The following is a 57671-nucleotide window of genomic DNA, read 5'->3' as shown; positions in this document are numbered from 1 at the left end:
GCGACAGGCCGACCGCGAAGTCGCAGATGTCGATCATTTCCTGGACCTCGCCGAGGCCCTCGGAGGTGACCTTGCCGGCCTCCAGCGTCACGAGACGGCCGAGATCGTCCTTGGCGGCGCGCAGCTCCTCGCCGAGAAGACGCACGAACTCGCCACGCTTCGGCGCCGGCAGCTTGCGCCAGGCCTTGAACGCCTCATGCGCACGGGTGATGGCGGCCTTGGCCTCTTCGGGCGAGTGCTCGCGGACATGGACGATGACCTCGCCGGTGATCGGCGACGTGGCCGGACGGCCGCCCGGAGCAAACGCGCTGTCCGGAACGCCAAGGCGCTTGAGGAGGGCGCGCGCCTCGTCGGCAACGGAGGCGGCGGCGGTCTGCACGGCGTGTTGGGCTGACATGATGTTTCTCCCGTAGGGAATGCGTTCGGGCCTCTCATCCGGCCCGCCGCCTTCGCGTGAAGCGCGGCGACAGCGGCCTCTTTCGGCCCGTCTTGTAAAGCATGATCGTCAAAAGCGAGAACCGCTTTTGCGAATAGGATCATGCCGATTCGGAATATTCGATGAAACCGGCTCCGCCACGTGAGCGGAGCCGGTCCTTGGATCTCAAGCGGCGGTTTCGAGCTTGATCTTGTCGCTGTCCAGGCGCTCGCCCGCATAGACGCGGCCGAAGCGGTTGGCGAGGAAGGTATCGAGATCGATCTCTTCCTGACGGCGGAAGCCCTTTTGCTCAAGTTTGCCCTGAACGAGAAGGTCGAGCATGGCGCAGATGCCGGCGGCGGTGGTGACCTGGATCGCCGTGCGCAGCTTGCCCGCGACCTTCTGGCCGTAGATGCTGCGAGCATAGGTTTCCTGGACGTGACGGCCGCCGCGCTCGCCGGTCACGGTCACGAAGACGATGACCATGTCCTGCATGGTGGCGGGCACGGCCTGCTCGAGAATGTCCTTCAGGACTTCGCGGCGGTTGCGTAGCTGCAGGTCGTTGAGCAGAACCCGCATCAGGCTGCAATGGCCGGGATAGCGGATGGTCTTGTAGTTGAGGCTACGGACCTTGCCTTCCAGGGTTTCGCAAAGCGTGCCGAGACCGCCCGAGGTGTTGAAGGCTTCATAGCGCGTGCCGTCGAGGGAGAACTCTTCGAGCTCCTCCATGGCCGGAACTTCGCGCAAGCGGCCGTCGACGACTGCCTCGCAGCGCTCGATATATTCGTTGATGACGCCGTCCGTGCTCCAGGTGAGGTTATAGGACAGGGCGTTCGACGGATATTGCGGCAGCGCGCCGACGCGCAGGCGCACGGTGTCGAGCTTGTCGAAACGGCTGGCGATGTCGTGGGCGACGATGGAGATGAAGCCGGGCGCGAGGCCGCATTGCGGGATGAAGGCGGTCGAGGCACCCTCGGCGAGTTCCTTCACCATGCGGGTGGTGGCCACGTCTTCAGTGAGGTCGAAATAGTTCACGCCGGCAAGACGCGCGGCCTTCGCCACGTGTGCGGTCAGGTGGTACGGCGCGGCGCTCAACACGGCATAGTGGCCCTTGAGGGCGGTCTGGAGCGCGACGGCGTCGTTGAAATCGAGCTGAATCGTCTTGATGCCGTCCTTGGCGACGGTGGCGAGGGCCGCGGCGGAGGCGTCCGCAACCGTGACGGCATAGTCGCCGGTCTCATGGAGCATGTCGGCGATGGTGGAGCCGATTTTGCCGGCGCCGATGACGAGAATTGAATGCATGAAAAGCCTCCCTGGATGATGGTGTAAAAAAGTCATAAAGGCCTGCAGAACGCCATAGACAGGTTGACGGAAAGCCGAGTACTTTTCGGCAAATTGCCGTTACAATTGGTCATAGTGATGCTTGACGATACGGATCGTGCCTTGATTGCCCTGTTGCGGGAGAACGCCCGCATCGGCCATGCGGAGGCGGCGCGTCGGCTGAAGTTGTCGCGGACGACGGTCCAGGCTCGGGTCGAGAGCCTGGAGCGGCGGGGCGTCATCGTCGGCTATACGGCCCGGCTCGCCGAGGAGATCAGCCGCCGCATGGTGCGCGCGCACGTCACCATCGTCGCCGCGCCGAAGGCGTCGGCCGGGGTGGCTGCGGCGTTGCAACGCATGCCGGAATTGCGCGCGCTCCACTCGGTTGCCGGTGTATTCGATCTCCTGGCGGTGGTAGAGGCTGAGGACGTTCCCTCCCTCGATGCCGCCATCGATCGTATCGGTGCGCTCGAAGGAGTCGAACGCACCCAGTCCTCCATCATCCTCTCAACGAAATTCGAACGATGACCTCCACAGCCTCCGCAAGCGCCGACGTCGTGATCGTCGGCGGGGCCGTCATGGGCTCCTCCACCGCCTACCACCTGCTGGCCGATTCCGGCTTCAAGGGACGCGTCATCGTCATCGAGAAGGACCCGACCTACCAGCTCTCGGCCTCGGCTCTGTCTGCGGCCTCGATCCGCCAGCAATATTCGAGCGCGGTCAATATCCGCATCTCGCTCCACGGCATCCAGTTCCTGCGCAACATCGGCGAGCATCTGGCTGTCGATGGCGACAAGCCCGCGATTGACCTCAAAGAGGGCGGCTATCTCTACTGCGCCACGGAGGCCGGTGCGGCGGTTCTCGTCGAGAACCAGGCACTGCAGGAAGCCGAGGGCGCGGACATCCTGCTCATGGACCCGGCGGCCCTGAAAGCGCGCTTCCCCTGGCTCAATGTGGAGGACCTGCAATGCGGCACCTGGGGCCGCACGGGCGAGGGCTGGTTCGATGGCTGGGGCTTGCTGCAGGCCTTCCGCAAGAAGGCCCGTTCGCTCGGCGCCGAATATGTGAAGGGCGAGGTGGCCGAGGTCGAGAAGGAAGGGGCTCAGATCGTCGCCGTGCGCTTGAAGGACGGCACCCGCATCGCCTGTGGCGCGCTCATCAATTGCGCCGGATCCGGGGGGCGGGCGCTGGCCGCCATGGCCGGGCTCCACATTCCGGTTCAGGCCAAGCGCCGATACGTCTTTACTTTTACGTGTCGGGACAAGGTCGAGAATTGCCCGCTTCTGATCGATGTCTCGGGGGCCTATGTCCGCCCGGAGGGCGAGGGCTTCATCTGTGGCGCGTCGCCCGAAGCGGATGTCGATCCCGATTGGCATGACGACAATCCCGCCTCTCAGGACATCGATTTCTCCTTCTTCGAGGAATTCATCTGGCCATCGCTTGCCCACCGCGTGCCCGCCTTCGAGGCCATCAAGCCCGGTCGCGCCTGGGCGGGCCCCTACGACATGTGCCTGCTCGACCACAATGCGATCATCGGACAGGCGGGCGAGGCGCGGAATTTTTACCTCTGCAACGGCTTCTCGGGCCATGGCCTGCAGCAGGCCCCCGCCGTCGGGCGCGGCCTGTCGGAGCTGATCGTGCACGGGGGCTACCGGACGCTCGATTTGTCCGAGCTGGGATACGAGCGGGTGGTGGCGAACCGTCCGCTCCTGGAGCGCAACGTCATTTAACGGACGCGGAAGTCGCCCTCGTTCGTTTCGACCTCCTCGGCGGAATCCACCAGGGATTCCATCCCGGGGAGGGCGACCGTATTCGAAATGCCCTCGACCGCGCCCAGGGTGATTCCGGCACCGGCCGACGGCTCGGCGGGGCCTGCAGACTTCGCCCATTCGCGGCTTTCGCGGTCTAAATCCACAGGATCGAACATCGCGAGGACCCGGAGCGCTTCAGGGATCTTCGCCTGGTCGATGCGGGCGCCGACGAGGGTGAGGCCCTCTCGCAGCCCCTGCTCGAAACGATGCAGTTCCGCCTCGGGCGGCGCCATGGCGCGGAGGGCGGCGAGAGCATCATCGTCGATCGAGAGCGCGCGAAAGCCCGAAATTGATGATATTTCTCGGCTTTCCTTCGTTCCAAGGCCGATGATGCGGTCCCTGGCGATCCCCATCTCCAACAAGGCCTGTAAGCCCTGCCGGGCCTGCCCGCGATCCCTGAACAACGCCAAAACCATCCGCGCCATGATGCTTCCTCCCGTTGGGTCAGCGCACTCCAACAACGAGCCGCGGGCGCCTGTTCCATCCCCAGGTATTAAGCCTGCTCAATGAAAGGGCTTCCATTTTGAAGCCGGCTATGATTGTCATGAAGTTGTCATGCAAGTGTCATCCGGCTTTCGCGCAGGGGTGATGAACGACAAGAACGTCCCTGAATGGGATGACAAGGGAGAACTGAGATGATGAACAAGCCCTTCCTCGCCGCGCTGGCGCTGGGCCTCGCGACAAGCACGTCGGCTTTCGCGCAGACGGAAATCCATTGGTGGCACGCCATGACCGGCGCCAACAACGACGTCGTCAACAAGCTCGCCGAGGATTTCAACGCCTCGCAGAAGGATTACAAGGTCGTCGTGGCCTTCAAGGGCTCCTACGCCGACGCCATGAACGCTGGCATCGCGGCCTTCCGCGCCGGTAATGCTCCCCACATCCTGCAGGTCTTCGAAGTCGGCACCGCGACCATGATGGGCGCGAAGGGCGCGATCAAGCCCGTTCACGAGCTGATGAAGGAGACCGGCGAGAAGTTCGATCCGAACGCCTATCTCCCGACCATCACCGGTTACTATTCCACCGCGAAGGGCGAAATGCTCTCGTTCCCCTTCAACTCCTCCTCGATGGTCATGTGGGTCAACAAGGACGAGCTGAAGAAGGCCGGCGTCAACGAGATTCCGAAGACCTGGCCGGAAGTGTTCGATGCCGGCAAGAAGTTGAAGGCGGCCGGTCATTCGACCTGCGGTTTCACCGCAGCGTGGACCACCTGGGCGATGATCGAGCAGTTCTCCGCCTGGCACAACGTACCGCTGTCGACGAAGGCGAACGGCCTCGACGGCTTCGATACCGAGCTGAAGTTCAACTCGCCGCTGCACGTCAAGCATCTGCAGACGCTGATGGATCTGCAGAAGGACAAGACCTACGACTATTCCGGCCGCACCAACACGGGCGAAGGCCGCTTCACCTCGGGTGAATGCGCCATCATGCTGACCTCGTCGGGCTTCCTGGGTAACGTCAAGGCCAATGCGAAGTTCGACTACGCGGCCGCTCCGATGCCGTACTACCCGGACGTTGCCGGCGCTCCGCAGAACTCCATCATCGGCGGCGCTTCGCTGTGGGTCATGGGCGGCAAGAAGGCTGACGAGTACAAGGGCGTCGCCAAGTTCTTCACCTTCCTGTCGGACACCGACCGTCAGGCCAAGCTGCACCAGGAATCGGGCTATCTCCCGATCACCAAGGCCGCTTACGAGAAGACCAAGGCTTCGGGCTTCTATGAGAAGAACCCGGCCAACCAGGTTCCGCTCATCGAGCTGACCAACAAGGAGCCGACCGAGAACTCCCGCGGTCTGCGCCTCGGCAACATGGTTCAGATGCGTGACGTGTGGTCGGAAGAGCTCGAGGCTGCGCTTGCCGGTCAGAAGTCGGCCAAGGATGCGCTCGACGCGGCGGTTTCCCGCGGCGACCAGCTCCTGCGCCAGTTCGAGCGCACCGTTACCCGCTAAGACCGATCTTCGGTCCTTCCTTGGTCCCGGGCAGCCATGAGGCTGCCCGGGACTATCGTATCAGAAACAGCCTCGCAGACCGGGTGATCCCGGCCTCTGCCGCATATCGCCGGGTGGCTTGAACGCAATGGAAAAACGAGCCCTCTTCTCGGGTAAGGTCTTGCCCTACGCGCTGCTTCTTCCGCAGCTCGCGATCACGCTCATCTTCTTCTATTGGCCGGCTTCGCAGGCGGTCTGGCAATCCTTCCTCATGGAAGACGCCTTCGGGCTCTCCAGCGAGTTCGTCGGGTTCGAGAACTACCGTTTCCTGTTCAAGCAGCCCGAATATTATAAGGCCATGGTCACGACCGTCGTGTTCTCCTCATCGGTGGCGGTCCTGTCCCTGGCCTGTGCCCTGCTGCTGGCGACGCAGGCCGACAAGAGCCTGCGCGGAGGTCATGCCTACAAGACGCTGCTGATCTGGCCCTACGCGGTGGCTCCGGCCATCGCCGGCGTTTTGTGGATGTTCATGTTCCATCCCTCGCTCGGCACGCTGGCCCGTCCGATCCGGGCGCTCGGGCTCGATTGGAACCCGATGCTCAACGGCAAGCATGCGATGATCCTTTTGGTTCTCTCGGCGACCTGGAAGCAGATCAGCTACAACTTCCTGTTCTTCCTCGCGGGTCTGCAGGCGATCCCGAAGAGCGTCATCGAGGCGGCCGCCATCGACGGCTCGGGCCCGGTGCGCCGCTTCTGGACGATCATCTTCCCGCTATTGTCGCCGACGACGTTCTTCCTGATCGTCGTGACGATCGTCTACGTCTTCTTCGAGACGTTCGGCATCATCGACGCCATCACCGGCGGCGGGCCGGCGGGTCAGACGACGACCCTCGTCTACAAGGTCTATGCGGATGGTCGCCTCGGCGGCGATCTCGGTGGTTCTGCGGCGCAATCCGTGATCCTGATGGTCATCGTGATCGCGCTCACAGCCATCCAGTTCCGTTATGTCGAGCGTAAGGTGCAATACTGATGGTTGAGAGCGGGCGCTACAGAAACCTCCTCGCCTATTTCGTCCTGACGGTTGGCATCGTCATCGTCGCCTTCCCCGTCTATCTGGCGATCCTGGCTTCCACCTTCGACTCGGCGACGATCATCAACGGCAATATGCCGTTGCTCCCCGGCAACCAGGCGGTGGAAAACTACCACCGCACGATCTTCATCGGTTCGGCACGTTCGACGCGCGAGCCTGTCGGCACCATGATGCTCAACTCCTTCATCATGGCGATGGGCATCGCGATCGGTAAGATTCTGATCTCGGTCCTGTCCGCTTTCGCGGTGGTCTATTTCAGCTTCCCGTTCCGGAAAACGGCCTTCTGGATCATCTTCATCACGCTGATGCTCCCCGTGGAAGTGCGTATCTACCCGACCTACAAGATCGTTGCCGATCTCGGTCTGCTCGACACCTATACCGGCCTCGTCCTGCCGCTCATCGCCTCCGCGACGGGCACGCTGCTGTTCCGCCAGTTCTTCATGACGATTCCGGACGAGCTTCTGGAAGCCTCGAAGATCGACGGCGCGGGCCCGTTCCGCTTCTTCAAGGACACGCTGATCCCGCTCTCGATCACGACGATCGCGGCGCTCTTCGTGATTCAGTTCATCTACGGCTGGAACCAGTATCTCTGGCCGCTTCTGATCACGACGAAGGATTCGATGCAGACCATCGTCATCGGCATCAAGAAGATGATCACGACGCAGGACGCGCTGACCGAGTGGCAGATCGCCATGACGACGGCGGTGCTCGCCATGGTGCCGCCCGTTCTCGTGGTGGTGTTCATGCAGCGGCTCTTCGTGAAGGGCCTCGTCGAAACGGAAAAGTGACGCGCGAAAAAACGCGCGTCGGTCTCCCGCACTTCTGCGTGGGGGATGCAACAAGAGACTAGAGACATTTCGCCCTGCGCCGTTCGCGGCGCGGGCTGATTGAGGGGACTGAAACAATGGCTGGCGTAACGCTCGATACCGTGCGGAAAATCTACGCAGGCAATGTCGAAGCCGTGAAGGGCGTGTCCCTCGGCATCGAGGACGGATCATTCTGCGTGCTGGTTGGGCCTTCGGGTTGCGGCAAGTCCACGCTGCTTCGCATGATCGCCGGACTCGAGACGATTTCCGGCGGCACGGTGAAGATCGGCGACCGGGTCGTGAACGAGATCGAACCGTCCGACCGCGACATCGCGATGGTGTTCCAGAACTACGCGCTCTATCCGCATATGAGCGTCTACGACAACATGGCTTATGGCCTGAAGAACCGTGGCACGCCGAAGGACGAGATCGAGAAGCGCGTGAAGGAAGCGGCCCGCATCCTCGCCATCGAGCCGTTCCTCACCCGCAAGCCCCGCGCGCTCTCCGGCGGCCAGCGCCAGCGCGTCGCCATGGGCCGCGCTATCGTGCGCAAGCCGCAGGTGTTTCTTTTCGACGAGCCGCTCTCCAACCTCGACGCCAAGCTGCGCGTGCAGATGCGCGTCGAGATCAAGCGCCTGCAGCGCGCTCTCGGGGTGACGTCGATCTACGTCACCCACGATCAGGTCGAGGCGATGACGCTGTCCGACAAGCTCGTCGTGATGAGCGGTGGCCAGATCGAGCAGGTCGGCACGCCGTCGGAGGTCTATCGCCGTCCCGAGACCCGTTTCGTGGCGACCTTCATCGGCTCCCCGCCCATGAACATCCTGCCCGGCAAGGTGGAAGGCCCCGGTCGGGTCTCTGTCGGCGGGCAGATTCTGACGGTCACGGATATGCGTGAGGGTCTCAGCCCCGGCACGGCCATCGAAGTCGGCCTGCGTCCCGAGGATGTCCAGGCAGGCGGAAGCAGTTCGAGCACGCTCGTGATGGATGTGGATTTCGTCGAGGAGCTCGGCGCGACCCAGCTCTTCCACGGCAAGGTCGCGGGTGCGGAATTCATCGTCCAGGCTTCGACAGGTCAGATTGCCGCGGGTACGCGCAAGCTGACCCTCTCGGTCGACCCCGCCAACGTCCACCTCTTCGACCCCCAGACCACGAAGCGTCTCGGTCGCGTCTAAACAGCGACCCCTCCCGGGCGGCATGAAAATAATCAGGGCGGCGTTCTTCGGGGCGCCGCCCATTTTGCTGCCAAAAACACCAGTTGCGGAACACCAGTTGCGCCGCCTTCCCGGCCTCGCTATCCCTCTATGCAAAGGGAGAGATCAGCCATGACGGTCAAGGTCGACGGGGCAAAGCTCAAAATTCGGGATGTGGCGCGCGTGGCGCGCCCCAATGGCAACGGACGGTTCGAGAAGGCGGCCCTGCATCCGGAGGCGCGCGAGCGCATCGCTGCGACCCGCGCTTATATCGACCGCACCTGGATGCACGATGACGCCCCGCTCATGTACGCCTTCAATACCGGCGTCGGGCTGTTCAAGGATCAGCGCGTCCTGATCGCCGACATGGCGGCCTACCAGCAGAAGACGGTTTATGCCCACGCCACGGGCGTCGGCGAGCCGTTCTCCGAGGACGTGACGCGCGCCATGATGCTGTTGCGCGCCAACGCCTTCGCTTCCAACTATTCCGGCCCGCGCGTCGAACTCGTCGAGCGGCTCATCGCCTTCCTCAATGCGGGCCTGCATCCGGTGATTCCGCAGAAAGGGTCCGTCGGCGCGTCCGGCGATCTCGCGCCGCTGGCGCATATGGCCGGCGCGGTCTGCGGCTTTGCCGAAGCCGAGATGATCTACAAGGGCCGTCGGTTGCCCGCGCGCGAGGCCATCGCCAAAGCCGGGTTCGATCCTGATTTCGACCTGGGCGCAAAGGACGCCTCCGCGCTCATCAACGGCTCGACCACGTCGCTCGCGCTTGGCGCTCTGGCCACGTTCGACGCACGCAAGCTGTTGAAGCAGGCCGATATCGCCATGTGCCTGTCGCTGGAAGCGATGCGCGGCGAGCTCGCCGCTTTCGATCCGCGTGTGCACAAGGCGCGTCCGCATCCCGGTCAGGCGCGGATCGCGCGCAATCTCCTGCGCATTCTCGATGGCTCGAAGCGTTGTTCGCAAAGTGCGCGCGACGTCGTGTTCCCCGACGAGCCGCGCCAGCCCGGTACGCCGGCAAGCCCGCGCGTGCAGGACGTCTATTCCTTGCGTTGCACACCGCAGGTTCACGGACCTGCCGTCGAGGCGGTGGAATATGTGGAGCGGATCATCGGCACCGAGATCAATTCCGCGACCGACAACCCGCTGATCTTCGACGACGGCACGGGCGGCTATGTTTCGATTTCCGGCGGCCATTTCCACGGGCAATACGTGGCGCAGGCCATGGACCTCCTCGCGATTGCCATGGCCGATCTCGGAGCGATCTCCGAGCGCCGCCTGGCGCGCTTGGTCGACCCGACCATGTCTTACGGATTGCCGCGCAATCTGCTTGCGGGCAAGCGTGGTCTCAATACGGGCTTTGCGACGGTGCAATGCTCCATGTCCGCCCTCGTCATGGAGAACCGGGGCCTTGCCACGCCGGGTTCGGTCGACTCCATTCCCGGCAAGTCGAACGCCGAGGACCATGTGTCGAACTCCACCTGGTGCGGACGTAAAGCCCGCACCATCGTTGAGAATGTCGAACAGATCGTGGCGGGCGAATTGCTGATGGCCGCGCAGGCGCTGAGCCTCGTCGAGCCGTTGGCGAAGGATTACCCGCTGGGCAAAGGCTCGCAGGCGGCTATCGAGGCGATCCGCGCGGTCATTCCACCCGCTCTCGACGGTGACCGTTGGTACGCGACCGAGATGCGCCAGGCGCTCGATCTCGTGCGCTCCGGCGCGGTGGTCGAAGCGGTCGAAGGCGCGATCGGCGCGCTGGAATAAACGCAACAAAAAGGGCTCGGCAATACCGAGCCCAACACGAGAGCATGATCGAGACAAGTGGAAACCGGTTGTTCGTCCGGATCATGCGGCAATAAGGAATCTGGAGCTTGATCGCGTCTCAAAGAGACATGATCAAGCTCTAAGACATCGCCGTCAGTGACAGCGTCGAACGTCGCGAAACACGACCCGCCCACTGGGAGTACGCACACGCTCACGCACCATGCGGCAGCGCGGCATGGGCTGCACGCCGCATTGGCGCACGTTCTGATAAACGACGCGGCCGTTGGGCAGGACCGTCCGCACGCGGCGCATCACGCAGGCCGCTTCCTCCACGAGAGATGGCGGTTGTCCCGGCAGCGCATTGAACCGTGCCTGCGCGTCGGAGGCCGTCAAAAAGCTACTGCCGAGCAAGAGAAGCATGGCGGCTGGAATCACAGCTCTCATGACAAATATCCTTCTTCTTGTAGGGGACTGTCGATAACGGCTCAGCTATGACATGGTTCCCCTGAAAGTGAGATGAACCCCGATGACGTCACGCGTAACCGTGCGACCCGTCTCCGCCGATGATGCGCATGAACTGATTGCAGCCAATCTCGCCAGCATTGCGCTGCACGAGCCATGGGTGTCGCCCTGTCGCGATCACACATCCTTCCTGGCATATCTCGCACGCTGCGATGGGGAGAAGACCGTGGGCCTGATCGCGCGCGAGCGCGACAGCGGGTACATCGTCGGCGTGATGAACATCAGCGAGATCGTGCGCGGCCTGTTTCTCAACGCCTATCTCGGCTATTACGGCGCGGCTGGAATGAATGGGCGCGGGTTGATGAGCGAGGCAGTTGCGCTTGCCGTCACATATGCGTTTGACACGCTCGGCCTGCATCGCCTGGAGGCGAATATCCAGCCCGACAACCTCGCTTCGCGTGCGCTCGCGGAGCGTCTCGGATTCCGCCAGGAAGGATATTCGCCGCGCTACCTGAAGATCGGCGGCGAATGGCGCGACCATGAGCGCTGGGCGATCCTCGCAGAGGATTGGAAGCCCGCGCAGACACGCTAGGCCCGGCCCGCAACGATCCGCTTCACGGTCTCGACCAGCACGCGCGCGGCGACATCGGCGTCCTCAACGGTGATCGACTCCGCGGGGTTGTGACTGATGCCGCCCTTGCAGCGCACGAAGAGCATCGCGACCGGACAGAGCGCCGCCATCGCGACCGCGTCGTGGCCCGCGCCGGAGGCCAGGTGACGCGCTGCGAGGCCAAGCGATGCCATGCTCTGCGCGAATTCGCGCATGAGGCCGCCATCCATCGGCGTCGCGGCGGAATCCATGAAGGGCTCGAAGCGGAATTCGACCCCGCGTCGCGCCGCAATCGCGCGGCATTCCTGTACGATCTCTGCGACCATCGCATGCCGCACCGGATCGTCAGGTGAGCGTGCATCGAGGGTGAAATCGACCCGCGCCGGAATGACGTTGATCGCGCCCGGATGGACCTGCGCCACGCCGACGGTTGCGACCGTGTCGGACCGCTTCGCGCCGATGCGCTCGATGGCCAAGGTCATCTCGGCGACGGCGGCGAGCGCGTCGCGTCGCATGGTCATCGGCACGGTGCCCGCATGGCCCGCTTCGCCGATCACGGTGGCGCGGGCGCGGGTCGCGCCGTTGATGGCGGTGACAATGCCGACGGGCAGGTTTTCCGCCTCCAGCAACGGCCCCTGCTCGATATGCACTTCGAGATAGCCGCGATAGCGTTTCGGGTCGCGGGCGAGGGCGGCAAAGCCGTCCGGGTCACCGCCAAAACTCACCAGCGCGTCACGCAGGCGCACGCCCTCCGCGTCCATGCCGTCGAGCCAGGACGGATCGTAGCGGCCCGCAAGCGCGTAAGAGGTCGAAAGGTTGGTCGGGAAACGCGCATTCTCCTCGTCGCCGAAGGCAACAACCTCGATGGGGCAGGAGGGCACGATGCCTGCTGCCTTGAGGGCCTCGACGGCCACGATGCCGAGCACGACGCCGAGATTGCCGTCATAGCGCCCCGCATCGACCACCGTGTCGATGTGGGAGCCAATGATGAGAGCGGGCGCGTCAGGATTGCGTCCCTCGAAGCGACCCACCACGGACCCCAGCGCATCGATGTGGCTGGTGAGCCCCGCGTCTTGCATGAAGCCGAGCGTCGCTTCCGCTGCGTCGCGATGAGATTTCGAGAGATAGAGGCGCGTCAGGCGCTCGGGCTCATCGCTGTGGCGGGCGAGGGCGTCGAGAAGCGCCATCGCGCGGCGGCCGAGGGAAAGATCGGAAGGATGCGTCATAGCCACGAACATTTTCAGGAACCGGCCCGCTTCGCAAGGGGAGGCGAGCCGTTCCTCAAAAGGGATCAGGCCGCGACGCCGAGCTTCTTCTGCAGGCTCGTGGACGAGGTCGTGTATTGGAACAGGAGCTTCTTCTCAGGGTACACGTAGCGGTGCACCTTCTGCGCGGCGAGCGCGCCCTCGTGGAAGCCGGAGAGGATGAGTTTCAGCTTGCCCGGATAGGTATTGATGTCGCCTATGGCGAAGATGCCCGGAACGTTCGTCTCGAACTTTTCCGTGTCCACCGGGATCAGGTTCTCGTGAAGATTCAGGCCCCAATCGGCAATGGGGCCGAGCTTCATGGTCAATCCGAAGAAAGGCAGGATCACGTCGCAATCGACCTTGAAGGTCGAGCCGTCGTCCTGGCGGATCACTGCGCCTTCGAGAACGGGAGCGTCGCCGGTGAGATGGGTGATCTGGCCCAGATGCAGGTCCATGTCGCCGGAGGCGACGAGGGAGCGCATCTTTTCCACCGTGTGCGGCGCGGCGCGGAAGGCGTCGCGGCGGTGGAGCAGGGTCAGGCGCTTGGCGATGGGTTGCAGGCTCACGGTCCAGTCGAGGGCGGAATCGCCGCCGCCGACGATCAGGACGCGCTTGTCGCGGAACATCTCCATGCGGCGCACCGCATAGAACACGCCGGTGCCTTCATAGGCCTCGATGTTCTCGATCGGCGGCTTCTTGGGCTGGAACGACCCGCCGCCAGCGGCGATGATGACCGCCTTGCAGATGAAGGTGGTGCCGTTCTCAGAGGTTTTGACGCGGAAAAGCGGGGCTTCCGGCGTGCCGATGGCCTCGAGGCTTTCTACCATCTCATTGAGATGGAAAGACGGGTGAAACGGCTCGATCTGCGCCATCAGGTTGTCGACGAGGCCCTGGCCCGTGACCATCGGAAACCCGGGAATGTCGTAGATCGGCTTCTCGGGGTAAAGCTCGGCGCACTGGCCGCCCACCTTCGGCAGAATGTCGATGAGGTGGCATTTGATGTCGAGGAGGCCCAGTTCGAACACGGCGAACAGGCCCACGGGCCCCGCACCGATGATGACGACGTCGGTTTCAATTTTGTCGGTCATGAACAGGCTCCTTCGAGAGACCCCGGAAAAGCACGGTCTCCCGCTTTTGGCAATGCGGCGGGCTCGAAAGATCAGCTGCCGGTCGGGGCGAGGGTGAGTTCCAGGCCGTCGAGGTCGGGGGTCCAGAGGATCTGGCAGGACAGGCGGGAATTGGCCCGGGTCATCACCGTGTCGAGCTGATCCTCCTCCTCTTCGGTGGCCGGATAGAGCTTCGACAGCCAGCCTTCGTCAACGAAGACGTGGCACGTGGCGCATTCGCAGGCGCCACCGCACAGGCCCTCGATGGGCAGGCCCCAATCCCGGATGATCTCCATGACCCGCCATCCCTCGATCGCCTCGAGGGTATGACGTTGGCCTTCGCGATCGGTCACATGGATGACGCCCATGAAGCGGGTTTCTCACTCGGATCTGAATTCGGGAAACCGGCACAAAGTGCGCCGGACGGGGTTGCATATCGGTCTTTTGGCCCGATCCGTCAATATTTTGGCGTTGGACGGGAGTGCTGTCCTAGACTCCGAGCGTTTCCGCCCGGAGCGTCTCATTCGCGAGAAGCTGGGCCATGGGACCTTCGAACCGGATCTCCCCGCGCTCGATGACGCAGGCGCGGTCGCTGATCCCGGCGGCAAAAGCCCAGTTCTGCTCGGAGAGAAGAACCGCCACGCCTTGCGCCTTCATGGTCCGGATGGCCTCTCCCATCATCTGGACGATGACGGGGGCGATGCCTTCCGAGGGCTCGTCGAGGAGGATCGCGGCGGGGTTGCCCATGAGGGTGCGGGCGATGGAAAGCATCTGCTGCTCGCCGCCGGACATCTGGTTGCCACGCCGCCCGCGCATCTCGGCGAGGTTGGGAAAGAGCTGGAAAAGCCGCTCCGGCGTCCAGGGCGACAACCCGACGCGGCCGGATCGTCGGCCGACCTCCAGGTTTTCCTCCACCGTCAGGTCGGTGAAAATCCGCCGGTCCTCCGGCACGTAGCCGAGGCCGAGGCGGGCGATCCGGTAGGTCGGGAGGCCCAGGAGCGAGTGTTCCTTGAAGGCGATCCGCGCGGCGGTCGCGGGGACAAGGCCCAAGACGGCCTTCAGGGTGGTTGTCTTGCCCGCGCCATTGCGCCCGACAAGGGCCACGACTTCGCCCGGATGAAGCTGCAGCGACAGACCGAACAGGACCTGAGCGCGGCCATAGGCGGCGGTAAGGTTCCGGACGTCGAGGAGCGGCGTGCTCATGCAGTCCTCGCGAGAGCATGGTCATCGCCGAGATAGGCCTGCTTCACGCGTGGGTTCCGGCGGATCTCGTCGGGTGTGCCGCCGGCGATGATCTCACCGCGTAACAGCACCAGCACCCGCGTCGCGTGGCCGAAAACCACATCCATGTCGTGTTCCGTAAAGAGCACGCCGACGCGCGCGGAGGCTGCGATGGAGGCGGTCAGGTCCATGAGGGCGGCGCGCTCGCGCGGAGCCATGCCGGCGGTCGGCTCGTCCATGAGCAGAAGTTTCGGTTGGCTTGCGAGCGCGATGGCGAGCTCCACCCGCTTCACATCGCCGTAGGCCAGCGTCGAACACGGGCGATCGGCGGCGTCCGCCATGCCGACCTGATCGAGCAGCGACAGCGCTTCGGCGCGATGGCGGTCGCGTGCCGGAGCCCAGAGAGCTTGGCTCTCATCATGACGGCTGATGAGAGCCATCTGCACATTCTCGGCGACGTTCATGGAGAGGAAGGTCTGCGCCACCTGAAAGGTGCGCCCGACGCCCTGGCGAAAGCGCTCTTGCGGAGAGGCGTGGGTGATCGCCTCGCCGTCGAGAAGGACGCTGCCGCGATCCGGCCGAAGCTGGCCGCCGATCATGTTGAACAATGTCGACTTGCCGGCGCCGTTGGGGCCGATGAGCGCGAGCATCTCAGCCGGCTCCAGCGAAAACGCCACGTCGCGCGCCGCGACCACGCCGCCGAAGGATTTGCTCAAATCGTGGACGATCAGCAAACTCATGCACGCTCCTCGCGCCAGTGACGAATGGTGCCGACGAGACCGCGCGGGAAGAGCAGCACCATCGCGATGATGCTCACGCCCAGGAACAGACGCCAGAGCCCGGTGAGCGGCATGATCTGGTCACGTAAGGTGTGCAGAACGCCAGCGCCGACGAGCGGTCCCGCGATCGTCTGAATACCGCCGAGCAACAGCATGGCCAGCGCATCGACGGAGGTCGAAATGCCGAGGAGACTCGGATCGACGGAGCCGCGCGAGAAGGCGTAGATTCCACCCGCCAACCCCGCAGCCGCGCCCGACAGCATGAAGGCAAGCCAGCGGTGGCGGCGTACGTTCAACCCGATGGCCTCGGCGCGCGGCTCGGAATCCCGCGCGGCGCGTAAGGCATAGCCGAAGGGCGCATCGATCGCGCGCTTCAAGATGAAGACGGCAGTTGCGCAGAGAATGAGCGTGAGGATGTAGTAGGCGTTCCGTGGGCTCGCCCAGGTGGAAGGCCATACGCCGACGATGCCGTTGTCGCCACCCGTCACATCGACCCATTGGAAGGCGACCGCATAGAGAATTTGCGCGGCGGCGAGCGTCATCATGGCGAGATAGATGCCGGACAGTCGTACGACGAAAGCGCCGATGAGGGCTGCCCCCGCTGCCGCAAACAGGATGCCGAGGGGCAGGGCTGCCTCCATGGGGGCGTCGAGCCATTTCACGCCAAGGGCCGCGCCATAGGCTCCAAGCCCGAAGAACGCGGCATGCCCGAAGCTGACAAGGCCGCCGACGCCGATGAGAAGCTGCAGGCTGAAAGCAAACAGCGCGAAAATCAGGATCTCGGTCGCGACTTTGAGAAGATAGGCGTCGCTCACGAGCGGCAAACAGGCGAGTAGCGCAAGGACGATCAGCGCAGCGACCGTGCCGCTGGCGCGCGGTGTGCGGCTTACGATGCCGACCGCGTGTGTTCCCCCGACGATCTCGGGGCGTCCGAAGAACCCATAGGGCCGCACGGCGAGCACGAAAGCCATGAGCAGGAACACCACGACGAGGGTGCTTTTCGGGAAAATCAGAATACCGAAGGCTTGCAACTGCCCGATGATGAGCGCGGCGAGAAATGCACCCGGCACGCTGCCCATTCCACCAACGACCGTCACGACAAAGCATTCGGCGATGATCGACAGATCCATCCCGGTATTCGCCGAGACGCGCGGCGTCTGGAGCGCGCCGCCGAGACCGGCGAGAAACGCGCCGAGAAACAATGTGCCTGTGAAGAGTAGGGCCTGATTCACGCCGAGCGAGGCGACCATGTCCCGGTCCTGCGTCGCCGCGCGCACGAGAATGCCAAAGCGCGTCTTGCGCAACAGCAGCCAGACGAAGCCAAGCACGATGGGGCCTGCGGCGATGAGGGCAAGTTCGTAAGAGGGGAAGCGCCGTCCCAGAATCTCGACGGGCGCGCGCAAGCCCGGCGCGCGCGGCCCGAGAATGTCCTGCGGTCCGAAGACCTGCACGACAAGGTCCTGCACGACGAGGACGACGCCGAAGGTTGCAAGCAGCTGGAACAGTTCCGGCGCGCCGTAAATGCGGCGCAACAGCAGCACCTCGATCAACACGCCGATCGCACCGACGATGAGGGCGGTGATGAGAATGCCCGTCCAGAACGAGACCGGCCCGTAGGAGAGTTCGAGCAGCCGCGGCAGCAGCGTCGCGGCCGTGTAAGCCCCGATCATGTAGAGCGAACCGTGCGCGAAATTCACGATCCGCGTGACGCCGAAAACCAGCGTCAGGCCGCAAGCGGTGATGAACAGGGACGAGGCACTGGCGAGACCGCTCAGAGACTGGATGATGAGGAAGGACAAATCCACGCGTCACTCGCTCCCGAGAGGGAGGGCGCGTTTCACGCGGAGGCCCGACATGCTCAATCCTTCCGCACCGCCTTCACTTCGGCTTCGGAATGCATGAAAGGCGTGCCGTCCTTGTAGGTCCAGTCCGCCATGCCGCCGGTCGCGCCCTTCAGCGCGAGCTTGCCGACCCAAGCGCCCATGCTCGCCTGATGATCGCTGCCGCGCATGGTCACGGGGCCGATGACGGTGTCGAATTTGGCGTCCTGCATCGCCTTGATGAAAGCGTCGGTCTCGGCCGAGCCCGCGCGTTCGATGGTGTCGCGGATCATGGTGACGACCATGTAGCCCAGCAGCGAGCCGAGGCGCGGCGTATCGTTGAATTTGGCGCGATAGGCGTCAATGAAAGCTTTGTGCTTGGGCTCGGTGATCTGATCCCAGGGATAACCGGTGACGGTCCAGCCTTCGGGAACCTCGTCCTTCAGGGGCAGCAACCACTCGGGTTCGCCGGTGAGAAGCGAAAGGATCGACTTCTTCTCGAACAGGCCGCGCGTGTTGCCTTCGCGGACGAACTGGGTCAGGTCGGGGCCGAAGAGAACGTTGAAGATGCCGTCGGGCTTCGCCTGCTCGATGGCCGAGACGGTGGGGCCTGCCTCGATCTTGCCGAGCGCCGGATATTGCTCCGCGACGATTTCCGCGCCGGGCACGCGCTCCTGAATCAAACGCTTGAACACCTGCGCTGCCGACTGCCCGTATTCGTAGTTCGGCGCGACGATGGCCCAGCGCTTCGCGCCGGAGGCCTTGGCCTGCTCCACCAGCATGCCGACCTGCATGAAATTGTTGGGGCGGATGCGGAAGGTATAGCGGTTGCCCTGCGCCATGGTGACGGCGTCGGTCAGCGGCTCGGCGGCGATGTAGACGATCTTCTTCTGGTTGGCGAAATCCGCCATGGCGACGCCGACATTCGACAGGAAGGAGCCGAACAGAAGCGACACGCCTTCGCGGGTCACGAGTTCCTCGGCGACGCGGGTCGTGTCGCCCGTCGTCGAGCCGTCTTCCCGGGAGATGATTTCCAGCTTCCGGCCGAGCACGCCGCCCTTGGCATTGATCTCGTCCTGGGCGAGCTGCCAGCCATTGCGATAAGGCACGGTGAAAGCCGCCCATTTCGCATAGGAATTCAGTTCGCCGATCTTGATCGGGGGCTGTTGCGCCTGCGCCGTCGGTGCTCCGAGCGCAAGCGCCAGACCAAGAGCGAACCAACGCGCCATCGAAACCTTCGCCATCCCTCATTTCCCCTATGCACAGGACCTGCGCGGGTTTACGGCCAATCGGCGCGCGAAGAAAGCGCGAATCCTCCACACGGGGAGAATTCCGGCCTTGCTGGCCCTCATTGCGGATGACACAGTTGCGGTCGCTCTTCTCAAGTGATGTGGTCTCATGCTCCTCGATGCCGATCCTGCCCGCGCTTTCATGCCCTATCCGGCGGTCGCCCTACCGCATGCCGAAACCGGGCCGCTCTCGGGCCTGACTTTCGCCGCGAAGGATCTCTTCGACGTGGCGGGCTATCCGACCGGGTGTGGGTCGCCCCATATGCTGGCTTTGTCCGGCATCAAGGCGCGCACGGCGCCGACGGTGCAGAAGCTGCTCGACGCGGGGGCGCGCTTCGTCGGCAAGACGATCACGGACGAGCTGGCCTTTTCCATGAACGGCAAGAACGCCCATTTCGGCACGCCGGTGAACGGGGCAGCGCCAGGCCGTATTCCGGGCGGCTCCTCATCCGGCTCGGCATCCGCCGTCTCGAACGGCCTGTGCGACCTTGCCCTCGGCACGGATACAGGCGGCTCCGTGCGGGCTCCGGCGAGCCATTGCGGCCTGTTCGGTATCCGCCCGACTCATGGCCGGGTGAGCCTGGAGGCGTGCCACGACCTCGCCCCCTCCTTCGACACCTGCGGGTTCTTCACCCGGGACGGCGCGACTTTCGAGCGGGTCGGGGAGGTGTTGCTCGGAGCCGATGACCGGCCCCTGTCGCAAAGGCCGAGACTGCTCCTTGCGACAGACGCCTTCGGGCTGCTGGACGCGCCTGTCCGGGAGGCTCTCGCGCCCGCTCTTTCCCGCATCGAGTCGCTTCTCGGAGGGGCTCAGGAGCAGGACGTTGCGGTGGAAGGGTTCCTCGCCCTCTACTGGGCCTTGCGATACATCCAGAGCCGGGAGGCCTGGGTTGTTGACGGGCCGATGATCGAACGGTTTCACCCGCCGCTCGGACCCAGCGTCGCCGACCGGTTCGCCTTCGCGCAGACGGTCACGAGCCGCCAGGTCGCCGAGGCGCAGACGATCCGCAATGCCTTCCGCGAGCGGCTCAGTGCCCTGCTTGGCGCTGATAGCGTCCTCGTCCTGCCGACGATGCCCGACGTCGCGCCTCTGCTTACCGACAGCGAGGAGGCGCTGAACGACTATCGCAACAAGGCCCTGAACCTTCTCTGCCTGTCGGTGCTGTCCGGTCTGCCGCAGGTCTCCATCCCACTTGCCTCCCGGCATGGCGCGCCGCTGGGGATCTCGCTCATGGGACCCGCCGGTTCCGATCTGAGCCTGGTGTCCCTCGCCCGGAGGATCGCGGACGGATACCGGCCGGAATGAACCGGGGCGGGGGCGGCAGAGTTACCGGAACGGCGTCCTATGGGGAAAAAACATGAGTCATCCAGTCGTCCACCCACACGCGCCTCATGTTGCGGTGGCAAGCTGTTGCGTGCTCGGCGAGGGCGCGCTTTGGGACCACCGTACGAACACGCTGTATTGGGTCGACATCAAGAACCCCGGAATCTGGCATTATCAGCCCAAAACCGCCAAGCATGACCGCATCGACGTGCCGGAGCCGATCGGCTTCGTCGCCTTGACGGCGGATCCGGATATCGTCATCGCCGGTTTCAAATCCGGCCTGTCCCGGCTTCATCTCTGGGGCGGCGAGCGGCAACGGCTCGTGTCTCCTGAGCCGGACAAACCCGACAACCGGATCAATGACGGACACGTAGGACCCGACGGCCGCCTTTACTTCGGCACGATGGATGATCTGGAGACGAGTCCTACGGGCTGTTTCTGGCGCTGGGACGGCAAGCACCTGACCGCCTTGCGGGAAGGCATCGTAATCACCAATGGCCCTGCCTTCAGTCACGATGGAAACGTGCTCTACGCCACCGATACGCTCGGAGGGATCGTCTATGCCCACGACATCGTCGACGATGGGCTTGGCCCGGCGCGGGTGTTCGTGCGTTTCGAGGAAGGATGGGGCTTTCCCGATGGCATGACCGTGGATTCAGAAGGCCATCTCTGGGTGTGCCATTGGGGTGCGTCCCGCGTCTCGCGTTTCGCGCCCGACGGGTCGGTCGAGCGGGTCGTGCCGGTGCCGACGGCGCAGGTCACCAAATGCGCGTTCGGCGGCCCCGATCTCACGACGCTCTACATCACGACCGCCGCCATCGGGCGCGATCCCCACATCGATCCGATGGCGGGTCATCTCTTTTCGGTCGAAACCGGCATCCGGGGCGTGAGGGCCAATATCTTCAAGGGATAGTCTCATGACCATCGAGCGCTTCGGCTCCGTCGACGGAAGCGACGTCCTGGAGATCACGCTCACGGGTCCGACAGGGATGGAGATGCGCGTCCTCACCTGGGGCGCTGTGATCCGCGACCTTGTCGTGCCCTCCGCCAACGGTTTGCAGCGTGTCGTCCTCGGGCTCAATTCAATTGAGGATTATATCGCTCATTCCCCCTATTTCGGAGCGATCGTCGGGCGCTATGCCAACCGCATCGGTCATGCCCGCTTCCATCTGGGCGGACAATTGTTCAGGCTCAACGCCAACGAAGGACGCAACCAGCTTCATGGCGGCGCGGCAGGGTTCGGCAGGCGCTTGTGGACGGAAATCGACCGGCATCCTTCCAGCGTCACGCTTGCCCTCGTCTCGGCCGATGGCGACATGGGCTATCCGGGCCGTCTTGTCGCCACCTGCACCTACGCTCTCATTGAACCCGCCACCGTGCGGATCGTGCTGGAGGCCACCTGCGACAAGCCGACGCCGGTCAATCTCACCACGCATGGCTACTTCAATCTCGACGGCAGCACGGACATCTCGTCTCACCACCTGATGCTCGCGGCGCATTTCATCACGCCGACATCGCCTGATCTCATTCCCACCGGCGAGATCATGAGCGTGGCCGATACCGCCTACGATTTCACGACCTTGAGGCCGATTGGGGCGTCGCAGTTGATGCAGCGCCGAATCTCCTACGATATCAATTACGTGCTCACGCGTGGGGCGGGCGATTTCGGCCACGCGGCGACGTTGAAGTCATTGAAGAACAGTCTGACCATGGAACTCTGGACGACCGAGCCCGGCGTGCAGTTCTATGACGGCCACATGATCGAGGTTCCTGTTCCGGGTCTGGGTGGCGTTCACTATGGCCCCCATGCTGGTTTGTGCCTCGAGCCGCAGCGTTTTCCGGACGGCCCTAATAAGGCCCACTTTCCCCCGTGTATCTTGGAGCCCGGTCAGGTTTCCCGTCAGGTCAGCGAGTTGCGATTCGCGCTGGCAGACGGAACTCCGCGATCCGGTTGACCGTTGTTTGCCTTCCGTTACGCGGGACAAACAACAACCGACAGGGGAAGTTCAGGATGCCGGTGCTTGATGCAAAAGCCTTGGAAACGGACCCGGAGGGGGCGGCATTCCTGCTGAGCGTCTTGCGTCAAAACAAGCAGGCGAATCCCTTGCCCCGCGACACGGAACGAGATGTCCAGGTGCAGTTCCGTTGGTTCAGGCGCCGGACGAGACATCTGAAAGTCAGCCTGATCGGGCTTTAGGCCCACTGTTTCTTCTCATTCTCAGGCTGCCGGCGTCGTGGTGAGGCCACGCTTGGCGAGAAGCGCGTCCGCCGTCGGCAGGCGACCGCGGAAGGCCGTGTAGGCTTCCGCCGGATCGCGCAGGTTTCCGGCGGAATAGATGAAGCGTTTCAGCTTGTCCGCCATGTCCTTGTTGAAGGCGTCGCCCGTTTCCTCGAACGCGGTGAAGGCATCCGCGTCGAGCACTTCCGACCAGAGATAGCTGTAGTAGCCCGACGAATAACCGTCGCCGGAGAACACGTGCGCAAAATGCGGCGTGCGATGGCGCATGATGATTTCGCGCGGCATGCCGATCTTGCCAAGAGACTCCTTCTCGAAGGCGGACACATCGAGATCGCCGGATAGTGTGCGCCGGTGAAGGTCGATGTCGACGAAGGCCGAGGCAAGGTATTCCACCGTCGCAAAGCCTTGGTTGAAATTGCGCGCGGCCATCAGGCGTTCCAGCAACGCTTCCGGCATCGGCTCGCCCGTGCGGTAATGCGTGGCGTAGCGGCGCAGGATGTCCGCTTGCGAGAGCCAATGCTCGTAGAGCTGCGATGGCAATTCGACGAAATCCGTCGATACGCTTGTGCCGGCGAGCAGGGGATAGGTCACGTTCGACAAGAGACCGTGCAGCGCGTGTCCGAACTCGTGGAACAAGGTGCGCGCATCGTCGAAGCTCAACAGCGAAGGTTCGCCGGGTGCGCCTTTCGCGAAGTTCATCACGTTGACGATGATCGGCCGGATGTCGCCGGAGAGCCTCTCCTGCGACCGGAATGCACTCATCCACGCGCCGCTGCGCTTGGAGCTTCGCGCGAAATAATCGCCGATGAAAATGCCGACAGGCGCGCCGGTTGCATCGGTGACTTGCCAGGCGCGGATATCGGGATGATAGCGCGGAAATTCCTTCAGTTCCTGGAAGTTCAGACCGAACAGGCGCTGCGCCGTGTCGAAGGCGGCTTCGATGATCCGGTCGAGCTGGAAGTAGGGCTTGATGGTCGCTTCATCGAGATTGTGCCGCGCCATGCGGACCTGATCGGCATAATAGCGCCAATCCCAGGCCTCGATCTCGATATTGTCGCCTTGCGATTGTGCCTGCGCTTGCAGGTCGTCGCGCTCCTGCTGCGCGCGGGCGCGGGCGGGCGTCCAGACATCGTTCAGGAGTTTGAGAACCGCATCCGGCGTCTTCGCCATGGTATCGGCGAGTTTGAAATCGGCGAAGGTCTCGTAGCCCAGGAGCCGCGCACGTTCGGCGCGCAACCGCACCATCTCGGTGATGATCGCTTTGTTGTCCGTCGTGCCGCCCGCATCCCCGCGCGCGGCCCAGGCTTTGAAAGCCTGTTCGCGCAGATCGCGGCGGCTTGAGAATTGCAGGAAGGGTTCGATGCTGGAGCGCGAGAGCGTGATGACGTGCTTGCCCTTCAGGCCCGCATCCTCGGCCGCTTGCGCTGCCGCTTCGCGCAGGAAAGACGGAAGCCCGGCGAGATCGACTTCCGTGTCGAGCACGAGACGATAGGATTTCTCGTCGGCGAGCACATTCTGCGCGAATTGCGTGCCGAGGCTCGCAAGCCTCTCGGTGATCGCGGCAAGACGCTTCTTCTCGTCCGCGCCAAGGCGCGCGCCCGCGCGGACGAAGATGGTGTGATAACGGTCGAGAACGCGCGCCTGCTCTGCGTCGAGGCCGAGGCTCTCGCGCTCGCGGTAAAGATCATCGACACGCTTGAACAGCGCCTCGTTCATGAAGATGCTGTTGCGGTGCTTGGCAAGAAGCGGCGCCATTTCGCGCTCGACTGCCTGAATCGCCTCGTTGGTGTGCGATCCCGCCAGATTGAAGAACACGCCGCCGACGCGCTTGAGGCTCGCGCCGCTCTTCTCCAGGGCATCGATCGTGTTGGCGAAGGTTGCAGGGGCCGGATCGGCCGCGATGGCCGCGATCTCGGCTTGTTGTTCCGCGAGCGCCGTGTCGAAAGCGGGCTTGTAATGCTCCGGCGTGATGCTCTCGAAGGGCGGAAGGCCGAAAGGGGTCGTCCAGGGACGCAGGAGCGGATTGGCCGTGAGAATCGCGTCGGATGCGGTCATGGATCTCTTCGCTTGTGTCGTTGATCAGTGGATTCTTAGCGGTCTAAGCGCTCGCCCGGAAGAGGATGAGGTCCATTGCCCGCGAGATATTGCCCAAGAAACGCAATAACCCGTAGCAGCGCATCATCCCGCGCCTCCCCACGAAAGCCGTGTCCCTGGTCGGGGTAGATCTGGATCTCATGTGGAACCTCCTGCTGCCGCAGCAGGGCCTCGACCGCGTAGGCATTGGCAACCGGGACGATGGGATCCATGGCGCCGTGGAGAACCAGGGTCGGCGGCAGGTGGGCATCGGGCGCAATCGCGCCCCGCGGCAAGGGCCCGAAATAATTCACCAGGGCCTTGATGCGTCGATCGGCACTGGCGGCCGCAAGGCCGAGCGCCGCGCCGAGGGAGATGCCGATGATGCCGAGGCGGGTTGTGTCTATCTCCGTGCGGTTTGCGACCCAGGCAAGGGCGTCGTTGACCGTGTCCAGCCAGGGTTGGAAATTTTGAAACACGGTGCTGAAGGAGGCTCGATTCTCCTCCGTCCGGTCGAGATAATGAACCAGGTTGACCTGATAGCCCGCCCGCGCGACCGCTTGCGCTCCCTCGACGTATTGACTGTTCTCGCTCAATCCGTCCGCCCCATGGAGCATGATCACCGCGGGAGGCCGCGATAAGCCATCCGCTTGGAGCGTATCGACGGCGATGTCCTTGCCGCTGCTTGAGAAAACGTGACGGTGCTGCGTGACTGGCATCGTGTTTGGCCTTCCCTCGTGAGCACGAACGGCGTGGGACGCAGCGAGAGCTGTGCCAATCAGAAGTATTCGCCGCGTTATCAGCATGGGGAAATTCTGGCTTCCAGGCACGATCGTCTGAGTTGTGAGATGGGGTTCAGGGTACAACTTCACAGGGGGCAAAAGGTCCCAGCGCTGCTCGGAAGAGCCGACTTTCAGGAACGGCCAAGGATCGTTCTCGGTCGCCGCACGTTGTCGGCATGTCGATGGATTCCTTAGCAGATTGGACGCCAATGCCTCCCACGACCACTGAGAATGCGCGCCAGCCTTTATCGGAAACCGAAGTCGAGCCACCGCGCGTTCCCGGCATCAATGGCTTGACGACGCTTGCCGTCGGCATCGTCGTCCTCGTCGCGCTCTATATCGGGCAAGAGGTGTTTCTGCCGATCGTGCTGGCGATCCTCCTCGCGTTCCTTCTGGCGCCCTTCGTCGAGTTGATGCGCAAATGGCATTTCGGCCGCATCCCGTCGGTCATCATCGCCGTTCTTTTCGCGCTTGGGATCATCGCCGCGCTCGGAAGCCTGATCGGTTTTCAAGTGGCTGGTCTCGCAACCGACCTTCCGCGCTATCAAACCACGATCAAGGAAAAGGTCCGCTCCTTGCGTGAGCAGACCTTCGCGCGGCTGCCATCCGTCATCAATGAAATCGGCAACGCAGTGACGGAAGAACAGTCGGCGACGCGGCCATCTCCTGTCCCTTCGCCCGCGCCGCAGGTCAATCCGCTTCCCGTCGAGGTGCACGAGCGACCCGCGACGCCGCTTGAGATCGTGCGCAGCATTGCCGCGCCGGTTCTGCAGCCGCTCACGACGGCCGGCATCGTCCTCGTGGTTCTGATTTTCATTCTCCTGCAGCGCGAAGACTTGCGCGATCGGATGATCAGGCTGTTCGGCGCGCGCGACCTGCATCGTGCGACGGCGGCGATGGACGATGCCGGGCGCCGCCTCAGTCGCTATTTTCTGATGCAGCTCGGGCTCAATGCGTCTTTCGGCGTCATGATCGGGATTGGTTTGTGGCTGATCGGCGTGCCCAGCCCGGCCCTCTGGGGCGTCATCGCAGCCCTGATGCGCTTTGTCCCCTATATCGGGTCTTTCATCGGGGCTGTGTTCCCGATCCTTGTCGCCTCGGCCGTTGATCCCGGCTGGTCGATGGCGCTGATGACCGCTGCCCTGTTCCTGATCGGCGAGCCGCTGATGGGGCAGGTCGTCGAACCTTTCGTCTATGGCAAGAGCACGGGGCTATCTCCCTTCGCGGTCGTCATCTCGGCTATTTTCTGGACCTGGCTCTGGGGGCCCATCGGCCTGGTCATCGCGACGCCGTTGACGCTCTGCCTCGTCGTGCTGGGGCGGCATGTGGAGCGGCTGGAATTTTTGAGTGTGCTCTTGGGCGACCAGCCTGCTTTGACGCCCGCAGAGAATCTCTATCAGCGCATGCTCGCGGGCGATCCGGACGAGGCGCTCGAATCCGCCGAGGCGCTTCTTAAAACCTGTTCGCCGATGTCCTACTACGATGATGTCGCGATCGAGGCGTTGCGGCTCGCTGCCGGTGATGCAAGCCGTGGCGTGCTGACGAGCCGTCAACTGGCGCAGGTCAAGGATGTCGCCCACGCGCTCATCCAGGACTTGAACAGTTATGACGATGTCGAACGCTCCCCCGATGGCAAGAAGGCTGAATCTGCCGCATCGGCGGCAGGCGCGGAAGCCTCAACCGAAGAGTCGGTGGCGCCGCAATCGCCGCCTGAGAGCGACGCTATCCCCGATACCTGGAAGGCTGATGGGGCCATTCTCTGCGTTGCGGGTCGCGGGCCGCTCGATGCGGCCGCTGCCGCGATGATGGCTCAGCTTATCGAAAAGCACGGCTTGGGAGAGCGCGTCATTCCGTATGAGGCGGTTTCACGGTTTACCGCTTTCAATCTCGATGCGAGCGGCGCGCAGATGGTATGTCTTTGCTACCTCGATGTAGGCGGAACGCCCGCTCATCTGCGTTATCTTGTGCAGCGGCTTCGCAGGCACGTTCCCGACGTTCCGATTCTCGTCGGTCTCTGGTCGAAGGATGACGCCGTGTTGAAGGACGCGAACCTGCGCGGGGCGTTGGGAGCCGACTATTACGTGTCGACCCTGCGGGAAGGCGTCAGTGTCTGCGTAAAGCTCGCGAGAGGCGAGGAGGAGCCGGCGCAAAAGACTGACTCCTCCGTTTCTTCTTCGAAGGCGACACAAGCAGCGGGCGTGAAGCGCCTGCCCTTGCCCGCGTGAATCTCCGGGGCCGTGTCAGGCCGCCGGATTTTCCAGGAAGTTTTCGGCGTAGTGGCAGGCGACGTAACGCCCGTCGACCAGGCGCGGCAACGGACGCTCCACCTTGCAGCGCTCCGTCACATAGGGGCAGCGGGTCGAGAACACGCAGCCTTTCGGCGGGTTGAGCGGCGAAGGCAACTCGCCCTTGAGCACGATGCGCTGACGCTTGGTGCCGGTGACGCCGGGCGTCGAGGACAGAAGAGCCTGCGTATAGGGATGCAAGGGACGCTCATAGATGCGCTCCTTCGGTCCCTGCTCGACCGCGATGCCGAGATACATCACCAAAACGTCATGCGCGATGTGACGAACCACGCCGAGATCGTGCGAGATGAAGAGATAGGCAAGGCCCATCTCCGCCTGCAGATCGGCCAGAAGGTTCAGCACCTGCGCCTGAATCGACACGTCGAGTGCGGAAACCGGCTCGTCCGCGACCACCAGCTTCGGCGACAGCATCAGAGCGCGGGCAATCGCGATACGCTGCCGCTGACCGCCGGAGAACATGTGCGGATAGCGGTTGTAGTGCTCGGGCCGCAAACCGACCTTCGCCATCATCGCGCGCGCCCGTTCGGTGCGTTCCGACGACGAGAGGTTGGTGTTGATGGTCAGAGGCTCCTCGAGGATCGTTCCCACTTTCTTGCGCGGGTTGAGCGAACCGTAAGGGTTCTGGAACACGAACTGCACCATGCGGCGCAGGTCCTTGGCTTTGCCGGACGGCGGATTGACCGCATCGATGCCGTCGAGGGTCAGGCCCCCTTCGGTCGGCTTTTCGATGAGCGTCACCATCCGGGCGAGCGTGGACTTGCCGCAACCGGATTCGCCGACCACAGCGAGGGTCTTGCCAGGCTCGACGGCGAAGGAGATGCCGCCGACCGCTTGCAGACGGCCGGGCTCCTTGAACAGGCCTCGCTTCACCTCGTAGGTGCGCTTCAGGCCCTTGGCTTCAACAACGGGAGCGCTCACGATGCGGCCTCCGTTCCAAGAGGATGATCAGCATTCATGTTGGCGTTCCGGTTCGGGTCGCCGAGCGGATAATGGCAGCGGACATGGCCGCCGGCCCACGGCCGCAGTTCCGGGCGCACATTGCGAGAGTGCTCGGTCGCGTAGGCGCAGCGCGGGCTGAACAGGCAGCCGCGCGGACGGTCATAGAGACCCGGCACCACGCCCGGAATTGTCGCGAGGCGCGAGCCTTCGCTCCGTTCCGGCAGAGCGGCCAGAAGCGCTGCCGTGTAGGGGTGTTGCGGCGAAGCGAACAGATCGGCGGCGGAACGCTCCTCCATGATCTGGCCCGCATACATCACCATCACGCGCTTCGCCGTTTCGGCGACGACGCCCATGTTGTGGGTGATCATGACGAGCGCCATGTTGCGCTCTTTCTGCAAGGTCATCAGCAGATCGAGGATCTGCGCCTGGATCGTCACGTCGAGCGCGGTGGTCGGCTCGTCGGCGATCAGGAGCTTCGGGTTGCAGGCAATCGCCATCGCGATCATCACGCGCTGGTTCATGCCGCCCGAAAGCTGGTGCGGATAGGCGGTCAGGCGGCTTTCCGCGGACGGGATGCCGACCTGCTCCAAAAGCTCGATTGCCCGGCGGCGCGCGGCCTTCCGGTCCATGCCTTCATGCAGGCGCAGCGTCTCGGTGAGCTGGAAGCCGACAGTGAAGCACGGATTGAGGCTGGTCGTCGGCTCCTGGAAGATCATGGCGACGTCCTTGCCCGTGAGCTTGCGTCGCTCCCGGTCAGACATCGTCAGAAGATCACGCCCGTTGAAGGAGAGCTTCTTCGCCTTGACCCGACCGGGGAAGGGGATGAGGCCCATAAGCGCCAGCATCGTCACGCTCTTGCCAGAGCCGGATTCGCCGACGACGCCCAGAACCTCGCCCACATCGAGCTTGAGGCTGACATCGTCGACGGCCCGCATGATGCCGCCTTGGGTCGGAAATTCGACCGACAGGTTTTCAATTTCGAGAAGGGCCATGGTCAGCGCTTCAGTTTTGGATCGAGGGCGTCGCGAAGACCGTCCCCGAGCAGATTAAAGGCAAGCACCGTAATGAGGATCGCAAGACCGGGAAAGGTCACGACCCACCACGCACGGAGCACGAATTCGCGGGCATCGGCCAGCATGGTTCCCCATTCGGGCGAGGGCGGCTGCGCCCCGAGCCCGAGGAAGCCGAGCGCCGCCGCGTCGAGGATCGCCGTCGAGATGCCGAGCGAAGCCTGCACGATCAGAGGTGCTGTGCAGTTCGGCAGCACTTCCTTGAACATCAGGCGCAGGTTCCCGGCGCCGCTGACGCGCGCCGCCGTGACGTAGTCCTTCGATGTTTCGGTGATCACCGCCGCGCGGGCAAGACGCACGTAATGCGGCAGGATGACCAAAGCGACTGCGAGCATCGAATTGACGAGGCCGGGGCCGAGCACCGCCACGACGACGATGGCAAGGAGGAGGCTCGGCATCGTCAGGACGATGTCCATCAGACGCATGATGAAGATCTCGGTCACCCCGCGCGCGAAGCCCGCGACGAGGCCGAGAACGGTGCCCACGACAATCGAGATCGAGATCACGATCACGCCGATGAGCAGCGACAGGCGAGAGCCGTAGATCAGACGCGACAGGATATCGCGGCCGATCGCGTCGGTGCCGAGCGGATAAGTGATCGATCCGCCCTCCTGCCAGAACGGCGGCTTGAGGGCGATCTTGGTGTCGGTGAGATAGGGCGAGTGCGGTGCGAGCACGTCTGCCAGCAACGCCACAAGGACGACGCCGACAATGACGAAGAGGCCGGCCACCGCGCCGCGATTGGCGCTGAAATAGCCCCAGAACTCGCGAAGCGGATGGGGCGGCGTTGCCGTCGGAGCGGCAACGAGCGGAGCTTCCATGGTTTCTGCAGTCATCGGTTATGCCTGATGCGCGGATTGATGAGGCCATAGGTGAGATCGACGATGAGGTTCACGCTCATCACGATCACGCCGACGAGCAGCAGACCGCCTTGAAGAACGGGATAGTCGCGGCGGAAGATCGCTTCGATCAGCCACTTGCCGATGCCGGGCCAGGAAAAGATTGTTTCGGTCAGGATCGCGCCGGTGAAGAGCACGCCGACCTGCAGACCAATGACGGTGACGACAGGAATCAATGCATTGCGCAACGCATGCAGGCCGATCACCCGAAACCGCGACAGACCCTTGGCCTTGGCGGTGCGGATGTAGTCTTCGCCCAGGACCTCCAGCATAGCCGAGCGGGTCATGCGCGCGATGGTGGCCAGCGGCTGGGTGCCAAGCACGATGGTCGGCAGGATGAGATGCCCAAGCGCCGACATGAAGGCGCCTTCGTCTTCCGAGAAGAACGAGTCGATCAGCAGGAATCCCGTCACCGGCTCGATGTAATACAGCACGTCGATGCGGCCGGAGACCGGCGTCCAGCCGAGCTGGACTGAAACCACGAGGATGAGAATGAGCCCCCACCAGAAGATCGGCATGGAATAGCCGGTCAATGAGATACCCATCACCCCGTGATCGAAGATCGAGTTTCGTCGGACGGCAGCCAATATGCCGGCTGGAATGCCGAGGAAGAGCGCGAAGAGGATCGCGCAGACCGCCAATTCGACAGTCGCCGGGAAGAGCGTCTGGAATTCGCTGAGCACGGATTCCCGTGTCACGATCGACTTGCCGAGATCGCCGTGCAGGACACGCTCGATATAGTAGCCGTATTGAATGATCAGCGGCTTATCGAGGCCGAAATCCTTCTTGAGCTGCTCATGGCGCGCGGCGTCGATGCCGCGTTCGCCCGCCATGGTTTCGATCGGGTCGCCGGGCACGAGGCGGATGAGGAAGAAAGCCAGCAGCGTGATCCCGATGAAGGTCGGGATGACCAGGCTGACGCGGGTGAGGATGAATCGGAGCATGTCTCAAATGGAAAAAAGGCGGAGCGGCATGAAGCCGCTCCGCCGGAGGCCAAGATGGAAGCCTTACTTACCCTTGATGTCGACGCCGTAGAACGTGTGGCGACCGAAGGGCGAGAGCTTGAAGTCCACCACTTCCTTGCGGATGGGCTTCAGCTGCACGGCGTGAGCGATCGTGAACCAGGGAGCCTGCTCCTTGAAGATCACCTGAGCCTGCTTGTAGAGCTCCGTGCGCTGCTTCACGTCGGTCGTGACCTTCGCCTTGGTGACGAGATCGTCGAACGACTTGTTGCAGAACTTCGCGACGTTCGAGCCGTTGCCAGCCGCCGAGGCGCAGCCGAGCAGGGTGTGCAGGAAGTTGTCCGGGTCGCCGTTGTCGCCCGTCCAGCCGAGCATGCCCATCTGGTGTTCACCAGCCTGCATGCGCTTGCGGTACTCGCCCCACTCGAAGGTCTTGATTTCGGCCTTCACGCCGATCTTGGCGAGGTCGGCCTGCATCAGTTCGCCAATGCGCTTGGCGTTCGGGTTGTACGGGCGCTGAACCGGCATGGCCCACAGGTCGGTATCGAGACCGTTCGGGTAACCGGCTTCGGCCAGAAGCTTCTTGGCGGCGGCCGGATCGTACGGATCGTCCTTGATGGCGTCGTTGTACGACCACATCGACGGCGGGATCGGGTTCTTGGCCGGAACGCCGCTCGACAGGTACACGGCGTCAACGATGGCCTTCTTGTCAATGGCCATGTTGATCGCCTTGCGGACGCGCACGTCGTCGAAGGGCTTCTTGGTGGTGTTGTAGGCGAGGTAGCCGATGTTCAGGCCGGCCTGATCGAGGATCGTGACGTTCGGATCCTTCTTCATGGCGTCGAGGTCAGCCGGGTTCGGATACGGCATCACGTGGCATTCGCCCTTCTGGAGCTTTGCCCAGCGGACGGACGCGTCCGGCGTGATCGAGAACACGAGGTCGTCGATCTTGGCCTTGCCGCCGTAGTATTCCGGGAACGACTTGTAGCGGATGGTGGCGTCCTTCTGGTACTGGACCAGGTAGAACGGACCCGTTCCGATCGGATCTTGGTCGATCTTCTCGGGCGTGCCAGCCTTCAGCATCGCGTCGGCGTATTCCTTCGACTGGACGGCCGCGAATTCCATCGCGAGGTCGGCCAGGAACGGAGCTTCCGGCTGGTTCAGGGTCACCTTGACGGTGTAGGCGTCCACTTTCTCGACCGACTTGAGCAGCTTGGGCATGCCCATGTCGTCGAAGTAGGAGTGGTTCGGGCTCGTGACCTTGAAGTACGGGTTATCCTGCTTCCATTGACGCTCGAACATGAAGACGATGTCGTCGGCGTTCATGTCGCGGGTCGGCTTGAAGTTCTTGTTGGTATGCCACTTCACGCCCTTGCGGAGGTGGAAGGTATAGACCGTGCCGTCGGCCGAAATATCCCACTTTTCAGCAAGACCAGGCTGCACTTGCGTGCCGCCGCGCTCGAACTCGACGATGCGGCTATAGACCTGGGTGCTGGCGTCGAAAGACGTGCCGGTCGTGTTGACGCCCGGGTAGAAGTTCTCGGGGCTGCCCTCGGAGCAATAGACGAGGGTTTTGGCTGCCAACGGTGCAGCCGCCAGGAAAGCCGGGACGCAGATAGCTGCGAAAAGGGCTGATTTCTTCATTCTGAGGTCCTCTGAGACGGCCTACTCATGACCGTTCTGGGACGAAGTTAAGGTGCGAAGCCACAATAATGTCAATCTGTCCTTATGATCGGCATCGGTTTTCCGAAAAAATATAGCATTTCATACTTACCGGGCGACGGCCTCGGGCGTGGCGCGAACCCGACGAACGTCGTAAATTGTGCGATGCACAAGAAGAACGGATTTGTTGGGATGCGCGGTTCAGACACGCGAGTTCAGCCCAGTGGTGGTCGGGTGCAAGCAATCGTTCAGGGACGCGGGAACGTCATTGCGCCGCGACGTGAAATAGCACGCGTCATCCACAGCTTCTCGCGTCGAGCTCCGCCGCACGCCGGCTCGGCGAGGTCTTAGCGCCTTCCGTCTTGAGATCGGGATGATGAGGCGCGAGCCCTCCGATGGAGCCGTCGTCAATCCGTCAGCCCGCAGGCCAGCCGGTATGGGACGCAAATAAGGTCAGTATTGCCGGGACGGCCGCACGGCCTCCCGAACCGCGTTCAGGCCGACATTCGCGTCGTCGGAATAGCCCGTCCGTTGTACAGCCAGAAAGATCTTTTCGGCGTCGTCGTAACGGCCCAGCTTGTAATATGACCAGCCACGAATCACCATCAAATCGGTTTGCTCGGGCACGATCCGACTGCGCTCGCCGAGCGCCAGGATGACTTCCACATAGCGCCCCTCCCGGAACGCCGCGAGCGCGCGCTGCGCCAGGATCGTGGCATCGAGTTCGGTCCTGCGCTGAGCGGTTTGGGGCGACTCGGCGGCTGCGAGGGCTGCCTCCGCCGTCAAGTCCTTGCGGAGATAGGCAAGGGTCTTTCCGTAGGCGGCTTCCTCGCGTGTTTGGTCGCTTCCACCCTTGATGGCGCGGTCGAAGGCGGTCACCGCTTCGAGCGGTCGGTTGAGCTCCATCAGGCACCAACCGAGCGTCAGCGCGGCATCCGCCGAGAGCGAACTCGGATTGCGCGTGACAGCGCAATTGCGACGAGCGCCTGACCGGCTTGCGGGTTGCGCCGGTGGCGCGCCCAGGTCGGCGCGCGGAAGCCGCTCTTCATAAATCACGCGGGGCTCGGTCGCCTGGCTCGACGCGTAGGCGGTGCGCGGCGGAACGACTGGGGCAGGCGCCGCCGGTGTCATGGCTGCAGACGGAAGGGTCGATGGCTGCGCCGGGGGCGGCGTGCGACCCCGGTTGATGCCGTCCGCCACATCGGCAATGCGCTGCGAGCGGCTCCGCCATTGGGTGACGATGGCGTTGAAACCGACGCGGTCATTGAGACGCTGGCTCGCAAGAGCTGCGCCATAAGCGGAAGGTTCGTCATCCGCCTTCCAGCTCAAAGCCCGCTGGAACCATTCCCGCGCGGTGCGGAACTGCCCGGTATTGTACGAATACCATCCGAGGGCTTGAGCGCCGTCCACAAAACGCTGCTGCGTCACGACCGGAACGACGCGAGCGACGACCTGCGGATCGAGGCGAGGCGGAGGGTCTTGGCTCAACAGGGCGGTCGCCACGTCGAGATAGACCTTCAAATTTTCAGGGGCCTTGTCACGCCACTCGTAAGCGAAGGCCTCGGCCTCCACGAAACGGTTGAGGTCCCGCAGTGACAAGGCGTAGCCTTCGGCCGCCTTTGCTCCGCCATCGCGGTCAAGCGCCGTTTTGAAAAGCGCCAGCGCTTTCTCTGAATTTTTGTGATGATAGGCGTAGTAGCCGAGCAGGATGACATTCCCCGGCTCGCTCGTGCCCTCAGCCAGCCGCTCGACGACAGCAAGATCGTCCGCGGATGCCGTGAGCTTGTTATCGGTCGAGGCGCGTTCCACACGCCGACGCGCCAGGTCATCGCGTATGCTGCTGAAGTCATCCGGATCGCTGCCGCCCTTCCGCTCGAAGCGCAGCAAGTCGGTGACCTGCTGTTCGGGGAGAAGAGTGAGCGCCTTTTGCAGCGTGCCCAGCCGTTCGGCCGAGTTGGTGCAATTCGTCAGAAGATAGGTATATGCGTCGCGCGTGCGGTTCTGCTGGTTCGTCTTGGCGAAGGCTTCCGCGACACGCCAGAGAACATCGACATTGGTGCATGTCAGGAGGCTCGGTGCTTCGGTTGCCACCGACAGCACCGTTCGCCATTGCGCATTGTCGGAGGCATTGATCAGCCTCCGTCGCGCCTCCGCCGTATCCAGCGCCGTCAGCAGGTCCGCCGGAGGCTTCCACTGCGGATCGGATGCCTGGCGCTCGGTGATGGCTGCGCGGATCTCTGCGATCTTGTTCTCACCATAGAGCGCCCAAAGGCGATCGACTTCCGGATCTTTGATGGTGATCGGGCCTGCCGGGAGCTGCGACAGGTCGGTCGGAGGAGACCAGTTGGGGTAGAGCGCGCGCAAGCGCGCGATCTCCGCTTCGACGCGGCGCGTATCGCCTTGCGACGCGAAGTATCGAAGAGCGGATTCGTCCACTTGCGGGGGGAGCGTAGAAGGCGTTGCCGCGGCGAGAGTGGGAGCCGGATGCCCGCCATCGCCGGCTTGCTGGGCGAGTGCCGCGAAGCCGAGACTAGCGACCGCAATTGCTATGGTGCCACGGATTACAGGCATTGTGGATACTTTTCAGCGATCAGTGACATCGACAGAAGATAAAGCGTGGACGGATAGTACAGCTTCGGCTCGAACATTTTGAATGCTCCCGGAATGGGCTGTCCGTCGAGCGCGCAGACCAGAGTCGCGGACAGAGCGGCGTAACCTTGATCCGTCAGCTTGTCTCGGACCTGTCCCGTCACGACATTGATCACCGCGACACCTTCATTGTTCACTGACCAGCGCTGATTGAGCGTTCTGAGCCACTCCAGGTCGGTCACTCCCGCTCTTAAAAGGTAAAGAGGTATCCTTAACGAGTTATAACCAAACTCCGGCGCGAAGCCCTCTGCGGGCTGGGTTTGCAACCGGGTGCGGATCGAAAGCCAGTCGGCGGGAAGACGCGCGCGGCCAGTGGTTGCCTGTTGCAGCAACGAAAGGCCGTTCTTCCAAACACCGTTCCAGTCGTATTCGGGTGCGAGAGCGGCCAACACCGGAATGGCCTCGAAGACCCAGTAGGACAGGTTAACGACCGGGCCGTCGGGGCGATCCTCCGTGCCGAAACCCTTGGTCGCCGGAAGCAGGAACATCGTTCCCGCGCTGCGACCGAAGTTATTCTTCCCGATGGCTTTGGCGATTTTTTGCGCGGCTGCGGTGTAGCGGGCGTCTTTCCAGGCCGCCCCAGCCTTCGCCAGCGCATAAGCGATCAGAATGTCGCCATCGCTGGCATTGTTACGATCCGAGACGCGGGGCTTGGCGGATGGATCCCATTTCCATGCCGCGAGCCCGTCATCGCGGATCAGAAGCTCGGTCCGTGTGAAGGTCCAGATCTTTTCGAATGTGGGTCTGTCACCCGCCGCGAAGGCGAGCAACAGACCGTAGCCCTGGCCCTCGCTGTGGCTGATGTTGCCGTTCGCGTTGTCGATGACGCGTCCGCTTTCATCAATGAAACGGGAACGATAGGCGTTCCAATCCACGGACGAAATCGTGCCTGCTATCTTCAGCGGGTTTACGGTCGCACTCCAGGTCGTCCGCCTTGCGTCGGCCAGCGTGCAAAATGCGATGACGAGCCCCGCGACGGCAAGGCACGAGAGAAGGCGGGGAATGCCGGTCGGTCGCTTGATCATGACTGACGTCCGAGGCGACTCAGGAGCAGGTACGTGGCGAATCCCAGCAGGACGCAGCATGCAACAATCAGAAGAGCGTATTGCAGAATGTTGGTCGACATCCAGTTGGCGGCCACGAGCCGCAGATTCAGCAAGGAGAAGGGCTGCGTCTGAACGAAGGTGTAGCCGCGGGTCGGCTGTATCTCGAGCCTCGCCTCATTCGGATCGAGCGCTGCCGCGCGGCCCGAAACCTGAGACCACAAGATCGGATCCGTCAGGCGAACCATTTCCTCCGCGAGGGTCTCCTCGGTCCGCGCGGTAACGAGCGTCCAGGTTCCGGACCCTTCGGTGCGGCTCTGCGCAAGGACCAGAGTGACACGCTGCGACGGCTCGAAATTGATGGTTCCCTTGTCCTCCAGCGAGAGGGAGGCGAGGGACAGGTTGAAAGTCTGCTCCATCCACTCCCTCATGGAGTCGAGTGTCTGCTGAATGATCCCGCGCCGCTGGAGTGTGTCGGCCCATCGCCGGCGAACCTCGTCGGTCGACACGGGGTCCCCCCGGTCCAGCGGCGTGCGGCTGACGGGCAGGCTGAAATCCGCATTCGCGACTTGCTGTCCCGCGGGTTCCGGCTGTGCGGGTGGAGCGAACCGTGATGGCGCGGGCGTCGATTGCCACAGGGTGCGGAGGTTCTCGGAAAGGTTGACCCGGGCGAGCATCCCTACCGGGAGCTGATCGACCGCGCCGACGAAAATGATCGATTGGTCGCCAGCGCCCGCGGCATTGGCGAACTGCGCGCGCACGGGGGCTCCGGCGTCCCGCGCCATGCGCGCGAGCAGGGTGCCCGATGCGGCGTAGTTCAACGGGTCCGGTCGTGCCAGCACGACGGTTGCCGGCAAATCGCCGAAGGGGAAGCTGCCAGTGCTCAACGAGGCCAGATCGGGGCGACGCCCCATGCGTCCGAAATCGGGAACGGAGAGCGACGTCGTATCGAAGAGAACGAAGCGGTTCGTCTCGGAGAGGGTCTCCCCGGGCGCACAGCGGTCATCGGCATCGGTTAGAAGAACGGCCTCGAACGACAACTGGTTGATGCCGGGCTTGAAATTCTTCATGGGGATGCGGATCGGCTGCCGCCGAAAAATATTGCCCCGAGAGGTAATGGTCATCGTCGCGCTGATCCGACCATTCACATAGATGTCGACATGGCTTCCCGGCTTGACGCTCGATGTATGCGCGGAATCGAGATACAAAGTCGCTTCGCCGTAATCTGTCGCGAAGAAATCGGATGGCAGATTGATGGCGAAACGCGACCGCAAGCGTCGTCCGGAGAACTCCTGCGTCGGGACGCCGAGTTCGGCGAAACGGATCGAGCGGTTCCCGAAATAGGTCGGCACCTCGGGCCAGAGCCAGGACGCCGTGTCGACCCGATCGCGGTCGAGGTTGACGGCGTTGAGGACCGGGGCTCCAACGATGTTGATGGCGGTGTCGAGATCGCCCCAGCTTGGGCCGGACACGATCAGCGACGGCGCGCCGGAGCCCGCTTCCTGCATCATGATCGCGAGCGGCTGTATGGCGGCGGCATCGGGAAGCGCGGCGACCGTGCCGCGAAGCTCGCTCGCAAGGCCCATGAAGACCTTGATCGTCCCGACCGGCGAGGGGCCCGGATCGGATTCCATGACCCGGATCACAGGATGCGCATAACGGCCGCGCAGGGCGACCAACTGCACCAGCCGCAGCAGGCGATCGCGGATTTCCGGTCGATAGATTCGTGGCGCAATGACCCGGATCGTGGTCACACCCGTGGTGTCGAGGCCAATCGCGGGGAGATCCTCGAGGCTGCGCAGGGTCTTGGGTGCGCCATCCGCGAAAATCAACTTCGTGGAAGCGGCGTCCACGTCGGTCCAGAGTTCGTAGGTCGCGCGCACCGTGCAATCCGTCCGGTGGCGCTGAACGGCCTCCATGCGGATGATGTTTTGTCCGGTGCGCAGAAGGCCCGCGCGGATCGGAATGATGACGCGCTGTATCGTTTGGGAAGAGGCGATCGGAATGTCGACGACGGATTCGCCGTTGACGATTGCCCTCAGGCGCGAGGCCTCCGGCATCACGACAACGGCATTCTGGTATCCGACCGAGATGCTGGCGCCGCTCGCGGCCTCATCCTGCGTCAGGTGGAAGGCCCACGACCGCGTATCGGTCTCACCTTCGAAGCGGATGTTTTCAAACGGTAGAATCGGTCGTTCGAAACGGATGGGCCCGCGTGACGGGAGGGCGGCGCTCACCGGCGTGGTTGCATTCGGGTTTGACGGTTTGGTTGTCGGCTGGGGCAATCCGACGGACGCGGGCGCGCCGGCTCGGGGCGCGGCGGATGATGGCCGCGTGCCTTGTGGATTCATATCGAACGGCGCCGCCGTGGGCGCTTGAGCAGTGGAGGTCGCGGGTGCCGGAGGCGGCGCTAACTGCATGTCGAAAGGGGCCGCGGTCGCGGCATTGTCCGCCCCCGGCGAGGGAGGTTGAGGCAGAGACTGCGCAGGCGCTGCCGCGCTCGGCTTGTCCGGCGACATGTTGAAAGGGGTCGTCTGAGCAAGGGCATGCCCGGCCCCGAGCACCTCGAACCCCAGCATGAAAGAAATCAGGAGCGCGCGCACGACGAGCCTCTACTTGACCGACGGGGTGACGACGGGAACGGGCGGAATGGAGGCTCCGAACCGCTGCAACCCCGAGATATAGGCCAATCCGCGGCCGGTCTGATAAATCGCGACGGTGATGAACCAGAGCGTGCCACGCAGGATGCCGATGTCCTGGTGTCGGCGCTTCTGGAAATGGCTCCATTGCTCCGCATTGGCGAAGACCAGATCGGCGATGAGCCGATGTTGCTCGGGCGTCTCGGTCAAGAAGCGGCAGCCGATCAGGACGCCCTTGTCGTCCATGCCCATCTTCCGCACTTCCATCGGCAGTTGATTGGTCGGAAGGTCGGAATAGGGCGTGAATTCAAGCGTGCCGAACGCGCCGCGCTTCAGCCCCGGCAGGGCCGATTGCGACAGGCGAATACTGATGCCGCCGACGGACACGTCGCGGATCGTCGCGTCGACCAGCTGGTCGCCCATGATGAAGCGGCAGGGGCGCTCGGCGATGACCCGATGGCTCTGCCGCCGTGTGGCCCGTTCCGACACCACGCCGAGAGCGCAGCCCGCGATGATGAGGTTCATCAGGTTCCACGCGCCCGTAACCAAGGTGACGTCGGCTTTGTAGGGCTCGGCCCAGATCCGGATGATGGTGGCGATCACCCCCAGAACCAGAACGCCGAAGATGATGAAGTATGGCGCACCGAGTTCCGAGACCCGGTTCTTGTCCATGGTCTCGTTCTTGGCCGTGACCTTGAAGGTCGGCTTGCTGGGGTTGGCGATCACGGACATGATCGCGGGCAGCAGATAGACCGTTTGAATGAACTCATACAGATCCGAAATCCACGGCCAGCGATAGCGGCCGTAGAGATAGTTCTGCATCATGAAGTTCACCATCATGTAGGTCGAGGTGTAGGCGAGGAACTCGCCACCGGATGCGGTGAAGATTTCGAGCGAGAAAAACAGGTAGCAGAGCGGCGACACCAGGAAGCAGAACCGCGTGAACGGAAACAGCCAGAACATCGCGCTCGACATGTAACAAAGGCGCTGCGGCAGCTTCAGCCCGCGTTTGAACAGCGGAAACCGGTAGCGCATGATCTGGATCATGCCCTGCGCCCAGCGTGAGCGCTGGCCGATGAAGCTCGCGAAGCTATCGGGCTGCAGGCCGGCGATCAGGGGCTTATCGACGTAAATGCTCGTCCAGCCGCGGGAATGGAGTTCGAGCGCGGTCTCGCAATCTTCAGTGATGCTGACGCCGCTGAACCCGTTGGTCTCCTGCAGCGCCTCGCGCCGGAGCACGGCCGCCGAACCGCAGAAGAAGGCCGCGTTCCACTTGTCCAGCCCGCGTTGGATGACGCCGTAAAACATTTCGTTTTCCGACGGCATGGTCTGGAATGTACCCAGGTTGCGTTCGAGCGGATCAGGATTGATGAAGAAATGCGGCGTCTGGACCAGGAACAGGTTTTTCTCGGTGCCGAAATAGCCAACCGTCTCCTCGAGAAAATTCCGCGCCGGCGCGTGGTCGGCATCGAACACGGCAATGAGGTCGCCTGTCGAATGTTCCAGAGCGTTGTTGAGATTACCGGCCTTGGCGTGTTCGTTTCGGGCGCGGGTGATGTAGTTGACATCGAGCGCGGCGCAGAGCGCCTGGAGTTCGACGCGACGTTCGCGCGCCTCTCTGGCAAGCACGGCGTCCGGCTGCTCGCATTTCTGGTCCGTTCCGCCGTCGTCCAGAAGCCAGACGGTCATTTTGCCCGCCGGATAGGACATGGCCTTTGCCGCCGCAAGCGTCGAAGCCAGGAGACTCGCGTTCTCGTTATAGCTCGGGACGAAGACGTCCACGGTCGGCACGTTGGAGTGGTCGATCCGCGGCGGCTTGCGGGAGCGCAAAGGGCTCGACACCACGAAAAGGCTGAGAAACAGCATGATCACGCTGTACATCTCGGCCAGGTAGAGGAGGATCGCGGGAATGTAGTTGGTGAGTTCCGTGATCGGGGGAAGCGTACTGGTCGTACGCCAGAAGACGTAACGAAGGACGATCGCCGTGCCGAGCGCCAGGGCGATCAGGCGCCAGATGCCCTGTGCCCGGAAAAACTTCAGGACGATCATGCTGGCGACGACGACGAGGCCGGCGATGAGATGTGCTTGGAGACTGATGGGAAGAGCGACGAGTAAGACGATAATCGTTGCCGCAACGGCCCAAAAGGCCACAATAAGACCCTTTTGCATCAGTCCTCGTTCTCAGTTGATTTTCGTTGCGTCATATTACGCATAACGTAAGGCTTCTTGCCGATCTATTACTATCTCAATTGTATTTCGTTACCGATCTACGCAGGGATGGCCGCGCGAAACTGAGATAATATTATACCATTATATCACGAACGCCGTTGACGCCGTTATTGAGACGGCGGCGGCGGGACGATGGGATAGCCCGACAGGGGAGCCAGTTCGGGCGCCGGCGGGGCGGTCATCAAATCCGTGCCGACCGGCTTCGGCCGGGGAGCGATGCGCGTGACGGGTGCGCGTCTCGGTGACGGGGGGGTGGAGATGGTGCCATAGGGGCCCATTCCGGTCGGATACATAGGTGCCCCGAACTGTCCAAGCTGGGGCTGGACGGGCGGCGGCGCGATATTGGCGTTGGGATTCCAGACGTCCGAAGAGAAATAGGCCGAGATCGTATAGGCGTACATCGTGCGCAGGAGTTGTTCTTCAGTCGTGTCCGCATCGCAGAGACGAAGGCGAACCGAGACGGCGCCGCTTGTCACGAAGAAAGCACCTTGACTGGGTTCAATCTGCTGCCACGCGTACAGGCAGACATCGCCGGCCGCCGAGCGCCCGGTGGCATATCCAAATGGGCCGTATTTGTTCTGTACGTAGAAGAGCGACGTCCTCATGTCGATGCCCGGAAGTCGCTCGTCCATCTCGGTTTGGATGCGCTCCTGCGTCAGGGGGCTGAGCTTCAGGGTGTCATCGATATCCGATCGCGCCGTCGAATCGCTAATCAGGCTGACATAGAAGGCGTTCTGGCCGGTCGTCCTCGACGCGGTCGACAGGGCGATCTCCTGCGAGACGCCGTTGACGTACTTTTTCTGCAGAACGGCGATGACCGCCACCCCGCCCGGCGGAGGAAGAATGATCGCCTGGGCGGCGGAAACCTCGCTTGTCAGCGCCGTGTAGCGAAGATCGGAGCGCATCGAGCACCCGGCCGCGACCAGGAGAAGGGCTGCGGGAGCGGCCAATTTCAGAAAACCGAAGATCCGTGCCGCCAAGTGACCGCTTGCGCCGCGCCTAGGGGCAGCGAAGCCAATCCTATTCTGAGGCAGAGAAAAGGGCATGAAAACGAATTGACCTGCGGCTGACCGGCGCGAGTAATTAAATGCTTAACCAGACATGGGCAAGTATGGTTAACGAAGAGTAAGCACAATCGAAATATGCGGATTATTATCCGTCTCGGGCCCTTTTTTTGAATCTGAGTGTGGAACGTTAGGTCAAAGCGTCTTGTTTTTTGATCGGTCGAGGCGGGAGGCCAAGGCGATGGGCCGCGGGCGGGGCGCTACCTGAGCGAATCAACAATCTCGGCCAGGGAGTCGACCACGATTCCGGTGATGATCCGCCCCTTTTCCGCCGAGGCGAGGCTCGGGTCTCCCACGACGCCCGAGCCGCCGGAAATCTCCGCCATGGTGCGGAAGAGGGATCCTTTCCCGCCCCGCAGGAGATCGCTGTTCGCCCATTCATGGGTCATGACGTGGCTGCGCCCCGGAATGAGATCGCGCCGGACGCTGGTTTCGTCGATGAGAAGCATCAGGGACGTCTCGAACTCGCAGGCATGGCCGACGCCGCCAAAAGGACTTTCCTGCACTGTCAGCAAGGCGTCGGTTGCGATCCGCCACCATGTCAGCATGGCGACCTGGCATTCCGGGTGGCGGCTGCCGAAGGATTCCAGGATGACCTGGCCGATGGCCTGATTGCCGCCATGGCTGTTGAACAACAGGATATTGCGAAACCCATGGGCGGCAACGGAGTCGAGGATGTCCGTCACATAGGCAAGCAGCGTCGTGTGCTGCACCGTGAGAGTGCCTGCGAAATCCATATGGTGCGCGGAGGCGCAGACCACGACCGGCGGCAGGATCAGCACCTTGTCGTGGTGCCGTGCGTCCAGCTCCCTGAGGAAATGCGCGCCGATCTGCGCATCCGTGTCGAGCGGCAGGTGTGGGCCATGCTGCTCGATGGCGCCGATGTTCAGAATGACCGGGATCGAGCGGTCAAGCGCGCCGATCTCCAGCGTCGTCAGCTTTTCCCATCTCATGGCTTCACCGCCCAGAGCTCGATTTCGACAAGGAAGTCGCGCAGCAACTTCGTTTCAACGGCCGTCCTCACCGGAAGCGGCGCGGGCATAAGTTCGGAATAGACTTCGTTGAAGGCAGGCCAGTTGTTGAGATCCGTCAGATAGACATTGACCTTGAACACATCGGCGAGGGTGCAACCGGCGTTGCGCAACAGCGCGGCGCAGTTCTCGATCGTTGCCCGGGACTGGGCGCGGAAGTCGCTCCCGCCGATGGTCTGTCCATCCTGCGCGACGGCGGTTTGCCCGGAAATCACAACGATGCGCCCCGGCTTCACCTCCAATACAGGCGAGTATGGTCCGGCGCCCACATGTTGCGTCACGGCCGGAGCCCTCTTGACCGGCTCCGCCGCCCTGCTGCTTCCCATCGGGTTCGGCAGGTAGCCGAGGAATCCTACGATGCGCCAGCGGCCATCCACGCGGCGACAGAAATATTGGGTCTGCCAGCGTAGAGTGACGGTCTCGCCATCGTTCAACCGGATCTCGCCGTCGAACTTCTTTCGCGCGAGGGCGAAATCGCCCGTGATCTCGATGTCGCACAAATGCGTCAGGGCGAAGATCGAGCGGCGCAAATCGGCATCGTCGATCCGCCCCTTCAGCTCCTTTGCTCCAGCAAGCCACGCCTCGCGATAGCGGGCGATATCGGCGTAGGTGACGCGCCAGCTATCGGGATTGTCGGAGAAACGGGCATCGATGCCGAAGAACAGATCGGGCGCGAAATCCGTGAAATGCGCGTCCCAATCCCCGGCGACGAAGGCGTCGATGTCCCGGTGGACGAGCATTTCCCAGATCGCATGCCGTGCTTCGTCGGTCGGCGGAAACGGATTCACATCGGACATGGCGGCCTCTTATCGAATGGTGCGTTCGGACACTTTGAAACGGCGAATCGCATCTTCGTCCAGCTCGATTCCGAGGCCCGGCCCTTCCGGCACGCGGATATGCGGCGGTTCGACCGCGAGCGGCGTCTTGAGCAGGTCGTGCGAGCGGATCATGCGGCCGAAGATGTCGCTCGGCCAGATGCAGCTCGCGGCGGCTGCCGCCTGATGCACGTACATGGCCTCCAGAATGCCGAGATCGACCTCCGAGCCGTGCCAGCAATAAAGTCCGGCCATGGAGGCGAGGTTCGCCAGCGACTGGAACTTCGCCAACCCGCCATTGAAGTTGAATCCATCGACCGCGCCGTGCGCGATGGCGTTGACCGCCTCGTAAGGACGCTGGCCCTGGAACACGTAAGGCAGGGAGACGTGCAGCACGATGGGGATTGACGAGAACTGGCGCAAGTTCGCGTAATCCTGAATCATCCAGCGCGCGATGGGATCTTCGAGCAACAGAACGTTGCCGATTTCCTCGAGCCCGCGAATGATCGGACGTGCACTGCCGGAATTTTCCCAACGCTGGTTGGGATCGAAGATCACCTTCATGCCGGGCGCGTATTCCTTGATCTTCGCGCACCAGGCGACGACGTCGTCATCGAGATCGCATTTGAACTTGATGCAATCGAAGCCCTGCTGATGATACTGGCGTACCCAGGGGCCGATCTCCTCGACCGTGCGGTGGCTCGACCACGCGCCGATCTTCACATGGCTGCGCACCGCGCCGCCGAGCAGGCGATGGAGCGGGACGCCAAGCGACTTCGCATAGGCATCCCAGATCGCGCACTCGAATCCGTCATACTCACGGCACAGGGCGATGGGCAGGTCTTGAAGCGAGAGATCAGCGATGCTTTGGCCGAGAAGAACGTTCGAGACGCCCTCGATGGTCGACCAGTTGTGATCGCGGTAGAATTCCGACAGCCCGACGGTGCCGTCCTTCAAGGTCATCCGCATGATGAGCTTGGGCAGTTCATCGAACTGCACCGACCAAGCCTGCTTGCCGCCGACCGGCAGCATGTGGAGCGGCTTGTTCAGACTTTCCGAATTGATGACGCCCGGATGGGCGGGCACGATGACCTCTTCGAAATCGAGGCGGACGATGGTCTTGTCGTTGGAATCCATAGGCTCACCGAATGCGTTGTCGCGCGGAAGACTAGGGGCAAAAACGTAGTTTAACAACGCGATTTTCGTGCATTGAGGCATTCACTTCGGCTAAAATATGCACCAAGCTACATTCTTCGAATGAGCGAGCGTGGAGGAACGCCATGAGCGAGACCATCATCGTGACCGGCGGCGCGGGTGATATCGGGCAGGCCCTGTGTCGGCGTTTTCTGGCGGGCGGTCATAAGGTCGCGATGCTCGACCGAGACGAGGCCGCGCTGGCGAATGCGATTTCCGCCCTGGGCTCGTCCTCGACCCTGCTCGGCGTTGAAGCGGATGTGACGAGCCTCGAGTCGGTGCAGGAGGCGGTCTCTCGGGTGGAGGCGCTGTTCGGCGGCGTCGATGTTCTCGTCAACAATGCGGGGGGTGTCGTCAGCCCGACGCTCGCCACCACCGGCGAGAAGGAATGGCTGGCCGATATCGACCTCAATCTCAACGGGGCCTGGCGCTGCGTGCGCGCCGTTCAGGACGGCATGATCGCGCGCAAGCGCGGTACCATCCTCAACATCTCCTCCGTCAACGGCTCGGGCATCTATGGCTATCCGGCCTATAGCGCCGCGAAGGCGGGGCTTGGTCAGCTGACCCGTTTCCTCGCCGTCGAACTCGGCCGGCACGGCATTCGCGCCAACGCCATCGCTCCCGGCAGTGTCAAGACGCAGGCCTGGAAGGCGCGCGTCGAAGAGAACCCGGAAATCTTCGAGCGCCTGAAGCGCTGGTATCCCCTGGGCGACATCTGCGTGCCGGATGACATCGCGGGCGTCGCCGCCTTCCTCATCGGTCCGGATGCGCGCATGATCACAGGCGCAATCCTTCCCGTCGATGGCGGGCTCTCGGTCGGCTCCACGACGATGGCGCGCGAGTTCTGCGGCGCGGAGTTTTGATCCGGGCCCTCCCGATGGAGAGCTTGTCACAGGCCACCTGCCTGTGGCATGCGAAAGGCATGATCGACGTCGCGAACCCGACCCAAAACCTTTGGTGGCGCTCCTCGTAAGGAGCGGCACGTCGTCATGTCTTGAAACAATGACCGTTGCCGCCGTGTTCGGCAGGCGCGGTTTATATTGCTCAACGGTCTCCCGGTCACGGCGGCTCCCATTTTGGAGACCCCCATGCCTATGACTGATCAGATCCAGCCCATCATCCTCACCGGAGACCGAACGACCGGCCCCCTGCATCTGGGACATTACGCGGGATCGCTCAAGAACCGCGTCGGCCTGCAACACACGCACCGTCAGTTTCTGCTTCTGGCTGACACGCAGGCGCTCACGGACAATGCACACGATCCGGACAAGGTGCGTCGCAACGTGATTGAGGTCGCGCTCGATTACCTCGCCGTCGGGATCGATCCGGCCTTGTCGACGATCTGCCTGCAATCCGCGCTACCGGCTCTCGCCGAGCTCAGCATGCTCTATCTGAATTTCGTCACCGTGGCCCGCCTGGAGCGGAATCCGACGATCAAGGACGAAATCCAGGCGCGCGGGTTCGGACGCGATATTCCAGCCGGATTCCTCTGCTACCCGGCAGCACAAGCCGCCGATATTACCGCCTTCAAGGCACAAGTCGTTCCGGTCGGCGAGGATCAGGCTCCCTTGATCGAGCAGACGAACGAGATCGTTCGCCGCATCAATCGCCAGGTCGGTCGGGACATTCTGCCCGAGGCGCGGGCCCTCATTCCTGCCATCGGCCGTCTTCCCGGTGTCGATGGGAAGGCCAAGATGAGCAAGTCGCAAGGAAACGCGATCCCGCTCTCCGCTTCGTCCGATGACATCCGCGATGCGGTGCATCGCATGTATACCGACCCGAACCATCTGCGCGTCAGCGATCCCGGCTCCATCGAAGGCAATGTCGTTTTCATGTATCTCGACGCCTTCGACGAGGATCCGGCGGGCGTCGAGGATCTCAAGGCGCGCTATCGGCACGGCGGCCTCGGCGACATGGCTGTGAAGCGCAGACTGGAGGACGTGCTGCAGGCCCTCTTGGCCCCCATAAGAGAGCGCCGGGCTGCCCTGGCGCGGGATCCGGAGTTCGTCCTGGACATCGTGCGGCAGGGCACGCTGAAGGCCAGAGCGACCACGCAGGAAACGCTCGACGACGTGCGCCGCGCGCTTGGGCTTTTTGCTTTCGACGGCTGAAAGGCCGCGTTGCGCAGTCCCTTGGTCAGGTGTCAATCGCCGATGGGTTGCGCCTCGGTGTGGCCGTGCAGTGCGAGCAGCACCGTTCTGATCCGGTGGAGCTTGCGCGCTGACAACGGTTGTCGCAATGCGCCGACCAGGGCCGAGAGACAATCGATGACGAGAAGCTGGCCGTAGCGGGTGCGGTTCGGAAAATTGAAATGCACCTCGTCGCCCGGAACCGCGAGCGGCAGCAGAATGCTTGCGTGGCCTGACAGGGGGCTCTGCGGCTGCGTGATCGCAATGACGGTCGCGCCGCGCCCGGTGGCGATTTCAGCGGCATCGAGAAGCGAGCGCGGCTTTCCGGTGACGGAAAAGATGAGGAAGGCGTCGCCCTTGTCGGCGATGGCCGCGAGCATGCGCTGCTTATACGGGTCGGCTGAGGCGGTGACGGAGAGGCCGAAACGGAAGAGGCGGTTTTCCATCTCCTGCGCCATGATGGCCGAACTGCCGCCGACCCCGATGCAGACGACCTTGCCGGCCTTGGCGATGGCGTTGGCCGCATTGGTCAGCGCTCTCTCGTCGAGCCCCGCAAAGGCCGTGGCGAGCGCATCGGTGGCCGATTGGTAGACGCGCTGCGCGGTGGTCTCGGCGTCGCCGGAATGAACCTTGCGCTCGGCCTCGATATACATGCGCCCGACCGCGAAATCCTGCGCGAGACGCAGCTTGAAATCGCTGAATCCGTTGCAGCCGACCCGGCGCACGAAACGCATCACCGTGGGTTCGCTGACCTCCGCTTGCGCCGCGAACGCCTTGATGCTGATGCGGGTCGTGCCTTCAATGTCCTGGAGCGCCATCTCCGCCACGCGGCGCTCGGCTTTCTTCAGGCTCGGCGCGATCTGTTCGATGCTCTCGATCAGGTTCGTGGGGCGATTCATCCTGTCATCCTGGCTCGCCGGACCCGACGAGGCTTAGAACCGTATGCCGAGATAGGTTCTGTCATCGGCCCAGTGCGAGGCCGTCGACCCCTTCGGGGACGGATATAGTATCACCTTGGCGGGGTCCAGCCGCTCGGCCTCCGCGAAGGCCTCCTCCCAGGCCGCCACGCCGAAAGCATCGCCGGGCTTGAAATAGCCATCGGAGAAAATCTCGATGGTCTCGACCTCGGCGCGCGGCAGCCGCTCAATGCGGATCAGGTGTTCCGGCACCTCGAACCCATCGAGGCAGGGATAGCCGAGCAGGGTCGAGGCGGCGTTCTGATAGCCGCCCTGGGCATTGACGATACCGCCTTGCACGAGGTTTTCGATGTCGTGGCGCGGAACATGCGGCAAGTCCGTCACATTGGCCTCGATGGCGCGCTGTTCGATCAGCGCCATGTCGTCGGCGGTCAGCGTATCGGACAGGGAATCGATGGGCTGGCGCGTGCCGTGCCAGGTGATGCGGCGGGAAATCTGTTCCTGCTTTAACGGATCGGACGTCCTCTCGCCGATCACCGGCCAGGCCTGTCGGCGCAGGGTCGAGGTGATGAGGTCGAGATCCTTTTCCATGCGAAGGATCCGCGTGCCGTTGATACGCACGCCGCTGTCGCCGGCCAGGATCACGTCGAGGGTGTCCTTCTGGACCAGAACCAGAGCCAAGGCGGCTCCGAGCCGGACGTTCCAGTCGGTCTGCACTTTCTCGAACATGCCGTGCGCCTTGTAGGCGTCGGAGATCCGGGCGGTGAGCGCCCGGACGATGGCGTGGCCGTCCGTGGGCGCATCGGGCGCGCTCAGCAGATGCTCGAGCGCGCCCTTGACGATGACAGCCGCATACTGACCGGAGAGCATCCCGTCGTAACGGGTTCCGAGGCGGTCCGTGACTCCGTCGATGACCGCATAGGCGCGGCCCGGCAGGATCACGAGGCGGTCCTCGTTGGTGTGAGGCGCGGACGGATCCTTCGCCTCGGAGAATGCCTCGATCAGCATGGTGGTCGTGTCGTTTCCTGAGCGCATGATCCGCCGAACGGGCCCCGGCTCGGCGAAGAGATCATGTGCAAGTTCAATCGCTTAGAGCGTGATCAGACGCAAAACCGGAACCCACTTTGCTGATCACGCTCTGGTTTCGGCTCAGCGGTTCTGCAGAGCGGCCTTCCACTTGTTGATCCAGTCCACGCGGTTCTGGGCCACCTTCTTGATGTCGTAGTCGACGAGCTTGATCTCGCTCATCGGCTTCAGGCCCGCGCCGGTCACGTCCTTGCGCACGGAACGACGGCCGATCTCGGAGACGAGCTGTTCCTGAACCGGCTTGGAGAGCAGCCAATCGATGAACACCTTGCCGTTGTCGGCATGGGGTGCGCCCTTCACCAGCGCGACGCCGTCGGCCACGGTCGAGGAGCCGTCCGCCGGATAGACGATGGCAATGTTGCCGCCGCCCTTGACGTAGTCGAGGGCGTTGTCCTCGAGCGTCAGGCCGACGAGCGCTTCGCCGTCATTGACGTAACGCGGAACCGCACCGGACGAATCGGACAGGTTGGTGTTGGCCAGGATCTTGTTGTTGACGTCCCAGCCCTTGTCGCCATAGGCGATCAGAACGGTCGCCAGCTGCTGGAACGACGAACCCGAGGTGTCGGCGCGGGCGGCGGAAATCTTGCCCTTCCACTTGGCGTCGCCGAGATCGGCCCAGCTCTTCGGATAATCGGCGGGCTTCAGTTCCTTGTTGTTGACCGCCAAGACCAGAAGGATGCCGGTATAGGGGATCCATTCCGGGCTGACCTTGTAGGCCGGAACGAGGGCGGCGTCGTCCTTCGGCGTGTAGGTCGCCAGCAGGTCCTTGTTGTCTTCGAGCTGCTCGCCTCCGATGCTCCAGATCACGTCGGCCTTGGCCGCGGAGGATTCAGCCTTCACGCGCTTGATGATGTCGCCGGAGCCGGCCTTCACCACGTCGACCTTGATTCCCGTGTCTTTTTCGAATTTCGGAACCAGCGCGTCGACGATCGACGCCTTATGGGCCGTGTACACGACCACGGTCTTGTCCTGCGCCATGGCGGCGACGCTGATCGACGCAAGCATAACGCCCGCCGTCAAACCGACTTTCAACATTCCATCCTCCCCGGATTAAGTAGCAAAGCTACGGCATGTTGCTGAAACCGATAAGTTTTGTAAAGTCAGGCCAACGCAAATGTAGTTATACTAAAACTAGGAGTGGGGCGTGGCGGATCTGAAAATCCAGGGTTTGGCCAAGAGTTACAAGGATGTACGCGTCCTTGAGAGCATCGATCTCGATATCGCGTCAGGCGAGTTCTTCACGCTTCTCGGGCCCAGCGGCTGCGGAAAAACCACGCTGTTGCGGACCATCGCGGGCTTCCAGCACCAGGATAAGGGCGAGATCATCGTCAAGGGCGAGCGCATCGACAACAAGCCGGCGCACAAGCGCGACATTGGAATGGTGTTCCAGGATTACGCGATCTTTCCGCACCTCACGGTTGCGGAAAACGTGGCGTTCGGCCTGAAGGCGCGCTCCCTGCCGAAATCCGAGATCGAGGCGCGGGTGGCCGAGAGCCTGAAAATGGTTCGCCTCGACGGCTATCAGAACCGCCTGCCCGCCGAGATGTCGGGCGGCCAGCAGCAGCGTGTGGGCCTTGCCCGCGCCATGGCGATCCGTCCGACGCTTCTGCTCATGGACGAGCCCCTGTCGAATCTCGACGCGAAGCTGCGCATCGAGCTGCGCGAGGATATCCGCGACATCCAGCGTCGGCTTGGCATCACCACGATTTACGTCACCCACGACCAGGAGGAGGCGCTCGCCGTCTCCGACCGCATCTGCGTGATGAACAAGGGCAACGTGGAGCAGATCGGCACGCCGTTCGAGATCTACCGCAAGCCACTGCGCCGCTTCGCCGCGGCCTTCGTCGGCACCATGAACTTCCTGCCCGCGCAACTCGATGGCGGACGTCTCGTGGTCGGCGGACAGTCGATACCGTTTCCGGGCTCGGAGGGCGCGGTCGAGGTCGCCATCCGTCCCGAGAACGTCGTTCTCGCGGGAGCAGGCGGCGAGGGCGATGCGATCTTGCTCAAGGGTGAAGTCCGCAAGGTCACGTTCCTGGGGCGCGAGGCGCACTATACCCTCAAGACGGACGTGGGCGAGATCGTAGCCCAGGTCGCCGACCCGGAACACGACTTCATCGTCATGGAAGGCCGCCAGGTCGAAATCCGGCTGCCGCTCAACAAGATTGCCCTGTTCCGTCCCAATGGCGATGTCGTGAAGGCGGGGCCAGCGCGATGACCAGACGCATCCGGTTCGATCTGTGGACCTTCGTGCTCATCGGAGCCTGGGCGGTCCTTCTCATTCTGCTGGTCTGGCCGCTCTCGTCGATCCTGCGGGCGAGCCTGCTCGACAATGACACGGGGGCCGTCTCCCTCATCCACTACATCGAGATCTTCACCACGAAGGTCTATCAGCGGGCTATCGGCAACACGTTCATCGCCGGGTTCGGCGGCATGACGGGCGCGCTCATCCTCGGCGTGACGCTCGCCTTCGTGACGACGCGGTTCCACATCTACGGCCGCGCGCTCATCCAGACGCTTGCGGTGATTGCGCTCGTCGCACCGCCCTTCATCGGGGCCTATGCGTGGATCGTGCTGTTCGGCGCGAGCGGCGTGGTGCGCAAGGGGCTTGCTTCCATCGGCGTGTCGATTCCACCTCTCTATGGGGTCGCGGGCGTCATTCTCGTCTTCAGCTTCAAATTCTTTCCGCATGTGTTCCTGATCACCTCCGGCGCTTTAGGAGCCATCAACCGTTCGGTGGAAGAGGCGGCGGAGAGCCTCGGCGTTTCGCCCATGAAGCGGCTCTTCACGGTGACGCTGCCGCTGATCCTGCCGGCAATTGCCGCGAGCGCGCTCCTCACCTTCGTTCTGTCCATTGCGGATTTCGGGACGCCGCGCATCATCGGGCGTGATTTCAACGTGCTCGCGACGGAGGCTTTCAACCTGTTCGGCGGCGAGGTCGGCGGCAATCCCGGCATGGCCTCCGCGCTCAGCATCGTGCTCATCATCCTGTCGATGATCATCGTGTTCGGGCAGCGCTGGGTGCTGCGCAAGAACGTCTATTACAGCAACCTGATGAAAAAGCCGGAACGCAAGCACGCGAGCGGTCTCAAAGCGGTGGGGCTTCACGCACTGGCCTACACCATCGTCCTGATCGGCGCGTTGCCGGCCATCATCGTCGTCATGTTCTCGTTCCGCCGCACCAGCGGGCCGGTGTTTCAACCGGGCTTGAGCCTTCAGAGCTACGAGAAGGTCATTGCCACCGTCTCGGCCCCGATCTGGAACACGCTGATCTTCTCGTCTGTCGCGGTGGTTGCCATCGTCATCAGCGGCACCTTGATCGGTTATCTGATATCGCGGCGGCCCAACATCGCGACCGGCGCGCTCGATGCGCTGCTCATGGTGCCCTACATCGTGCCCGGTATCGTCATGGGTATCGCCTTCATCACGCGCTTCAACGACCCTCCGATCGCGCTGACGGGCACCGGCCTCATCATCATCCTCGCCATCTATGTGCGGCGGCTGCCCTATTCGGCGCGGTCGGTGGCGGCGGCGTTGAAGCAGGTCGGCCCGAGCCTGGAGGATGCGGCGGTGTCGCTGGGCTACTCCCCCGGAAAGGCCTTCATGAAGGTGACGGTGCCGTTGATCGTCCCCGGCATCATGGCCGGGGCGCTCATGAGCTTCGTGACGGCCATGAACGAGCTCTCGTCCTCGCTCGTGCTCTATGTGGGCAGCACGATCACGATGCCTGTGCGCATCTATCTCTCCGTCATGGACGGCGAATACGGCACGGCCTCGGCGCTCTCCACCATCCTGTTGTCCATGACGGCGATCGCGGTCTATGCCGCCTTCCACCTGTCGGGCCGCAAGGAGAGTGCCCTCCTGTAACGGAAGGTGGATCGAAATTTGTTGCGAGAGCATGATCATGTCTCTTTGAAACATGATCATGCTCTCGATCCCCTATTGCCGCATGATCCTGGCGAACAACCGGTTTCCACTGGTCTCGATCATGCTCTAAAGCACGTCGCGCTTCATGCGCGGCGTGCATAGGCTTGTCTCAATTCCCGTCTTGACCTCTGCGCGGCGCGGCATAAAAGATGCGTTTGCAACCTGCGGGCGTTAGCCCTGCAGGTGCCGCCCGGCCCCAGCGTGTTTTCCCAGTTCCTTTGTCTCCCGCGTTCGTCTTGAAACGCGGGCAGCTTTCCCCTTCCCGATGTCCCAGTCGGGGTTTTGGAAGTTCTTTCCATGAAATCCGCCTTTGCCCGCAATGCCATCGTTCTTGGCATGCTCTCGGCCATCGGGCCGTTCGCCATCGACATGTATCTGCCGGCTTTCCCCGTCATCGCGCGCGAATTGCACGCCGATGTCGGCGCCGTGCAGATGAGCCTCACCAGCTTTTTCCTGGCAGTGGCGATCTGCCAGCTCATCTATGGCCCTGTCTCCGACCGCGTCGGCCGCAAACCCCCGCTTTATTTCGGCCTGGTGCTTTTCATCGTCGGCGGGATCGGGTGCAGCTTCGCGCAAAGCGCCGGCACGCTCATCGCGTTCCGGTTCCTGCAGGGCGTCGGCGCCTGCGCCACCATGGTCATCACCCGCGCGGTCATTCGCGATCTGCATACCGGCGCCGAAGCGGCGCGGTTGATCGCGACGAGCATGCTGGTGCTGAGCGTCTCGCCGATTCTCGCCCCTCTCGCCGGAAGCGCGCTGACCGAGTTCTTCAGCTGGCGCATCATTTTCTGGGCCATCGTCGGTATCGGGCTCGCCGGTCTCGTCATCGTGGCGAGCCTTCTGCCCGAGACGCGAAAGCCGGGGACGATCACCGGTGGCATCGGCCATGTGCTGCGAACCTATCGCGACCTTTTCAAAGACCGGCATTTCCTTGGCCTGGTTTTCATGGGCGGGTTGGGCCAAGCGAGCTTCTTTGCCTATCTCGCGGGTTCATCCGTCGTGTTCATCGAGCATTTCGGGCTCTCGCCCTCGCGTTACAGCCTGGTCTTCGCCGCGAATGCGATCGCATTTATCGGAGGCGCTCAGTTCAACAGCACGCTCATGCGCCGCTTCGGCGCGGAGCGGGTCGTGCGCGCGGCCCTTGCCGCGTTCGCTTCGCTGACGACCCTTTTGTGCGTGATTACCCTTGCCGGCGTCGACAACGCCTATGTGCTCTGGGGGCTTCTGTTCGTCGCCTTCGGATCCCTTGGCTTGGTCATCCCGTCCACGGCGGTCCTGGCGCTGGAGTCGCATGGGCCGGTCGCGGGAACAGCGTCGGCTTTGATGGGTACACTGCAACTCGGCACCGGCGCGACCGTGATCGTGCTGGTCAGCGCCTTCTTCGATGGCACCTCGCGGTCGATGGTGCTGGCTATCGCGGCCTGCGGGCTGACGGCGTTTGCGTTGAGCCGCAAGGTGCTCAGACCGCGCACCTATCCATGAGCCGGCTTATCGCGTCTTGACCATGATCCAATCGCGGAAGGACCGCACCAGCGGTGCTTCCGCCTTGGGCTCCGGATAGACGAGATAATAGGCCCCACCGCTCAACAGGCTTTGGGGGAAGAGAATTTCGAGCCGCCCCGAGGCCAACTCGTCAGCGATCAGGAAATGGGGGATCAGCGCCGCGCCTAAACCCGCCACGGCGGCGGCCGCTACCATGGCGAATTGCTCGAACCGAGGTCCGCGCAACGGGTTGCCGACGTCCACATTCGCGCCGGCAAACCATTCCGCCCAGGCGGTCGGGCGGGTGCTTTGCTGCAGAAGCGTGGCGCGGATCAGATCCTGCGGCGCGGCGATTTTCTCCTGTTTCCGGTAGGTCGGGCTGCAGACGGGCACGACCTCCTCGTCCATCAGATGCTCGCAGACGGCTCCGGGCCAATGTGGCTGGCCGAAATGGATGGCCGCATCGAAGGGCTCCGCCCCGAAGTCGAATGGCACCAGGCGCACGCCGAAATTCACCGTCACGTCGGGATGCTGTGCGAAAAATTCCGGCATGCGCGGAATGAGCCAGCGGGTGCCGAAGGTCGGCAGGACGGCGAGGTTCAAGACACCACGGGTGCCGGAGAGGGCGATGGCCTGATGGGTCGCGTCCGACAGGCCAGACAGCGTTTTTCGCACATTGGCCGCATACATGCGCCCGACGTCGGTCAGCATGACCCTTTGGCGCGAGCGGCTGAACAGGGACACGCCTAGCGATTCCTCGAGCTGCTGGATCTGGCGCGAGACAGCACTTTGGGTCAGATTCAGCTCCTCGGCGGCGCGGGAGACGCTGCCGTGGCGGGCCGTCGCCTCAAAAGCGAGGAGATTGCCGACATTGGGGAGAAAGCCGCGACGAAGCACAAGTTCATTCCATTTGAGAATAACCTGCTTCGAAGATGTCGCTTTACAACCGCCCTGTCCAGCGCGACTTTGCGGCCCAAATTCACGAGAGGTAGGCAGCGCCGACGGAAGCCCCGGAAGCGTTGTGGAAAAAGGAATTTCATCATGGCTGGCGCGCATAAGGATCTGGCGAAACTGCACTGGGAAGACCCGCTTCTGCTCGACGATCTCTTGACCGACGACGAGCGCATGATCCGCGATACGGCGCGGGCCTATGCGCAAGAAAAGCTCCAGCCGCGCGTGATCGAGGCCTACCGCGAGGAAAAAACCGACCGCGCCATCTTCAACGAGATGGGCGAGCTTGGGCTCCTGGGTGTGACGCTGCCGGAGGACTACGGCTGCGCGGGCGCGTCTTATGTCGCCTACGGCCTGGTGGCGCGCGAGGTCGAGCGGGTCGATTCCGGCTACCGCTCCATGATGAGCGTGCAATCCTCCCTCGTGATGTACCCCATCTACGCCTACGGCACCGAGGAGCAGCGCAAGAAGTACCTGCCGAAGCTGGCCTCGGGCGAGTTCGTCGGCTGCTTCGGCCTGACCGAGCCGGATGCCGGTTCTGACCCCGGCGGCATGACGACCCGCGCCGAAAAGATCGACGGCGGCTATCGCCTGACCGGCACCAAGATGTGGATCTCCAACTCCCCCATCGCGGACGTGTTCGTGGTGTGGGCGAAGTCAGCGGCGCACAACAACGAGATTCGCGGCTTCATCCTCGACAAGGGCCTGAAGGGCCTCTCCGCACCGAAGATCGGCGGCAAGCTTTCACTTCGCGCCTCGATCACCGGCGAGATCGTCATGGACGGCGTCGAGGTGCCGGAAGACGCACTTCTCCCGAACGTGTCGGGCCTCAAAGGCCCCTTCGGCTGCCTCAACCGGGCCCGCTACGGCATCTCCTGGGGCGCCATGGGCGCGGCGGAGGATTGCTGGCACCGGGCGCGCCAATACACCCTCGACCGCAAGCAGTTCGGCAAGCCGCTGGCGCAGACGCAGCTGGTGCAGAAGAAGCTCGCCGACATGATGACCGAAATCACGCTCGGCCTTCACGCTTCTTTACGCGTCGGCCGTCTCTTCGACGAAGGAAAGCTTGCGCCGGAGATGATCTCGTTGGTCAAGCGCAACAACTGCGGCAAGGCCCTCGACATCGCTCGCCAAGCCCGCGACATGCACGGCGGCAACGGCATCCAGGAAGAATACCACGTGATGCGCCACGCGCAGAACCTGGAGACGGTCAATACCTATGAGGGAACGCACGATGTGCACGCCCTCATCCTGGGTCGCGCGCAGACCGGGTTGCAGGCGTTCTTCTAAGATAGGCGGACCAAGTGATGACGAAGCCGCTTGAGGGCCTCAAAGTCCTCGAACTCGCGCGCATTCTGGCCGGCCCCTGGGTCGGTCAGTTGCTCGCCGATCTCGGCGCGG

General features: G+C 63.0%; 50 protein-coding genes (2 of these 50 cut by a window edge). 20 read left to right on the top strand and 30 right to left on the bottom strand.

The genetic code is table 11. From position 1 onward, the window contains the following. Together I2H38_RS17815 and I2H38_RS17810 are read right to left on the bottom strand one after the other, a co-directional pair. On the bottom strand, positions 1-397 hold part of the coding region annotated (locus I2H38_RS17815; protein WP_196273223.1) for an aldehyde dehydrogenase family protein (this coding region is incomplete at its 3' end). 835 nt of the annotated region lie to the left of the window's left edge; 397 of 1232 annotated nt are visible. A gap of 204 nt (positions 398-601) precedes the next feature. Beyond that, complete coding sequence (locus I2H38_RS17810) at positions 602-1717, bottom strand: saccharopine dehydrogenase family protein (protein ID WP_196273222.1); 1116 nt, start codon at positions 1715-1717, stop codon at positions 602-604. A gap of 117 nt (positions 1718-1834) precedes the next feature. On the opposite strand from I2H38_RS17810, the gene I2H38_RS17805 reads away from it, so the two are divergent. Continuing rightward, the gene (locus tag I2H38_RS17805) at positions 1835-2263 is read left to right on the top strand and encodes an Lrp/AsnC family transcriptional regulator (protein WP_196273221.1); all 429 of its coding nucleotides are present in this window, start codon (positions 1835-1837) and stop codon (positions 2261-2263) included. Further along, complete coding sequence (locus I2H38_RS17800) at positions 2260-3465, top strand: NAD(P)/FAD-dependent oxidoreductase (RefSeq protein WP_196273220.1); 1206 nt, start codon at positions 2260-2262, stop codon at positions 3463-3465. The genes I2H38_RS17805 and I2H38_RS17800 overlap by 4 nt, the downstream gene beginning before the upstream one ends. Here the strand turns inward: I2H38_RS17800 and I2H38_RS17795 are convergent. Continuing rightward, positions 3462-3971, bottom strand: a complete 510-nt coding sequence (locus tag I2H38_RS17795; RefSeq protein ID WP_196273219.1) for a hypothetical protein — start codon at positions 3969-3971, stop codon at positions 3462-3464. The genes I2H38_RS17800 and I2H38_RS17795 overlap by 4 nt on opposite strands. Positions 3972-4181: 210 nt before the next feature. Between I2H38_RS17795 and ugpB the strand changes: the two genes are divergently transcribed. The 5 genes from ugpB (at position 4182) to I2H38_RS17770 (ending at position 10324) form a co-directional block, all read left to right on the top strand. After that, a complete protein-coding gene (gene ugpB, locus I2H38_RS17790) occupies positions 4182-5492 on the top strand; it encodes a sn-glycerol-3-phosphate ABC transporter substrate-binding protein UgpB (RefSeq protein ID WP_196273218.1) in 1311 nt (436 codons plus the stop codon). 127 nt (positions 5493-5619) lie between these two features. Then, complete coding sequence (ugpA, locus tag I2H38_RS17785; RefSeq protein ID WP_196273217.1) at positions 5620-6501, top strand: sn-glycerol-3-phosphate ABC transporter permease UgpA; 882 nt, start codon at positions 5620-5622, stop codon at positions 6499-6501. Beyond that, a complete protein-coding gene (gene ugpE / locus I2H38_RS17780; RefSeq protein ID WP_196273216.1) occupies positions 6501-7349 on the top strand; it encodes a sn-glycerol-3-phosphate ABC transporter permease UgpE in 849 nt (282 codons plus the stop codon). The genes ugpA and ugpE overlap by 1 nt, the downstream gene beginning before the upstream one ends. A 116-nt stretch (positions 7350-7465) precedes the next feature. Then, positions 7466-8542 (top strand): sn-glycerol-3-phosphate import ATP-binding protein UgpC, encoded by a 1077-nt coding sequence (locus tag I2H38_RS17775; RefSeq protein ID WP_196273215.1) that lies wholly within the window; start codon positions 7466-7468, stop codon positions 8540-8542. 150 nt (positions 8543-8692) lie between these two features. Further along, positions 8693-10324 carry an HAL/PAL/TAL family ammonia-lyase gene (locus I2H38_RS17770; protein ID WP_196273214.1) on the top strand — a complete coding sequence of 544 codons (1632 nt, stop codon included), beginning with the start codon at positions 8693-8695 and terminating at the stop codon, positions 10322-10324. A 153-nt stretch (positions 10325-10477) separates the two neighbouring features. Here the strand turns inward: I2H38_RS17770 and I2H38_RS17765 are convergent, their stop codons facing one another. After that, positions 10478-10768, bottom strand: a complete 291-nt coding sequence (locus I2H38_RS17765; RefSeq protein WP_196273213.1) for a hypothetical protein — start codon at positions 10766-10768, stop codon at positions 10478-10480. Positions 10769-10850: 82 nt separating this feature from the next. Here I2H38_RS17765 and I2H38_RS17760 point away from each other — a divergent pair, with 82 nt between their 5' ends. Further along, positions 10851-11378, top strand: coding sequence for a GNAT family N-acetyltransferase (locus I2H38_RS17760; RefSeq protein ID WP_196273212.1), 528 nt, complete (start codon positions 10851-10853; stop codon positions 11376-11378). Here I2H38_RS17760 and I2H38_RS17755 read toward each other — a convergent pair. From I2H38_RS17755 to I2H38_RS17725, 7 genes are all read right to left on the bottom strand, one after another. After that, complete coding sequence (locus I2H38_RS17755) at positions 11375-12622, bottom strand: allantoate amidohydrolase (RefSeq protein WP_196273211.1); 1248 nt, start codon at positions 12620-12622, stop codon at positions 11375-11377. The genes I2H38_RS17760 and I2H38_RS17755 overlap by 4 nt on opposite strands. A 65-nt stretch (positions 12623-12687) precedes the next feature. Beyond that, complete coding sequence (locus I2H38_RS17750) at positions 12688-13731, bottom strand: NAD(P)/FAD-dependent oxidoreductase (RefSeq protein ID WP_196273210.1); 1044 nt, start codon at positions 13729-13731, stop codon at positions 12688-12690. A gap of 71 nt (positions 13732-13802) precedes the next feature. Next, on the bottom strand, positions 13803-14117 hold the full coding sequence (locus I2H38_RS17745) for a 2Fe-2S iron-sulfur cluster-binding protein (protein WP_196273209.1): 315 nt from the start codon (positions 14115-14117) through the stop codon (positions 13803-13805). A 121-nt stretch (positions 14118-14238) separates the two neighbouring features. Next, entirely contained in the window at positions 14239-14952 is a 714-nt protein-coding gene (locus I2H38_RS17740) for an ABC transporter ATP-binding protein (RefSeq protein WP_196273208.1), read from the bottom strand. Then, complete coding sequence (locus I2H38_RS17735; RefSeq protein WP_196273207.1) at positions 14949-15710, bottom strand: ABC transporter ATP-binding protein; 762 nt, start codon at positions 15708-15710, stop codon at positions 14949-14951. The genes I2H38_RS17740 and I2H38_RS17735 overlap by 4 nt, the downstream gene beginning before the upstream one ends. After that, on the bottom strand, positions 15707-17548 hold the full coding sequence (locus I2H38_RS17730) for an ABC transporter permease (protein WP_210324857.1): 1842 nt from the start codon (positions 17546-17548) through the stop codon (positions 15707-15709). The genes I2H38_RS17735 and I2H38_RS17730 overlap by 4 nt, the downstream gene beginning before the upstream one ends. Before the next feature lie 59 nt (positions 17549-17607). After that, the gene (locus I2H38_RS17725; protein WP_196273205.1) at positions 17608-18813 is read right to left on the bottom strand and encodes an ABC transporter substrate-binding protein; all 1206 of its coding nucleotides are present in this window, start codon (positions 18811-18813) and stop codon (positions 17608-17610) included. Positions 18814-18967: 154 nt separating this feature from the next. Here I2H38_RS17725 and I2H38_RS17720 point away from each other — a divergent pair, with 154 nt between their 5' ends. The 4 genes from I2H38_RS17720 to I2H38_RS17705 are packed head-to-tail and all read left to right on the top strand — an operon-like array spanning position 18968 to position 22379. Further along, positions 18968-20164 (top strand): amidase, encoded by a 1197-nt coding sequence (locus tag I2H38_RS17720; RefSeq protein ID WP_196273204.1) that lies wholly within the window; start codon positions 18968-18970, stop codon positions 20162-20164. A 52-nt stretch (positions 20165-20216) separates the two neighbouring features. Further along, entirely contained in the window at positions 20217-21095 is an 879-nt protein-coding gene (locus I2H38_RS17715; protein WP_196273203.1) for an SMP-30/gluconolactonase/LRE family protein, read from the top strand. 4 nt (positions 21096-21099) lie between these two features. After that, entirely contained in the window at positions 21100-22137 is a 1038-nt protein-coding gene (locus I2H38_RS17710; protein WP_196273202.1) for an aldose epimerase family protein, read from the top strand. 56 nt (positions 22138-22193) lie between these two features. Then, positions 22194-22379 (top strand): hypothetical protein, encoded by a 186-nt coding sequence (locus I2H38_RS17705; protein WP_196273201.1) that lies wholly within the window; start codon positions 22194-22196, stop codon positions 22377-22379. 21 nt (positions 22380-22400) lie between these two features. Here the strand turns inward: I2H38_RS17705 and I2H38_RS17700 are convergent, their stop codons facing one another. After that, the gene (locus I2H38_RS17700; RefSeq protein WP_196273200.1) at positions 22401-24476 is read right to left on the bottom strand and encodes a M3 family metallopeptidase; all 2076 of its coding nucleotides are present in this window, start codon (positions 24474-24476) and stop codon (positions 22401-22403) included. A gap of 35 nt (positions 24477-24511) precedes the next feature. Further along, positions 24512-25213: a dienelactone hydrolase family protein gene (locus I2H38_RS17695; RefSeq protein WP_229426774.1), complete on the bottom strand. Its 702-nt coding sequence runs from the start codon at positions 25211-25213 to the stop codon at positions 24512-24514. Between the two features lie 272 nt (positions 25214-25485). Between I2H38_RS17695 and I2H38_RS17690 the strand changes: the two genes are divergently transcribed. Beyond that, positions 25486-27501, top strand: a complete 2016-nt coding sequence (locus I2H38_RS17690) for an AI-2E family transporter (RefSeq protein ID WP_196273198.1) — start codon at positions 25486-25488, stop codon at positions 27499-27501. Positions 27502-27516: 15 nt separating this feature from the next. Here I2H38_RS17690 and I2H38_RS17685 read toward each other — a convergent pair whose 3' ends face one another. The 13 genes from I2H38_RS17685 to I2H38_RS17625 form a co-directional block, all read right to left on the bottom strand. Continuing rightward, on the bottom strand, positions 27517-28500 hold the full coding sequence (locus I2H38_RS17685) for a peptide ABC transporter ATP-binding protein (RefSeq protein ID WP_196273197.1): 984 nt from the start codon (positions 28498-28500) through the stop codon (positions 27517-27519). Next, entirely contained in the window at positions 28497-29513 is a 1017-nt protein-coding gene (locus I2H38_RS17680) for an ABC transporter ATP-binding protein (protein WP_196273196.1), read from the bottom strand. Before I2H38_RS17680 ends, I2H38_RS17685 begins: the two co-directional genes overlap by 4 nt. Before the next feature lie 2 nt (positions 29514-29515). Beyond that, positions 29516-30427, bottom strand: a complete 912-nt coding sequence (locus I2H38_RS17675) for an ABC transporter permease subunit (protein WP_196273195.1) — start codon at positions 30425-30427, stop codon at positions 29516-29518. Beyond that, complete coding sequence (locus I2H38_RS17670) at positions 30424-31434, bottom strand: ABC transporter permease subunit (RefSeq protein ID WP_196273194.1); 1011 nt, start codon at positions 31432-31434, stop codon at positions 30424-30426. The genes I2H38_RS17675 and I2H38_RS17670 overlap by 4 nt, the downstream gene beginning before the upstream one ends. A gap of 63 nt (positions 31435-31497) precedes the next feature. Next, positions 31498-33096, bottom strand: a complete 1599-nt coding sequence (locus I2H38_RS17665) for an ABC transporter substrate-binding protein (RefSeq protein WP_196273193.1) — start codon at positions 33094-33096, stop codon at positions 31498-31500. Positions 33097-33567: 471 nt separating this feature from the next. Beyond that, positions 33568-35685 carry a tetratricopeptide repeat protein gene (locus tag I2H38_RS17660; protein ID WP_196273192.1) on the bottom strand — a complete coding sequence of 706 codons (2118 nt, stop codon included), beginning with the start codon at positions 35683-35685 and terminating at the stop codon, positions 33568-33570. Beyond that, positions 35676-36788, bottom strand: coding sequence for a glycosyl hydrolase family 8 (locus I2H38_RS17655; protein WP_196273191.1), 1113 nt, complete (start codon positions 36786-36788; stop codon positions 35676-35678). The genes I2H38_RS17660 and I2H38_RS17655 overlap by 10 nt, the downstream gene beginning before the upstream one ends. Then, on the bottom strand, positions 36785-39409 hold the full coding sequence (locus tag I2H38_RS17650; RefSeq protein ID WP_196273190.1) for a cellulose biosynthesis cyclic di-GMP-binding regulatory protein BcsB: 2625 nt from the start codon (positions 39407-39409) through the stop codon (positions 36785-36787). The genes I2H38_RS17655 and I2H38_RS17650 overlap by 4 nt, the downstream gene beginning before the upstream one ends. Before the next feature lie 9 nt (positions 39410-39418). Next, positions 39419-41614, bottom strand: a complete 2196-nt coding sequence (gene bcsA / locus I2H38_RS17645) for a UDP-forming cellulose synthase catalytic subunit (RefSeq protein WP_196273189.1) — start codon at positions 41612-41614, stop codon at positions 39419-39421. 167 nt (positions 41615-41781) lie between these two features. Next, positions 41782-42579, bottom strand: coding sequence for a cellulose biosynthesis protein BcsN (bcsN, locus tag I2H38_RS17640; RefSeq protein WP_210324853.1), 798 nt, complete (start codon positions 42577-42579; stop codon positions 41782-41784). 359 nt (positions 42580-42938) lie between these two features. Continuing rightward, a complete protein-coding gene (locus I2H38_RS17635; protein WP_196273187.1) occupies positions 42939-43691 on the bottom strand; it encodes a creatininase family protein in 753 nt (250 codons plus the stop codon). After that, complete coding sequence (locus tag I2H38_RS21435; protein WP_196273186.1) at positions 43688-44566, bottom strand: Rid family hydrolase; 879 nt, start codon at positions 44564-44566, stop codon at positions 43688-43690. Before I2H38_RS21435 ends, I2H38_RS17635 begins: the two co-directional genes overlap by 4 nt. Positions 44567-44575: 9 nt before the next feature. Further along, entirely contained in the window at positions 44576-45721 is a 1146-nt protein-coding gene (locus I2H38_RS17625) for a mandelate racemase/muconate lactonizing enzyme family protein (protein WP_196273185.1), read from the bottom strand. Between the two features lie 143 nt (positions 45722-45864). Between I2H38_RS17625 and I2H38_RS17620 the strand changes: the two genes are divergently transcribed. After that, positions 45865-46641 (top strand): SDR family oxidoreductase, encoded by a 777-nt coding sequence (locus tag I2H38_RS17620; protein ID WP_196273184.1) that lies wholly within the window; start codon positions 45865-45867, stop codon positions 46639-46641. A gap of 225 nt (positions 46642-46866) precedes the next feature. Next, entirely contained in the window at positions 46867-47889 is a 1023-nt protein-coding gene (gene trpS / locus I2H38_RS17615; RefSeq protein WP_210324852.1) for a tryptophan--tRNA ligase, read from the top strand. A 32-nt stretch (positions 47890-47921) separates the two neighbouring features. Here trpS and I2H38_RS17610 read toward each other — a convergent pair whose 3' ends face one another. The 3 genes from I2H38_RS17610 to I2H38_RS17600 all read right to left on the bottom strand — a co-directional run bounded on the left by I2H38_RS17610 (position 47922) and on the right by I2H38_RS17600 (position 50945). Further along, positions 47922-48806 carry a MurR/RpiR family transcriptional regulator gene (locus I2H38_RS17610; RefSeq protein WP_196273183.1) on the bottom strand — a complete coding sequence of 295 codons (885 nt, stop codon included), beginning with the start codon at positions 48804-48806 and terminating at the stop codon, positions 47922-47924. Between the two features lie 33 nt (positions 48807-48839). Then, positions 48840-49859, bottom strand: coding sequence for a hypothetical protein (locus tag I2H38_RS17605; RefSeq protein ID WP_196273182.1), 1020 nt, complete (start codon positions 49857-49859; stop codon positions 48840-48842). Positions 49860-49973: 114 nt separating this feature from the next. Next, positions 49974-50945, bottom strand: coding sequence for an extracellular solute-binding protein (locus tag I2H38_RS17600; RefSeq protein ID WP_196273181.1), 972 nt, complete (start codon positions 50943-50945; stop codon positions 49974-49976). A 109-nt stretch (positions 50946-51054) separates the two neighbouring features. On the opposite strand from I2H38_RS17600, the gene I2H38_RS17595 reads away from it, so the two are divergent. The 3 genes from I2H38_RS17595 to I2H38_RS17585 all read left to right on the top strand — a co-directional run bounded on the left by I2H38_RS17595 (position 51055) and on the right by I2H38_RS17585 (position 55319). After that, positions 51055-52128: an ABC transporter ATP-binding protein gene (locus tag I2H38_RS17595; protein WP_196273180.1), complete on the top strand. Its 1074-nt coding sequence runs from the start codon at positions 51055-51057 to the stop codon at positions 52126-52128. Then, positions 52125-53777, top strand: a complete 1653-nt coding sequence (locus I2H38_RS17590; protein WP_196273179.1) for an ABC transporter permease — start codon at positions 52125-52127, stop codon at positions 53775-53777. The genes I2H38_RS17595 and I2H38_RS17590 overlap by 4 nt, the downstream gene beginning before the upstream one ends. 357 nt (positions 53778-54134) lie before the next feature. Then, a complete protein-coding gene (locus tag I2H38_RS17585) occupies positions 54135-55319 on the top strand; it encodes a multidrug effflux MFS transporter (protein ID WP_196273178.1) in 1185 nt (394 codons plus the stop codon). A 6-nt stretch (positions 55320-55325) separates the two neighbouring features. On the opposite strand, the gene I2H38_RS17580 is transcribed toward I2H38_RS17585, so the two are convergent. After that, the gene (locus I2H38_RS17580; protein ID WP_324617426.1) at positions 55326-56216 is read right to left on the bottom strand and encodes a LysR family transcriptional regulator; all 891 of its coding nucleotides are present in this window, start codon (positions 56214-56216) and stop codon (positions 55326-55328) included. Between the two features lie 144 nt (positions 56217-56360). Here I2H38_RS17580 and I2H38_RS17575 point away from each other — a divergent pair, with 144 nt between their 5' ends. Together I2H38_RS17575 and I2H38_RS17570 are read left to right on the top strand one after the other, a co-directional pair. Beyond that, positions 56361-57560 (top strand): acyl-CoA dehydrogenase, encoded by a 1200-nt coding sequence (locus tag I2H38_RS17575; RefSeq protein WP_196273176.1) that lies wholly within the window; start codon positions 56361-56363, stop codon positions 57558-57560. Between the two features lie 17 nt (positions 57561-57577). Beyond that, on the top strand, positions 57578-57671 hold the start of the coding sequence (locus I2H38_RS17570; protein WP_196273175.1) for a CaiB/BaiF CoA transferase family protein. It continues 1082 nt past the right edge of the window; 94 of the gene's 1176 nt are visible here — the first part of the coding sequence; the start codon lies at positions 57578-57580; its stop codon lies off the right edge, out of view.

The organism is Microvirga alba (assembly GCF_015694465.1).
Lineage (GTDB): Bacteria > Pseudomonadota > Alphaproteobacteria > Rhizobiales > Beijerinckiaceae > Microvirga > Microvirga alba.
The sequence above is the reverse complement of the archived record's forward strand: the minus strand, read 5'-3'. Positions and strand labels throughout refer to the sequence as shown.

Bases quoted from the DNA above. Each gene is read 5' to 3' on its own strand.
- ugpA (WP_196273217.1), top strand. From the start codon at position 5,620: ATGGAAAAACGAGCCCTCTTCTCGGGTAAGGTCTTGCCCTACGCGCTG.
- I2H38_RS17575 (WP_196273176.1), top strand. From the start codon at position 56,361: ATGGCTGGCGCGCATAAGGATCTGGCGAAACTGCACTGGGAAGACCCG.
- I2H38_RS17735 (WP_196273207.1), bottom strand. From the start codon at position 15,710: ATGAGTTTGCTGATCGTCCACGATTTGAGCAAATCCTTCGGCGGCGTG.
- I2H38_RS17605 (WP_196273182.1), bottom strand. From the start codon at position 49,859: ATGCGCTCAGGAAACGACACGACCACCATGCTGATCGAGGCATTCTCC.
- I2H38_RS17655 (WP_196273191.1), bottom strand. From the start codon at position 36,788: ATGATCAAGCGACCGACCGGCATTCCCCGCCTTCTCTCGTGCCTTGCC.
- I2H38_RS17705 (WP_196273201.1), top strand. From the start codon at position 22,194: ATGCCGGTGCTTGATGCAAAAGCCTTGGAAACGGACCCGGAGGGGGCG.
- I2H38_RS17765 (WP_196273213.1), bottom strand. From the start codon at position 10,768: ATGAGAGCTGTGATTCCAGCCGCCATGCTTCTCTTGCTCGGCAGTAGC.
- I2H38_RS17750 (WP_196273210.1), bottom strand. From the start codon at position 13,731: ATGACCGACAAAATTGAAACCGACGTCGTCATCATCGGTGCGGGGCCC.
- I2H38_RS17760 (WP_196273212.1), top strand. From the start codon at position 10,851: ATGACGTCACGCGTAACCGTGCGACCCGTCTCCGCCGATGATGCGCAT.
- I2H38_RS17585 (WP_196273178.1), top strand. From the start codon at position 54,135: ATGAAATCCGCCTTTGCCCGCAATGCCATCGTTCTTGGCATGCTCTCG.
- ugpB (WP_196273218.1), top strand. From the start codon at position 4,182: ATGATGAACAAGCCCTTCCTCGCCGCGCTGGCGCTGGGCCTCGCGACA.
- I2H38_RS17600 (WP_196273181.1), bottom strand. From the start codon at position 50,945: ATGTTGAAAGTCGGTTTGACGGCGGGCGTTATGCTTGCGTCGATCAGC.
- I2H38_RS17635 (WP_196273187.1), bottom strand. From the start codon at position 43,691: ATGAGATGGGAAAAGCTGACGACGCTGGAGATCGGCGCGCTTGACCGC.
- I2H38_RS17590 (WP_196273179.1), top strand. From the start codon at position 52,125: ATGACCAGACGCATCCGGTTCGATCTGTGGACCTTCGTGCTCATCGGA.
- I2H38_RS17665 (WP_196273193.1), bottom strand. From the start codon at position 33,096: ATGAAGAAATCAGCCCTTTTCGCAGCTATCTGCGTCCCGGCTTTCCTG.
- I2H38_RS17625 (WP_196273185.1), bottom strand. From the start codon at position 45,721: ATGGATTCCAACGACAAGACCATCGTCCGCCTCGATTTCGAAGAGGTC.
- I2H38_RS17745 (WP_196273209.1), bottom strand. From the start codon at position 14,117: ATGGGCGTCATCCATGTGACCGATCGCGAAGGCCAACGTCATACCCTC.
- trpS (WP_210324852.1), top strand. From the start codon at position 46,867: ATGCCTATGACTGATCAGATCCAGCCCATCATCCTCACCGGAGACCGA.
- I2H38_RS21435 (WP_196273186.1), bottom strand. From the start codon at position 44,566: ATGTCCGATGTGAATCCGTTTCCGCCGACCGACGAAGCACGGCATGCG.
- I2H38_RS17660 (WP_196273192.1), bottom strand. From the start codon at position 35,685: ATGCCTGTAATCCGTGGCACCATAGCAATTGCGGTCGCTAGTCTCGGC.
- I2H38_RS17715 (WP_196273203.1), top strand. From the start codon at position 20,217: ATGAGTCATCCAGTCGTCCACCCACACGCGCCTCATGTTGCGGTGGCA.
- I2H38_RS17620 (WP_196273184.1), top strand. From the start codon at position 45,865: ATGAGCGAGACCATCATCGTGACCGGCGGCGCGGGTGATATCGGGCAG.
- I2H38_RS17680 (WP_196273196.1), bottom strand. From the start codon at position 29,513: ATGGCCCTTCTCGAAATTGAAAACCTGTCGGTCGAATTTCCGACCCAA.
- I2H38_RS17675 (WP_196273195.1), bottom strand. From the start codon at position 30,427: ATGACTGCAGAAACCATGGAAGCTCCGCTCGTTGCCGCTCCGACGGCA.
- I2H38_RS17800 (WP_196273220.1), top strand. From the start codon at position 2,260: ATGACCTCCACAGCCTCCGCAAGCGCCGACGTCGTGATCGTCGGCGGG.
- I2H38_RS17720 (WP_196273204.1), top strand. From the start codon at position 18,968: ATGCTCCTCGATGCCGATCCTGCCCGCGCTTTCATGCCCTATCCGGCG.
- I2H38_RS17610 (WP_196273183.1), bottom strand. From the start codon at position 48,806: ATGAATCGCCCCACGAACCTGATCGAGAGCATCGAACAGATCGCGCCG.
- I2H38_RS17770 (WP_196273214.1), top strand. From the start codon at position 8,693: ATGACGGTCAAGGTCGACGGGGCAAAGCTCAAAATTCGGGATGTGGCG.
- I2H38_RS17670 (WP_196273194.1), bottom strand. From the start codon at position 31,434: ATGCTCCGATTCATCCTCACCCGCGTCAGCCTGGTCATCCCGACCTTC.
- I2H38_RS17755 (WP_196273211.1), bottom strand. From the start codon at position 12,622: ATGACGCATCCTTCCGATCTTTCCCTCGGCCGCCGCGCGATGGCGCTT.
- bcsN (WP_210324853.1), bottom strand. From the start codon at position 42,579: ATGCGCTCCGATCTTCGCTACACGGCGCTGACAAGCGAGGTTTCCGCC.
- bcsA (WP_196273189.1), bottom strand. From the start codon at position 41,614: ATGCAAAAGGGTCTTATTGTGGCCTTTTGGGCCGTTGCGGCAACGATT.
- I2H38_RS17710 (WP_196273202.1), top strand. From the start codon at position 21,100: ATGACCATCGAGCGCTTCGGCTCCGTCGACGGAAGCGACGTCCTGGAG.
- I2H38_RS17700 (WP_196273200.1), bottom strand. From the start codon at position 24,476: ATGACCGCATCCGACGCGATTCTCACGGCCAATCCGCTCCTGCGTCCC.
- I2H38_RS17725 (WP_196273205.1), bottom strand. From the start codon at position 18,813: ATGGCGAAGGTTTCGATGGCGCGTTGGTTCGCTCTTGGTCTGGCGCTT.
- I2H38_RS17775 (WP_196273215.1), top strand. From the start codon at position 7,466: ATGGCTGGCGTAACGCTCGATACCGTGCGGAAAATCTACGCAGGCAAT.
- I2H38_RS17740 (WP_196273208.1), bottom strand. From the start codon at position 14,952: ATGAGCACGCCGCTCCTCGACGTCCGGAACCTTACCGCCGCCTATGGC.
- I2H38_RS17805 (WP_196273221.1), top strand. From the start codon at position 1,835: ATGCTTGACGATACGGATCGTGCCTTGATTGCCCTGTTGCGGGAGAAC.
- ugpE (WP_196273216.1), top strand. From the start codon at position 6,501: ATGGTTGAGAGCGGGCGCTACAGAAACCTCCTCGCCTATTTCGTCCTG.
- I2H38_RS17695 (WP_229426774.1), bottom strand. From the start codon at position 25,213: ATGCCAGTCACGCAGCACCGTCACGTTTTCTCAAGCAGCGGCAAGGAC.
- I2H38_RS17795 (WP_196273219.1), bottom strand. From the start codon at position 3,971: ATGGCGCGGATGGTTTTGGCGTTGTTCAGGGATCGCGGGCAGGCCCGG.
- I2H38_RS17810 (WP_196273222.1), bottom strand. From the start codon at position 1,717: ATGCATTCAATTCTCGTCATCGGCGCCGGCAAAATCGGCTCCACCATC.
- I2H38_RS17690 (WP_196273198.1), top strand. From the start codon at position 25,486: ATGCCTCCCACGACCACTGAGAATGCGCGCCAGCCTTTATCGGAAACC.